The sequence below is a fragment of the Ginsengibacter hankyongi genome, from assembly GCF_008710285.1.
Lineage (GTDB): Bacteria > Bacteroidota > Bacteroidia > Chitinophagales > Chitinophagaceae > Ginsengibacter > Ginsengibacter hankyongi.
Map to the genome: position 1 here is coordinate 57,672 of NZ_VYQF01000002.1, position 57,671 is coordinate 115,342.

Annotated in this window: 56 protein-coding genes (2 of these 56 cut by a window edge); 17 read left to right on the forward strand and 39 right to left on the reverse strand. The window is 35.5% G+C overall.

Features of this window, described 5'->3' with window-relative positions; genetic code table 11:
* Together FW778_RS09745 and FW778_RS09750 are read left to right on the forward strand one after the other, a co-directional pair.
* Nucleotides 1-1,063 carry the 3' portion of a sensor histidine kinase gene (locus FW778_RS09745; protein ID WP_150414507.1) on the forward strand. 767 nt of this gene lie to the left of the window's left edge, so 1,063 of the gene's 1,830 nt are visible here — the last part of the coding sequence; its start codon lies off the left edge, out of view; the stop codon is at nucleotides 1,061-1,063.
* Between the two features lies 1 nt (nucleotide 1,064).
* Entirely contained in the window at nucleotides 1,065-1,814 is a 750-nt protein-coding gene (locus FW778_RS09750; RefSeq protein WP_150414508.1) for a LytR/AlgR family response regulator transcription factor, read from the forward strand.
* Between the two features lie 75 nt (nucleotides 1,815-1,889).
* On the opposite strand, the gene FW778_RS09755 is transcribed toward FW778_RS09750, so the two are convergent.
* Entirely contained in the window at nucleotides 1,890-2,390 is a 501-nt protein-coding gene (locus FW778_RS09755; RefSeq protein WP_150414510.1) for an Lrp/AsnC family transcriptional regulator, read from the reverse strand.
* Between the two features lie 120 nt (nucleotides 2,391-2,510).
* Here FW778_RS09755 and ahcY point away from each other — a divergent pair, with 120 nt between their 5' ends.
* Together ahcY and FW778_RS09765 are read left to right on the forward strand one after the other, a co-directional pair.
* Nucleotides 2,511-3,839: an adenosylhomocysteinase gene (gene ahcY / locus FW778_RS09760; protein ID WP_150414512.1), complete on the forward strand. Its 1,329-nt coding sequence runs from the start codon at nucleotides 2,511-2,513 to the stop codon at nucleotides 3,837-3,839.
* Between the two features lie 182 nt (nucleotides 3,840-4,021).
* Entirely contained in the window at nucleotides 4,022-4,234 is a 213-nt protein-coding gene (locus FW778_RS09765) for a hypothetical protein (protein ID WP_150414514.1), read from the forward strand.
* 80 nt (nucleotides 4,235-4,314) lie between these two features.
* On the opposite strand, the gene FW778_RS09770 is transcribed toward FW778_RS09765, so the two are convergent.
* The 31 genes from FW778_RS09770 to FW778_RS09920 form a co-directional block, all read right to left on the reverse strand.
* Nucleotides 4,315-6,894: an outer membrane beta-barrel family protein gene (locus FW778_RS09770; RefSeq protein ID WP_150414516.1), complete on the reverse strand. Its 2,580-nt coding sequence runs from the start codon at nucleotides 6,892-6,894 to the stop codon at nucleotides 4,315-4,317.
* A gap of 237 nt (nucleotides 6,895-7,131) precedes the next feature.
* Nucleotides 7,132-8,343 carry a DUF6515 family protein gene (locus tag FW778_RS09775; RefSeq protein WP_150414518.1) on the reverse strand — a complete coding sequence of 404 codons (1,212 nt, stop codon included), beginning with the start codon at nucleotides 8,341-8,343 and terminating at the stop codon, nucleotides 7,132-7,134.
* 118 nt (nucleotides 8,344-8,461) lie between these two features.
* Complete coding sequence (locus FW778_RS09780; protein WP_150414519.1) at nucleotides 8,462-9,586, reverse strand: lactonase family protein; 1,125 nt, start codon at nucleotides 9,584-9,586, stop codon at nucleotides 8,462-8,464.
* 109 nt (nucleotides 9,587-9,695) lie between these two features.
* Complete coding sequence (locus FW778_RS09785) at nucleotides 9,696-9,965, reverse strand: acylphosphatase (RefSeq protein ID WP_150414520.1); 270 nt, start codon at nucleotides 9,963-9,965, stop codon at nucleotides 9,696-9,698.
* A gap of 82 nt (nucleotides 9,966-10,047) precedes the next feature.
* Nucleotides 10,048-11,217, reverse strand: coding sequence for a galactokinase (galK, locus tag FW778_RS09790; RefSeq protein ID WP_150414522.1), 1,170 nt, complete (start codon nucleotides 11,215-11,217; stop codon nucleotides 10,048-10,050).
* Nucleotides 11,218-11,307: 90 nt separating this feature from the next.
* Nucleotides 11,308-12,693, reverse strand: a complete 1,386-nt coding sequence (gene mnmE, locus FW778_RS09795; protein WP_150414524.1) for a tRNA uridine-5-carboxymethylaminomethyl(34) synthesis GTPase MnmE — start codon at nucleotides 12,691-12,693, stop codon at nucleotides 11,308-11,310.
* Nucleotides 12,694-13,049: 356 nt separating this feature from the next.
* Nucleotides 13,050-13,247, reverse strand: coding sequence for an ExbD/TolR family protein (locus FW778_RS09800; protein ID WP_150414525.1), 198 nt, complete (start codon nucleotides 13,245-13,247; stop codon nucleotides 13,050-13,052).
* Nucleotides 13,248-13,379: 132 nt separating this feature from the next.
* Nucleotides 13,380-14,204 (reverse strand): energy transducer TonB, encoded by an 825-nt coding sequence (locus FW778_RS09805; RefSeq protein ID WP_150414526.1) that lies wholly within the window; start codon nucleotides 14,202-14,204, stop codon nucleotides 13,380-13,382.
* A gap of 46 nt (nucleotides 14,205-14,250) precedes the next feature.
* Nucleotides 14,251-14,781 carry an ExbD/TolR family protein gene (locus FW778_RS09810; RefSeq protein ID WP_150414528.1) on the reverse strand — a complete coding sequence of 177 codons (531 nt, stop codon included), beginning with the start codon at nucleotides 14,779-14,781 and terminating at the stop codon, nucleotides 14,251-14,253.
* 43 nt (nucleotides 14,782-14,824) lie between these two features.
* Complete coding sequence (locus FW778_RS09815; protein ID WP_150414530.1) at nucleotides 14,825-15,475, reverse strand: ExbD/TolR family protein; 651 nt, start codon at nucleotides 15,473-15,475, stop codon at nucleotides 14,825-14,827.
* A gap of 62 nt (nucleotides 15,476-15,537) precedes the next feature.
* On the reverse strand, nucleotides 15,538-16,401 hold the full coding sequence (locus tag FW778_RS09820) for a MotA/TolQ/ExbB proton channel family protein (protein ID WP_150414532.1): 864 nt from the start codon (nucleotides 16,399-16,401) through the stop codon (nucleotides 15,538-15,540).
* Nucleotides 16,402-16,636: 235 nt separating this feature from the next.
* Nucleotides 16,637-17,911, reverse strand: a complete 1,275-nt coding sequence (locus tag FW778_RS09825; RefSeq protein WP_150414534.1) for an ABC transporter permease — start codon at nucleotides 17,909-17,911, stop codon at nucleotides 16,637-16,639.
* Between the two features lie 81 nt (nucleotides 17,912-17,992).
* Nucleotides 17,993-19,381, reverse strand: coding sequence for an NADH-quinone oxidoreductase subunit N (locus tag FW778_RS09830; RefSeq protein ID WP_150414535.1), 1,389 nt, complete (start codon nucleotides 19,379-19,381; stop codon nucleotides 17,993-17,995).
* A 41-nt stretch (nucleotides 19,382-19,422) separates the two neighbouring features.
* Nucleotides 19,423-20,916 carry a complex I subunit 4 family protein gene (locus tag FW778_RS09835; protein ID WP_150414536.1) on the reverse strand — a complete coding sequence of 498 codons (1,494 nt, stop codon included), beginning with the start codon at nucleotides 20,914-20,916 and terminating at the stop codon, nucleotides 19,423-19,425.
* 5 nt (nucleotides 20,917-20,921) lie between these two features.
* Nucleotides 20,922-22,850, reverse strand: a complete 1,929-nt coding sequence (gene nuoL, locus FW778_RS09840) for an NADH-quinone oxidoreductase subunit L (RefSeq protein WP_202552170.1) — start codon at nucleotides 22,848-22,850, stop codon at nucleotides 20,922-20,924.
* A 51-nt stretch (nucleotides 22,851-22,901) separates the two neighbouring features.
* Nucleotides 22,902-23,228, reverse strand: coding sequence for an NADH-quinone oxidoreductase subunit NuoK (gene nuoK, locus FW778_RS09845; RefSeq protein ID WP_150414537.1), 327 nt, complete (start codon nucleotides 23,226-23,228; stop codon nucleotides 22,902-22,904).
* A gap of 71 nt (nucleotides 23,229-23,299) precedes the next feature.
* On the reverse strand, nucleotides 23,300-23,818 hold the full coding sequence (locus FW778_RS09850; RefSeq protein ID WP_150414538.1) for an NADH-quinone oxidoreductase subunit J family protein: 519 nt from the start codon (nucleotides 23,816-23,818) through the stop codon (nucleotides 23,300-23,302).
* A 47-nt stretch (nucleotides 23,819-23,865) separates the two neighbouring features.
* Complete coding sequence (gene nuoI / locus FW778_RS09855; RefSeq protein WP_235906184.1) at nucleotides 23,866-24,387, reverse strand: NADH-quinone oxidoreductase subunit NuoI; 522 nt, start codon at nucleotides 24,385-24,387, stop codon at nucleotides 23,866-23,868.
* A 158-nt stretch (nucleotides 24,388-24,545) separates the two neighbouring features.
* Entirely contained in the window at nucleotides 24,546-25,613 is a 1,068-nt protein-coding gene (gene nuoH / locus FW778_RS09860) for an NADH-quinone oxidoreductase subunit NuoH (protein ID WP_150414540.1), read from the reverse strand.
* An 82-nt stretch (nucleotides 25,614-25,695) separates the two neighbouring features.
* On the reverse strand, nucleotides 25,696-26,907 hold the full coding sequence (locus tag FW778_RS09865; RefSeq protein WP_150414541.1) for a 2Fe-2S iron-sulfur cluster-binding protein: 1,212 nt from the start codon (nucleotides 26,905-26,907) through the stop codon (nucleotides 25,696-25,698).
* A gap of 75 nt (nucleotides 26,908-26,982) precedes the next feature.
* Nucleotides 26,983-28,338, reverse strand: a complete 1,356-nt coding sequence (gene nuoF, locus FW778_RS09870; RefSeq protein WP_150414542.1) for an NADH-quinone oxidoreductase subunit NuoF — start codon at nucleotides 28,336-28,338, stop codon at nucleotides 26,983-26,985.
* An 8-nt stretch (nucleotides 28,339-28,346) separates the two neighbouring features.
* The gene (locus FW778_RS09875) at nucleotides 28,347-28,751 is read right to left on the reverse strand and encodes a VOC family protein (protein WP_150414543.1); all 405 of its coding nucleotides are present in this window, start codon (nucleotides 28,749-28,751) and stop codon (nucleotides 28,347-28,349) included.
* Nucleotides 28,752-28,839: 88 nt separating this feature from the next.
* Nucleotides 28,840-29,337, reverse strand: coding sequence for an NADH-quinone oxidoreductase subunit NuoE family protein (locus FW778_RS09880; RefSeq protein WP_202552171.1), 498 nt, complete (start codon nucleotides 29,335-29,337; stop codon nucleotides 28,840-28,842).
* Between the two features lie 39 nt (nucleotides 29,338-29,376).
* Nucleotides 29,377-30,606 carry an NADH-quinone oxidoreductase subunit D gene (locus FW778_RS09885; protein WP_150414545.1) on the reverse strand — a complete coding sequence of 410 codons (1,230 nt, stop codon included), beginning with the start codon at nucleotides 30,604-30,606 and terminating at the stop codon, nucleotides 29,377-29,379.
* 14 nt (nucleotides 30,607-30,620) lie between these two features.
* Entirely contained in the window at nucleotides 30,621-31,127 is a 507-nt protein-coding gene (locus FW778_RS09890) for an NADH-quinone oxidoreductase subunit C (RefSeq protein ID WP_150414546.1), read from the reverse strand.
* Between the two features lie 73 nt (nucleotides 31,128-31,200).
* Nucleotides 31,201-31,785, reverse strand: a complete 585-nt coding sequence (locus tag FW778_RS09895; RefSeq protein WP_150414547.1) for an NADH-quinone oxidoreductase subunit B — start codon at nucleotides 31,783-31,785, stop codon at nucleotides 31,201-31,203.
* A gap of 83 nt (nucleotides 31,786-31,868) precedes the next feature.
* Nucleotides 31,869-32,177, reverse strand: a complete 309-nt coding sequence (locus FW778_RS09900) for an NADH-quinone oxidoreductase subunit A (protein WP_235906185.1) — start codon at nucleotides 32,175-32,177, stop codon at nucleotides 31,869-31,871.
* Between the two features lie 259 nt (nucleotides 32,178-32,436).
* Nucleotides 32,437-34,134 carry a tetratricopeptide repeat protein gene (locus FW778_RS09905; RefSeq protein ID WP_202552172.1) on the reverse strand — a complete coding sequence of 566 codons (1,698 nt, stop codon included), beginning with the start codon at nucleotides 34,132-34,134 and terminating at the stop codon, nucleotides 32,437-32,439.
* A 40-nt stretch (nucleotides 34,135-34,174) separates the two neighbouring features.
* A complete protein-coding gene (locus FW778_RS09910) occupies nucleotides 34,175-35,110 on the reverse strand; it encodes a PstS family phosphate ABC transporter substrate-binding protein (RefSeq protein ID WP_150414549.1) in 936 nt (311 codons plus the stop codon).
* The gene (locus FW778_RS09915) at nucleotides 35,107-35,361 is read right to left on the reverse strand and encodes a hypothetical protein (protein ID WP_150414550.1); all 255 of its coding nucleotides are present in this window, start codon (nucleotides 35,359-35,361) and stop codon (nucleotides 35,107-35,109) included. Before FW778_RS09915 ends, FW778_RS09910 begins: the two co-directional genes overlap by 4 nt.
* Before the next feature lie 95 nt (nucleotides 35,362-35,456).
* On the reverse strand, nucleotides 35,457-36,269 hold the full coding sequence (locus FW778_RS09920; protein ID WP_202552173.1) for an energy transducer TonB: 813 nt from the start codon (nucleotides 36,267-36,269) through the stop codon (nucleotides 35,457-35,459).
* Between the two features lie 89 nt (nucleotides 36,270-36,358).
* Here FW778_RS09920 and hisS point away from each other — a divergent pair, with 89 nt between their 5' ends.
* The 4 genes from hisS (at nucleotide 36,359) to FW778_RS09940 (ending at nucleotide 41,642) form a co-directional block, all read left to right on the forward strand.
* Nucleotides 36,359-37,867 carry a histidine--tRNA ligase gene (gene hisS, locus FW778_RS09925; protein ID WP_235906187.1) on the forward strand — a complete coding sequence of 503 codons (1,509 nt, stop codon included), beginning with the start codon at nucleotides 36,359-36,361 and terminating at the stop codon, nucleotides 37,865-37,867.
* Nucleotides 37,868-37,981: 114 nt separating this feature from the next.
* Entirely contained in the window at nucleotides 37,982-39,703 is a 1,722-nt protein-coding gene (locus tag FW778_RS09930) for a DUF4836 family protein (protein ID WP_150414553.1), read from the forward strand.
* A gap of 38 nt (nucleotides 39,704-39,741) precedes the next feature.
* Nucleotides 39,742-40,383 (forward strand): ATP-binding cassette domain-containing protein, encoded by a 642-nt coding sequence (locus tag FW778_RS09935; RefSeq protein ID WP_150414554.1) that lies wholly within the window; start codon nucleotides 39,742-39,744, stop codon nucleotides 40,381-40,383.
* 71 nt (nucleotides 40,384-40,454) lie between these two features.
* Nucleotides 40,455-41,642 (forward strand): FtsX-like permease family protein, encoded by a 1,188-nt coding sequence (locus FW778_RS09940; protein WP_150414555.1) that lies wholly within the window; start codon nucleotides 40,455-40,457, stop codon nucleotides 41,640-41,642.
* Nucleotides 41,643-41,646: 4 nt separating this feature from the next.
* Here FW778_RS09940 and FW778_RS09945 read toward each other — a convergent pair whose 3' ends face one another.
* A complete protein-coding gene (locus FW778_RS09945; protein WP_150414556.1) occupies nucleotides 41,647-42,846 on the reverse strand; it encodes a thiolase family protein in 1,200 nt (399 codons plus the stop codon).
* Nucleotides 42,847-42,964: 118 nt separating this feature from the next.
* Between FW778_RS09945 and rlmN the strand changes: the two genes are divergently transcribed.
* From rlmN to FW778_RS09965, 4 genes are all read left to right on the forward strand, one after another.
* A complete protein-coding gene (gene rlmN, locus FW778_RS09950; RefSeq protein ID WP_150414557.1) occupies nucleotides 42,965-44,026 on the forward strand; it encodes a 23S rRNA (adenine(2503)-C(2))-methyltransferase RlmN in 1,062 nt (353 codons plus the stop codon).
* An 84-nt stretch (nucleotides 44,027-44,110) separates the two neighbouring features.
* Entirely contained in the window at nucleotides 44,111-44,803 is a 693-nt protein-coding gene (locus FW778_RS09955; protein ID WP_150414558.1) for a Spy/CpxP family protein refolding chaperone, read from the forward strand.
* Nucleotides 44,804-44,907: 104 nt separating this feature from the next.
* Nucleotides 44,908-45,954 carry a pseudouridine synthase gene (locus FW778_RS09960; RefSeq protein WP_202552209.1) on the forward strand — a complete coding sequence of 349 codons (1,047 nt, stop codon included), beginning with the start codon at nucleotides 44,908-44,910 and terminating at the stop codon, nucleotides 45,952-45,954.
* The gene (locus tag FW778_RS09965; protein WP_235906188.1) at nucleotides 45,932-46,699 is read left to right on the forward strand and encodes an RluA family pseudouridine synthase; all 768 of its coding nucleotides are present in this window, start codon (nucleotides 45,932-45,934) and stop codon (nucleotides 46,697-46,699) included. The genes FW778_RS09960 and FW778_RS09965 overlap by 23 nt, the downstream gene beginning before the upstream one ends.
* A gap of 9 nt (nucleotides 46,700-46,708) precedes the next feature.
* Here the strand turns inward: FW778_RS09965 and FW778_RS09970 are convergent, their stop codons facing one another.
* Nucleotides 46,709-47,338 (reverse strand): peroxiredoxin, encoded by a 630-nt coding sequence (locus FW778_RS09970; RefSeq protein ID WP_150414560.1) that lies wholly within the window; start codon nucleotides 47,336-47,338, stop codon nucleotides 46,709-46,711.
* 129 nt (nucleotides 47,339-47,467) lie between these two features.
* Between FW778_RS09970 and FW778_RS09975 the strand changes: the two genes are divergently transcribed.
* Nucleotides 47,468-47,884, forward strand: coding sequence for an RrF2 family transcriptional regulator (locus tag FW778_RS09975; protein WP_150414561.1), 417 nt, complete (start codon nucleotides 47,468-47,470; stop codon nucleotides 47,882-47,884).
* Here FW778_RS09975 and dinB read toward each other — a convergent pair.
* From dinB to FW778_RS09990, 3 genes are all read right to left on the reverse strand, one after another.
* The gene (gene dinB / locus FW778_RS09980) at nucleotides 47,855-49,033 is read right to left on the reverse strand and encodes a DNA polymerase IV (RefSeq protein ID WP_150414562.1); all 1,179 of its coding nucleotides are present in this window, start codon (nucleotides 49,031-49,033) and stop codon (nucleotides 47,855-47,857) included. The two genes, FW778_RS09975 and dinB, sit on opposite strands and share 30 nt — an antisense overlap.
* Nucleotides 49,034-49,063: 30 nt before the next feature.
* Complete coding sequence (gene rimM, locus FW778_RS09985) at nucleotides 49,064-49,585, reverse strand: ribosome maturation factor RimM (RefSeq protein ID WP_150414563.1); 522 nt, start codon at nucleotides 49,583-49,585, stop codon at nucleotides 49,064-49,066.
* A 166-nt stretch (nucleotides 49,586-49,751) separates the two neighbouring features.
* Complete coding sequence (locus FW778_RS09990) at nucleotides 49,752-50,627, reverse strand: sigma-70 family RNA polymerase sigma factor (RefSeq protein WP_235906189.1); 876 nt, start codon at nucleotides 50,625-50,627, stop codon at nucleotides 49,752-49,754.
* A 246-nt stretch (nucleotides 50,628-50,873) separates the two neighbouring features.
* On the opposite strand from FW778_RS09990, the gene FW778_RS09995 reads away from it, so the two are divergent.
* A complete protein-coding gene (locus FW778_RS09995; RefSeq protein ID WP_150414564.1) occupies nucleotides 50,874-51,254 on the forward strand; it encodes an START-like domain-containing protein in 381 nt (126 codons plus the stop codon).
* On the opposite strand, the gene FW778_RS10000 is transcribed toward FW778_RS09995, so the two are convergent.
* The gene (locus FW778_RS10000; protein ID WP_150414565.1) at nucleotides 51,223-51,858 is read right to left on the reverse strand and encodes a hypothetical protein; all 636 of its coding nucleotides are present in this window, start codon (nucleotides 51,856-51,858) and stop codon (nucleotides 51,223-51,225) included. The two genes, FW778_RS09995 and FW778_RS10000, sit on opposite strands and share 32 nt — an antisense overlap.
* 54 nt (nucleotides 51,859-51,912) lie before the next feature.
* Here FW778_RS10000 and FW778_RS10005 point away from each other — a divergent pair, with 54 nt between their 5' ends.
* Entirely contained in the window at nucleotides 51,913-53,370 is a 1,458-nt protein-coding gene (locus FW778_RS10005; protein ID WP_150414566.1) for an LptF/LptG family permease, read from the forward strand.
* A 284-nt stretch (nucleotides 53,371-53,654) separates the two neighbouring features.
* Nucleotides 53,655-55,028: a dipeptidase gene (locus tag FW778_RS10010; RefSeq protein WP_150414567.1), complete on the forward strand. Its 1,374-nt coding sequence runs from the start codon at nucleotides 53,655-53,657 to the stop codon at nucleotides 55,026-55,028.
* A 10-nt stretch (nucleotides 55,029-55,038) separates the two neighbouring features.
* On the opposite strand, the gene pafA is transcribed toward FW778_RS10010, so the two are convergent.
* Nucleotides 55,039-56,670, reverse strand: coding sequence for an alkaline phosphatase PafA (gene pafA / locus FW778_RS10015; protein ID WP_150414568.1), 1,632 nt, complete (start codon nucleotides 56,668-56,670; stop codon nucleotides 55,039-55,041).
* Between the two features lie 185 nt (nucleotides 56,671-56,855).
* On the opposite strand from pafA, the gene FW778_RS10020 reads away from it, so the two are divergent.
* Nucleotides 56,856-57,671, forward strand: the 5' portion of a protein-coding gene (locus FW778_RS10020) for an aminotransferase class I/II-fold pyridoxal phosphate-dependent enzyme (RefSeq protein ID WP_150414569.1). 465 nt of this gene lie beyond the right edge of the window; only the first 816 of its 1,281 coding nucleotides appear in the window; its start codon is at nucleotides 56,856-56,858; the stop codon falls past the right edge of the window.

Here is a 57,671-nt window from a genome sequence, read left to right on the forward strand (position 1 = left end):
ACGCTCGAAAAAAAGATTAACATTACTGGATAGCGCCTTGAACATTGCAAAAAAAACTCAATACTTCGAGGGAATTTCAAAAGCGTCAGAACAACTTTCCATTACTTACGATCAAATGGGCTTGACAGATTCAGCATTAAACTACTTCCGACTCTACCGTTCAGGCTTTGACTCATTATTTTCTCAAAACACCAGCCTGAACTTAATCATAAACGAATCGGAATGGTTGGTAAAAAAGAAAGAAATAGAAAATCAACATTTGCTGGAACTTTCTCAACTTCAAAAAAAACAAATCGTTTTTAAAAATGCTTTGTTACTTTCTGCATTAATCCTTTTGGTCCTTACAATTGTAATCGCATTTTTTATTAATAAATCTATACAGGCAAAAAAGAAAAAGACTGAATCAGCTTTCAAGCAAAAAATTGCAGAATCACAAATACAATCACTGAGGGCTCAAATGAATCCGCATTTTATTTTCAACAGCCTGAACAGCATTGAAAATTTTATGATGCAAAATGAGAAAAGAAAAGCCAGTGATTACCTGCATAAATTTGCACTACTCATCAGAACCATACTTGATAGCAGCCGCAATGAAATTACCACGGTATCGCTTGATATGGAAGCGCTAAAATTATACATAGACCTTGAGCAGATGCGCTTTCATAATAAATTCCGCTACGAGGAATTTGTAGATCCAAAATTGCTATCCGGCGATTACAACGTTCCATCACTATTAATACAGCCTTATGTAGAAAACGCAATTGTACATGGCATTGCTCACAGCGATAAAAATAATTTGATACTAACGGTTAGCGCTACACTGGAAGGCGAATTTATAAAATACGTAATAGAAGATAACGGTATAGGAAGAAACCAGGCAGAAGATTATAACAAAATAAATAAACTTCACCATAAAAGTGTTGGACTGAAAATAACGGAAGACAGGGTACGTTTATTTAACAAGGATGAAAATTTAAACGGGCATATTAAAATTATTGACGTTTACAATACTGATAAAAAACCAGGCGGCACAAGAGTAGAGGTGAAAATAAAAGCAATATAAAATGGAAAAAATAAAAGCAGTTCTCATTGATGATGAGCTCAACAGCCTGCAAAACCTTCAACAGAAGCTGGAAGGCTTTTGCCCCGATATAGCGATAGTTGCGGTTACACAAAAGCCGGAAGAAGGTTTAATCCTGATAAGGCAACACCAGCCGGATGTTGTATTTCTTGATATTGAAATGCCTAAAATGAGCGGCTTTAGAATGCTGGAAGAATTGGGCGAATATGATTTTGATATCATATTTACTACAGCATACAATCATTATTCCGTTGATGCCATACGCATCAGCGCTTTTGATTATTTAGTGAAACCGATAGGCATAGAAGAATTGCAACAAGCGGTTGAGCGCCTGAGTAAAAGTCTTCACAGGCAGACGAAAGAAAAAATTGATATCCTGAAAAAATCGCTAAGCGACAACAGGAGCCAGGATGATAAAATTGCTATCTCAACTTCAGAAGGGATTGATTTTATCCCCATAAAAAATATTATTCATATCGAATCAAAATCCAACTACAGCAAAATTTTTCTTATGGATAATAAAAGTATTATGGTAACAAAAATTTTAAAAGATTTTGAAGAGATGTTGCTTCCTTATAATTTTTACAGGGTACACAATTCTCACCTCATCAATCTTAACTATATTCAAAAATATGTACGAAGCCAGGGAGGACACGTGCAATTACAAGATGGAACATTAATAGACATTTCACGTCGAAAAAAGGAAGAATTTTTAAAGATGATTGGGGGATAAGGTTGTGAGTAATATTTGTAAGTAGTCAAAGGAAAATATGGCAATCCCATTCCAGACCTGACATCTCGTACCTGCTCAATAAACCAGTTGATGTGTTTGTTTAATAACGCCCATTACAAAAATACTTTGCAGGTGGCCCATATTTTCTATCTGGCTTAATTTGTTTACATGAAAATCGTAGTATTCGTTCATATCTTTGCAAATCACCTTAAGCATAAAATCGAATTCACCAGAAATACTAAAACATTCTACTACTTCATTTAATTCATGTATTGTTTTAATAAATTTTACACCTGCATTTTTGCTGTGTTGTTTTAAAGACACGTAGCATATTACCATTAATCCTTTTTTTACCTTTTCATGATTTACCAATGTTGCATACTGCTTTATTACTCCCGATTCCTCCATGCGCTTTATTCGCTCATGCACGGGCGTCGTGCTTAAATGAATTTTACCTGATATTTCCTTTATAGTTATCCTTGCATTTTCCTGTAATAGTTTCAGGATTTCAAGGTCCTTGCTGTCCAGTGGAATTTCTAAAGTGGCTACTTCTTCTTTTTTGATGGCTTTTGGCATAGTTGAATAAATATTTATTCTTTTTATTTAATGAAAATAGCGCTTTTATTCTGAATTTATAGTGAAGTGTAGGATTTTATACTGCATTAACGTAAATTCGCAAGAAAAAAATAATATCAAATGTCAGCACTTACAAAAAATACAATTGACTTCAGCCTTAAGAATAAGGTTAAAGATATGAGCCTCGCCGAATGGGGTCGCAAAGAAATAAAGCTTGCAGAAGCAGAAATGCCGGGTTTAATGTCGCTACGGGAAGAGTTTGGAAAAGATAAACCCCTGAAAGGTGCAAGAATAGCAGGCTGTCTTCACATGACAATACAAACTGCAGTGCTTATTGAAACTTTAATAGAATTAGGAGCGGAAGTGAAATGGAGTTCATGTAATATATTTTCAACGCAAGATCAGGCTGCTGCTGCAATTGCTGCAGAAGGAATCGGTGTGTTTGCGTGGAAAGGGCAAACACAGGAAGAAAGTGACTGGTGTATTGAACAAACATTATTTTTCGGAAGTGCTGATCGTCCTTTAAATATGATTTTAGATGATGGCGGCGATTTAACCAATATGGTTTTTGATAAATATCCAGAACTTATTCAGCATGTAAGAGGTTTATCAGAAGAAACCACCACTGGTGTTCATCGTTTATACGAAAGAATGGAAAAAGGAACATTGCCCATTCCTGCAATCAATATAAATGATTCAGTTACCAAATCTAAATTCGATAATAAATATGGTTGCAAAGAAAGTTTGGTAGACGCTATAAGAAGAGCAACTGATGTTATGATGGCTGGTAAAGTTGCAGTAGTAGGCGGTTATGGCGATGTGGGCAAGGGCTCTGCTGCAAGCTTACGTGGCGCAGGAGCAAGAGTTATTGTAACTGAAATAGATCCTATTTGCGCTTTGCAGGCAGCAATGGATGGCTATGAAGTTAAAAAAATGATTGACGCTGTAAAAGAAGCTGATATTATTGTTACTGCTTCAGGCTGCCGCGATTTGATAAGAAAAGAACATTTTCTTGAAATGAAAGATAAAGCCATCGTGTGCAACATTGGCCATTTTGATATTGAAATTGATATTGCATGGCTCAATAAAAATTATGGTAATACTAAAAATACAATTAAGCCGCAGGTTGATTTATATACAATTGAAGGAAAAGATATTATTGTTTTGGCAGAAGGCCGCCTGGTAAATTTAGGATGCGCAACAGGCCATCCGAGTTTTGTAATGAGTAATTCATTTACCAACCAGGTTCTTGCACAACTGGAATTGTGGCTACATGCGGATAAATATGAAAATAAAGTTTATGTGCTTCCAAAACATCTTGATGAAAAAGTTGCCCGTCTTCATTTGAAAAAAATTGGCGTTGTGCTTGAGGAACTTACACCAGAGCAAAGTAAATATCTGGGCATTTCAAAAGACGGCCCTTTTAAGCCTGAAATGTACAGGTACTAAAATAACCTGGATAGTTTCGTTATATTATGTGAATTAGTTGTTAAGTTGATGGTAAGTTGTGGAAAATACCATAATTTTAAACGGATCGCAAATTTTATTTTGCAGATTTTTCAGGTTGGAAGAACATAATGATAAAAAAAGCGTTATAAGTTTTGAAATAATTAATAATTAAATAATATAAAATGAGAACAGGAAGACCAAGAGAACGAGCAATTACTTTAAGAGACGGTTTTTATATAGAAATATATAATTCCGGCGAAGGAAAGGGATTAAAATTAAGAAGCGAAACGGAAGAAGCAATGGAACTTGCTGCAAAGCAATATTCAAGATTTAAGAAAGTAGTTATTCTGGGTGAGTATAAAAACGGGGTAAAACGCGTTGCAGAAAGTGCCTGATAAATTTTGAATTTATTTTTATAACCGGCTTTAGAAGTTTTTAATGTTTTTGGTGAAACCCACTCCTCAAGAGTGGGTTTCTAATTTTCATTATTGTTATCCGAATTATCCCTGCTCTTTTTAAAAAGAGAAAAATCACTATCACCAAATTTGTAACTGAATGTTATGCGGAAACTTCTTACGTTCCAGCGGCTGTAAGATTCCTGGTAAAAAGTTTCTGTATTATAAATAACTCCATATCGGTGTGTATTTAAAATATCATTCACACTGAATGTAATGGAGCCCTTATCATTCTTAAATAAATCTTTTCTCAGTCCAAAGTCAGAGTCGAACTGTTCTAATCTTTTCCCCTGCGGAATAACTCTTGGCGATTCATACTGGGCAGTTAATTGAAAACTTAACTTATTAAAAATAGATGGATGTTCTGTTTCTATTTTATAATTAGCAGAAAGCTTTGAACTCCAGTTCCATCCTTTGTTACTTAAATTTTGCTGGCTTATACCGGCTTTTACATTGCGATAATTTATACTTACCGAAGGAGTAATATCAAAGTTACTGTTGAATTTCTGTTGCAAAGTAAGTTCCATGCCCCACCGGTTTGTGCTTTCAGCATTGATGTACGTGTTTAAAATTGCGTTGGGATCCACAGCTGCATGGTTTAACTGTTGGTATTGTTCAGCAGTTAACGTATCGCTAAACCTGGTAATATCCTGCTGGGTATTACGATAATATACAACACCAAGAAAATTACTTTTATTCTTGAATGTTTTGCTGTAATTAAACTCCATCGAATTGCTAAACTCGGGTTTTAATTTAGGATTACCCTGTTGAATATTCAACGGATCATTTATATCGATGAAGGGGTTTAATTGCCAGAAGTTAGGGCGCCGAACCCTTCTTGAATAATTGAGTTGTATCTCTTCATCATCATTTAATTTTTTTGATAAATAAAGACTTGGAAATAATGCATCCCAAATATTGCTGATCTTATCAGGATATTCGTAGCCAAATTTTTTGGCGCTGTCAATTAATGTCCCGGTAAATTCAGAATACTCACCCCTTAGCCCCGCCTGGTATCCGATGGTGCTTATTTTGCCCGTATAGGTAAAATAGGCCGCATGAACCACCTCTGTGTATTTATAATTATTACTAAGAGGCAACCTTGTTTCGGTTCCGTTTACAACTGAGAACGAATTAAAATAGCTTGAATAATTATTTACATAACTCTTCAGGCCGGTTTCAATTTTATTCTCATTTTTTAGCGGGTTTACAAAATCAATTTTTGTGGTAAGTTGGTTGTTATCATTAGCACCATCATTATGTACATTATTCGGATCACTATATAATGAGCCATCCGGCAAGTAAAAATTATTAAGAATATCGGCGTTATCTTTTACATTTCCATAATTTAAATTGATGCTCGCATTTAATTCTTCTCCTTCTTTCGGGAACTTGTGTGTATAGTTTGCCTGTGTATTATAACGGTTAAACTGGACGTGTTCATTGGATGCCCTGGTACCGTATTTTTCTAAATCTTTATTGCTGTTCAGATATTGCTGATCTTGCATTTGATCATTTACAAAACGGCCTTGCACCACACCTTGCGAAAGTGTTAAGGTATTTCTGTTATCGATAAAATAATCTATCCCAAACCTTAAAGAAGTAAATTTCCTATTTCGTTCATTTTTTGAATTTTGGTTAAAATAATTATCTACCACATTGTTCGTTTTGTTTTGCCTGTAACTTTCACTGTTAGACTTTCCATCGGACTGGTGATAATTTCCGCTGACAAAAAAATTCAGCTTTCCCTGCCTAAGATTCAGGTTAGCATTACCCGACCATATTCCCTGTGTACCTGCCGCGGCTGAAAGCAGTCCATTTAAACCTGTTCTTTTATTTTTCTTAAGAATAATATTAATGATTCCTCCTGTACTTGATGCATCATATTTTGCCGAAGGGTTAGTAATAAGTTCTATTCGGTCAATATTATCCGAAGGAATTTGTTCAAGAGTTAATATGGTAGGCCGGCCATCTATAAAAATCGTAGGGGAAGAATTTCTTAATTCAACATTTCCATCTACATCAACAGAAACCGATGGAATATTTTTCATTACATCAATTGCAGTTCCGCCTTTAGAGGAAATACTTTTATTTACATCAAATATTTTTTTATCAATACCCATTTGCAAGGCTGGCTTATCCATCACAATAGTTACCGCTTCCAGTTTCGTTGCATTGTGATTCATGACCATATTTCCAAGATCGCGTTCTATAGTTCCTTTAGAGTTTTTGTCCAAATTAGAAAAGGTAAAAAACTTATTATAACTACTATATCCTACTGCAGATAAAGTAATGTGCAAGCTGTCGAATGCAGGAACATTTTCAAAATTAAAGTCACCGTTAGGCGCAGTTAATGTAGCAGCAATAATGGAATCTTTCGTTTGAGAATTCAAACCGTTATGTAGCGTTGCAGTAACCTGAACCGAAACAAAAGGGACTGGCTTTTTGGTTTGTTCATCCACTACTTTTCCATAAAGCTTGTTATGCGGATTAATTTTAATAATCGACGCATCATTATCTGGCAATGGTTCTTTTTCAACCTGGCATTTTACACTTACAGAAAAAAGAATTGTAACTGAGAGAAGAAAAATATATTTCATAGTGGTTAAAAAATGAGGCTATTGCTTTAGCATACCAAACGAAAAAATCAGGAACAAAGCACGATGTATATTACCTGGATAATTATGTTCAGGAGTTGCAAATTTACAAAATGATAATGATTGAAACTTGTATTACTGTTATTAATATTGTTTGATAAGAATTTCTAAATAAAAAAACCGGCACTGGCCGGTTTAAAATCTAAATTACAACTATTATTAAAATAAAACTTAACTAACTTATTTTCCTACTACTTTATATTGAACAACTCCACCCTCGCTTTCTTCTTTAAGATAAGTATTATCTGGTGAAACATACATTTCTTCACCATTAATAGTTACTACCTTGGAACCTTCAGGTAATTGGCTTATCGTATCTCCCATCTGCAAAGAAGAAGACGGCGGCTCATTCAAAGTATTGTCGTTATTAGCGTTATCATTATTATAATTATCTGTATTATTCAAATCACTTTCATCCGTATTATTTACTTCACCGTTTTTACCCACAACCGTGTAAATCGTACGGCCATTTGAATCCCTGTCTTCTTTATAATAAGTGCCATTAAGTTCGTAGAGTTTTTCTCCATTAAGTATTACAGACCTTGCACCTTGTGGTAAATTATAAACCGATGCGCCCAAAGGTGCATCTACTACTTCGTAATAATCATCGTATTGCCTGTAGTAAATTCCATTATAATAATAGTATGGATAACCACCCAGGTTAAAACTATAATAGCCATAAGGAAGTACTCCTATATGAATTCCAAACGGAGGAAATATCGGTTGATAATAGCCGGAATAATAGCCATAAAAGAATCCATTATTATAATAGTAAGGGTAACCACCAAAACGGATAGAAATATAACTTCTTGGAATAACAGTATATCTTGTACCGTACCTGAAGGAATATCTTCTGTTATTAAAACTATAATAACCACCGCCATAGTACCTGTTGCTGTATCGGTAATTATTATAACGGTAATTGTTATAGCGCCCTGATGATATTCTGTCCCGGTCATATCCTGATGATATTCTATCCCTGTAATATCCCGATGCTATTCTTTCCCTATCATATCCAGACGACATTCTATCCCTGTTATAGCCGGAACTCGCAACGGCGTCGTTTCGCCTTGTATCAGGTAAGTCCCGGTTTACTCTTGTATCGTTTCTTCTTACTGCACTTCTTTGAGAAAAAACCCGGTTGTTATCATTCCGGCCTGGAGTAAATATTCGTTCATTACCCTGACCAGGATTAAAAGAATTATTTCTGTTTGCATTGTTTTGACGAAAGGTTCTGGTTTCAGAAAAACTACGGTTATTTCCGCGCTGCGGAGATACATTTGATTCGCGGTTTCCACGGCTACCGTTGTCGCGGCCTCTTTGTGCTTCAGCATAATTAAAAACTCCTGCAGTTAGACTACCGAAGAGTATCATACCAATAATTGTTTTCATAAATTTTTTTTTGTAGAGATTATCATACTCAAATTTAACCTAATTATTCATCCTTAAATAGTGAATAATGTTAAATAAAAGCGTGCTTAAACTATAGACTATAGCCGACAAGTAATGTTTAATTATTTAGCCTGATCATCTGGAGGCAAACGGGCTTCGGCAATCTAATTTGATCTTTAGTTTCATGTAACAAACCGGTTTTTTTATCTCTTTTAAAGATTACGATGTTGTCACTGTCCTGGTTCGCAACCAACAAATAATTACCTGAAGGATCTATAATAAAATTACGCGGCGCTTTTCCAAAAACAGGTTGATAACCGATAAGTTTTAATTTTCCTGTTGATGAGTTAACTGAAAAAATTGTAATAGTATTTTCGTCTCCCCTGTTGGAAGCATATAAGAATTTGCCATCGGGTGATACAAAAACCTCTGCGCTTCCTAATGTTCCTTTAAATCCTTCTGGATGAGTGGGAAGTTCCTGTATTGCTTTTAGTTTTCCATTGTTATAACTATATGCAGTAACGGTGCCGCCCATTTCATGAATGAGATACGCAAATTTTCCATTTGGGTGAAATGTTATATGTCTTGGTCCACTTCCCGGCGTGGCATTTATAAACGGAGGAGATGCTGGCTGAAGAGGTTTTTTTACAGAAGAATTAAATTTATAAATCATAACCTTATCCATTCCTAAGTCGGGTGTAAATAAATAATTATTATCAGGTGAAAAAACGGTTTCATGTACGTGTGCTTTTTCTTGCCTCTCTTTATTGATGCTGCTTCCCGAATGCTGTATCAATTGACTATAGGTTTGTAATGATCCATTTTTATTTATTGGAAAAACAGCAGCGCTTCCACTGCTATAATTGGCTACTGCAACCCATTTATTGCCATAACTTGCGGCTATATAACATGGATCATCTCCCCCTGATAATACAGTATTTAAAAATTTTAACTTCCCATTAATTTTATTAAAAGAGAAAGCACTTACTCTTCCGGGCTTGGCACCGTTAGTTTCATTTACAGCATACACGAAATTTCCGTTGCGAGATAAAGTAATGTACGATGGATTGGTAATAGTATCTGTATTGCTTACCCATTTTGCTTTGCCGGTTTGTGCATCGAAGTTATACACATAAATACCCTTGCTTCCTGTTCCGGTATAGGTTCCAATTAATAAATAATATTTTTGTGCGAAGCTGTATGAAGAGCATAATAAGAAAAAAAACAGAATAGAGAGCCTCATAATTTTGGGATTCAGAGATGAAAAAAATATGGTTACAATTAAGACATACAATTTAGCATTGTAAATTTTAAAAGAAAATTATTAGTACAAAAATATTTTATAAAAATTTTTATCTAATTACTTCGAACCCTTCGAACATTTGCAATTCAATATTAGTAATGATAACATTTTCCACGTGGGCCTTTTCAGGGCCGCGTTTACACCACGCTATAAACTTTTCAACATCTTCTCTTTTCCCCGTTATAAGTGCTTCCACTTTATCGTCATAAGTATTTTTTATCCATCCGGAAATTTTATGAAGACTGGCAATTTCTTTTGCACTAGCACGAAAAAAAACTCCTTGTACTTTCCCGGAAATTTTTAAATGAACAGTTTTCATTCCTCAAAGGTAAAATGAGATAATAATTTTAAAACATGATTGCCGACGGCTACTATTTTTTAGCCTCGCAAAACAATATAAATTAGTACGAGAGAATTTCAGTTCCATTTTCAATAGAGGCCACATAATAAGTAAGTGGCAATTTCATTTCATGTTCATAAGCAGGCTTTATAGCTTCTATAAGTTTATCAATCTCTGTTTCGTTTACAACGTTGATAACACAACCTCCGAAACCACCGCCCATCATTCGTGCGCCAATTACGGCATTCTTATTTCTTACAAAGTCAACAAGGTAATCAAGTTCTTTGCAACTAACTTCATACATTTTACTCAATCCATCGTGCGTTTCAAACATTTTTTTACCTAATGAATATATATCTCCTCTTTGCAGATCTTCACAACCTTTTAATAAACGATTAATTTCCTGTACAATAAACCTGCTTCTTTTATCAATGATTTTGTCCTTTGGAAGCACATATTTATCCAGCATGGCTTCTGTTACATCACGCAGTGAATGAACATTTGGTTCAAATTCTTTAATCCACATAACTGCCTGGTTGCATTCCTTTCTCCGGGTATTGTATTCCGACGAGGCAAGTGAGTGTTTTACATTCGTATCTAAGAGTAATATTTTTATTCCTTCGAGTTTAAACGGAAAATATGCGTACTCAAAAGAACGGCAATCCAACTTAATTACATGATCCTTTTTCCCCATCATTGAAGCGAACTGATCCATAATACCACACATGACACCGGCATATTCGTGTTCCGCTTTCTGCGCCATTTTTACCATCTCAAGCCTGTCAAAATTAGTGCGCAATAATTCATTCAAAGCAAATACTGTGGCGCATTCCACCGCAGCTGATGAAGAAAGGCCGGCACCAATTGGTACATCGCTGGTAAGTATTGCATTAAATCCTTTTAATTCAATTCCCTTGTTTTGAAACTGAGCCACCGGGCCTAAAATATAATTTGGCCAACTGACATCATTGACAGGTTTAAGATCATTTAGTGAAATTGAAAAAGTTTCATTTAAGTCCTCAGCTCTTAAATGTATTTCATCATCATTTCTTAACGAGATTGCGAGATATGCGGCTTTGTCAATCGACGCCGGAAGTACAAAACCTTCATTATAATCAGTGTGTTCTCCGATTATATTTATCCGACCCGGCGATTTAACTACAAGAGGTTTATTGCCATATAGCTCAACAAATTTCTGTGCTACTTTATCTACGATATTATTTTCACTCATTTTTACTTTTCCTATGTTTAATTAAATATAACGATATACCATACCCGAATTTTTAACTATACGCCTTATAACTAGAACTTATGGAGGCAATTATTTCCCGATACAGAATTTACTAAATATGTAATCCAGCATATCTTCATTTGATATTTCCCCGGTAATTTCTCCAAGAAAATGAAGACACCTGCGAATATCTTGTGATAACAGGTCTCCTGGCAATTTATTTTCAATTCCCCTTTTTATTTCGAGAAGCGAAGCCTGCACTTCCTTAAGCGCACTGTAATGACGGGCATTTGTAATTACTACATTTTCTGATAAGTTAGAACCACCGGTAACAATAGTGAATAACTTTTCTTTGAGTATTTCAATACCCCAGCTCATTTTTCCTGAAATAAAAACAGCTTCTTTAAATGTTTCTTTGCAATGTTGTAGCAATATTTCATCACTGCTATCTATTTTATTGGCAACAGGAATCACATTACTGTTTTGCTTTTTAATATCGCTGATAAGAGAAATAATTTCATCATCCTTAAATGTATTTATATCGAATAGATACAAAACGATATCAGCCTGCTGTATTTTTTCTTTGCTTTTTAAAACACCCATGTTTTCAATCAAATCTGCAGAATGCTCACGAATACCCGCAGTGTCAATAAGCCTGAATAAGATTCCATTAATGTTTATCACTTCTTCTATAGTGTCTCTTGTAGTACCCGCAATCTCACTTACAATGGCCCTATTTTCATTAAGAAAGGTATTTAATAAAGTTGATTTACCTGCATTAGGACTTCCTACTATTGCCACACTTACTCCATTCTTTATAACATTTCCCAATTTAAAAGACTGTAATAGATTTTTTACAGTTGCTGCCAACTCATCCAACAGATCAAGAAACTTTTGCCTGTCTGCAAACTCTACATCTTCTTCACTAAAATCAAGTTCCAACTCAATTAAAGCAGAGAACTGAATCAGGCGTTCTCTCATTGCTTTTAAAATAAGAGAAAAGCCACCCCTCATATTTTTTAATGCCGCGTTTTGTGATGCCGTTGTATTACTGGCAATAAGGTCTGCAACAGACTCAGCCTGGATAAGATCTAACTTGCCATTAAGGAAAGCCCTTTGTGTAAATTCACCTGCTTTAGCAAGCCGTGCCCCGTTATTAATGAGCGCATTAATTATCTTTTGTTGAACATAAGGCGAACCATGACAACTTATTTCAATAACATCTTCTCCTGTGTAGGACGATGGTGCTTTAAAAATTGAAATTACTACTTCATCCAGCACTTCATTACCGTCTTTTAAATATCCAACATGGAGCGTGTTAGGCCGCTGAATTTTTAGATCTTTTGACGGAAATAATTTATTAGTTATTTCAAATGATTGATGTCCACTTAATCTTATTACACCAATTGCTCCAATACCAGGCGGTGTAGCAATTGCCACAATTGTATCATCCCATTCGGAAAATTTTCCATCCATTTTGTAAAGATAAGAAAGCGTTTGTAGCCTGTGGTGAAGATGGTGAAGTTAATAACCGAAACATAGTTTTTGAGATATTATTTTGAATTCATAACAAAATAATGGCTTATATCATTTATTTGAATTTCATCCATTGCATCGATAAAATTTTTATAAGTTGCCTGGTCTTGCGGGTAAATGATTACAGTAGTTTCTGAACTGTTTCCTAAAATCGACGCAACTTTTTTTTGTTTCTGCTGAATAACAAAACGAAGGTTTTTAAAAGTGCAATACTTATTAATTACTTTATCAGGATCAGATCCATCAACATATTTAATGGAATCATTTCGTGTAAGCGTAAGCGTAAGTACAGCATTTCATTTAACCAGAATTTTAGCAGCACTATCTTTTGGCAAAATAAGATTTGTCATTGTTGGCTCTGAAAGAGTCGTAGTTAATATAAAAAAAGTTATCAGCAGAAAACCAAGATCAACCATCGGTGTAAGGTCAACCTTGATTAATTGTCCTGATGAATATCTTTTTGATCTGCGGGTGGTTTCTTCAAACTGTGCCATAGTTTTTTTTATTTAAGATGCACGAACCAGGAGATTACATAAGAAGGTAATTGAAATAAAAGTAATCTCAAAAACTATAGCAAAAAAAAGAGATGCTAAAAAGCATCTCTTTATAAATTAAATAAAAACAAATTATTGATCGGGATTTGTTAAAGTTACTGGTTGTAAACGGTAAGCATTCACATATCTTCCGTTTTGCTGAGCCGGCGTCCAGTTGGGTCCTTTTCTTATTGCGTTAGTTGCAATCTCGGCAAGTTTGGTACCCTTCATAGTAGTTGCTTCAACCTGGCTAACCTTGCCGGTCTTGTCCACTATAAACTTTACTATACAAGTACCATAATCAGATTCAGTAAATTCATCGATATCTGCCTGGATTGCCCTAGTTACATATTTTTGCCATGCGCCGGGACCTCCTGGAAACTGAGCATCGATTTCCACTTTAGTAAACACTTTATCAGCATCTTCATCCTTAGCTACCGGAGCGGCTACAACCTGCGTTCCTTTATCTTCCACAGGAGGTGCAACTATACCCAAATCTTTTGTTCCTTCAACCGTCTTAACATCCACTTTAGCTTCTTCAATTTGCTTCACTTCTGGTGGTGGCTTTATCACTTCTTCATCTTTTACCACTTTTGGAGGAGTAAATTGAATGGTGGCTATCGGTGGCGGTGGTGGTAATTTTGGTGGCGGCGGTGGTGGAGGTGGTGGCGGCTCATTAGGAGCTGCTTCCATCACGAGATCTTTTGTTTGAACTACTTTTACATCTTTTGACGAGGAAAGCTTATCGGCTATAACAGAGCCTGCAAAAATCAATAAAAGAATGATAACCGTACTTCCCAGTGCGATCTTAATTCTTTTATTATAAGTTTTCCTGAGTTCGTAAGCGCCATATTCTTTATTCCTTCCTTCAAAAAGGATATCCAAAAGATCTGACTTTAATATTTGATTAGCTTCCATATCTTATTTTTTATTTAGATACCTAAACAGAATTTTTCCATAAAAATTATTGCACTCCGCCTGCCTTTTCTGTTTGTTGAATTAATTTATATTCATCTGGCGTAGGATCAACCATGGCATATCTGCCAATATCATTTATGGTCATCTCATCCAGCACATCAACAGCATTTTTATAGGTGGCGTCTTTATCAGGTTTAATAATAATAAACAGGTCATCTACAGGAGTACTTTTCTTTTTGTCAAGTATAATTTTCCTCAAATCTTTATACCCGGTTGTTTGCATTTTAGTAGGATCGTTACCATAGTAATAGTAGACAACATTACCCTTACCAAGCATAAGAGTGAGTGATCCGGATTCTTTTACTTTATTTTCTAAGTTAGGATCCTTTGTGTCTTTTGGCATAGCCAGGTTCATAGCTGTTGGCTCAGCAAGAGTGGTAGTGAAAATGAAAAAAGTAATTAATAGAAACCCGAGGTCCACCATTGGTGTGAGATCCACGCGTGTAGAAAGCTTCTTCCCCTTTTTAACACCGGGTCCTTTATGACCGCCACCCGATTTTACTTCCATTTCTGCCATAGTAGAAATATTTTATTTTGAATAATTAATTAATCAGTAGTAATTACTTACCCCCATGTTGTGCCTTCAAATTTTCCTCGTATAACACAGTTCCAGGGGGAACATCCTCAGCATTTGTTACAAGATTGTATTTAAATATATCATTCTTCTTAAAAGCATCTATAACTCTGCCAAAAGCGAAGTATTTTGAAGAGTTATCGCCCTTTATAAGAAAATTTAGTTTTTTTCCTTGCCCTGCAGTACTTGCAGCCGATATCCATGCCTCCAATTCATTGTTGGTGCTATCAATCGGAATACCAGGCATTTTTATATTCTTTTTTTGTTCAGAAGGTATTTTAATAAATTGCAATAATTGACTAAAGGGAACACCAATAAAGTCCGTACCCATAAAATCTTTTCTATCCTGAGCAGAAACATTTAAATTTTTCTCTTTCACCAATTCATCCCAGATATCACCTTTAATATCATCAGTAAGGTTTAGAAATACCCGGTCATCTTTATCAATTGACACTAAAAATGCATCTTTTTGAGGAGCGTGTTTATTGGACACAGAACTTGGCGGATTAACCTCCACTGCTTCGGAAGGTTTAAACTGACCAGTTAAAATAAAAAAAGATAATAACAGGAACGCCACATCGCACATTGCTGTCATATCAACATTCGTACTCCCGCGTTTTATTTTAGCTCTTCCCATGAATTGTATTTTATATATTTAATTAGATTCGTTTTCTAAAAATTTCCACAAAACAAAACGAATTATTTATAAAGTGAGGCAAAGCTCTGTGTAAGTGTAAAGCCAGATTCATCAATTCCATAAGTAATGCCATCAATTTTCGTTGTGAAAATGTTATAAGAAATAATAGCAAAAGCAGAGGTTCCGATACCTAGGGCGGTATTATATAACGCTTCAGAAATACCAACTGATAACTCCCTGGTAGCTTCAGAACCACCGGAAGATCCAAGGTTACTAAATGCTCGAATCATACCAATCACAGTTCCAAGCAGCCCAATCAAAGTAGCTACAGAAGCAATAGTGGAAAGGAAAACGAGATTTTTTTCAAGCATCGGTAATTCAAGAGCTGTGGCTTCTTCTATTTCTTTTTGTATAGCAAGTACTTTTTGTTCCGTATCAAGGTCAGTCTCAGTTATCATTGCTTTGTACTTTCTAAGACCTGCTTTCATTACGTTACCTACTGAACCTTTCTGCCTGTCGCATTCAGCGAGAGCAGCATCAACTTTTTTATCAGCAAGATAAAATTGTACTTTTCTTATAAACTCTGCATTAGACCCTTTTCCATTAGCTTTGGCAACAGTTAACCACCTTTCGACCACGAAAGTGAAAACAATTAAAAATAAGCCAATCAATATAGGCACGATGATTCCTCCATCATACATTCGCGAAAAAGAGCTTTTTGGTCCTTTATGATCAGGCCAGAATCCCCCCGAAGGATCAGGCTGTGTGAAATTACTTGGGGAACCAATAACAAAACGCCAGATAATATAGCCCGCGACTATACAAATTATTGGAGCAAGCAGTGAAATAATGTTGCTGGATTTTTTTGCCTGAACCGAAGTGGTGGCTTTAACAGTTGAGCTTGCAGTTGTATTTGATTCTGCCATAACGTTAGGTTTTTTTTGTTAAAAGTTTAAGATGAATTTGATTAAATATTTGATTGTACAATTGTAGCGAAAAAAAAATTGAAAAGTTCCATTCAAGCAAAAAAAATTTTTATAGGAGCGCACAAGTTAATAAAATATTATTTTAATCTGTTGAAATAAATAAAAAAAATTAAAGTTCATTTCATCAAACAACTTAAAAAAGTTACAGGTAAAAAAAACTGAATTAGGAAAAAAATTATTCGTACCTAAGAGCAACAATTGGATCGAGTGAAGCCGCTTTTAATGCAGGATATAAACCCGCGAAAAGACCCACAGCCGAACAAACGACAATTCCCAAAGCAACCCAAAACCAGGGGACGACAAATCCGGTATGAAGTAACATGCCTACAACATTACCAATTAGTACTCCTGATATTATTCCAAAAATAGCCCCTATAAGACTTATGAGTACAGATTCAAAAAGAAATTGTGTACGAATACTTTTTTTTGTTCCTCCTATCGCTTTAATTAATCCTATTTCTCTTGTTCGTTCATTCACTGCCACCAGCATTATATTCATAAGACCTATAGCAGCCCCTATCAAAGTAATAAGCCCAATAAAAGCCGCAGCAGTAGTGATAGTTCCAAGGCTTTTCATAAACACTTCAGCAATACTATCACTTTTATCAATGTAAAAATTATTATCCTCGTCAATCGCAACTTTTCTTATTGGCCTAAAGGTTCCTTTTGCTTCACTTATTGCGGCATCCATATCTTTGATATCACCTACCATAACTCCCAAATTATAAGTTGTTCCATCGGTAGTAAAAAGACGACGTATGTTATTATAAGTGGTGAGTACGACATTATCAGCATTTAAAAAAGCGCTGGAACCTTTATCTTTTAATAATCCAACTACGCGATATTTAATACCTGCAACGGTTATAATTTTATCAATAGCCCTCTGTGTATTATCGCCATACAACTTCTGTGCAACACTATTTCCTATAATACAAATGCTTCGGCCGCTTTGTACATCAATCTTATTAAAATTTCTGCCCTGGGCTAATGTATAACCACTTAGGGCAAGATAATTCTCATCCACTCCCGTCATAGCTATATTAGGATTTGTTTTCACATCCTCATTATTTACTATAACATTTTGAGGACCATTTATTGATATACTTACAATTGCCGGAAAAGGGTATCTTTCTTTAAAAAGCTTTGCTTCCTGGTAAGTTATAATTTTTCCGTTATCAGATTTTTTTTGTTTTAATGCACTAAGGCTTGTCTTCTTTACCTGCCTTCTTCCTCCAAATCTTATTTGCCTATCCTGGTAACGGATACTGAAAGAATTGGCGCCCATAGTTGAAAAATTCTCAGTAAGGCTTTGGTTCATGGAGGAAATAGCAGTAATAATTCCAATCAATGCCATGATACCCAAGGCAATTATAGTAACAGTAATGCCTGTTCGAAGCTTATTACTTTTTACTGTTCGGAAAGCAAGTGAAAGTGAATCTGATAATTGCATAGCCTTTCCCCCAAAAATTTAATTACACGGAGAAAGTGAAGATACAATTTCAACAGAAATTTTACCGTAGGATTTTCTAAATTAATAATACAGCCAGTCTACAACAAGTGAAGGAAGTATTCCCGCTAAAATAATTATAGCAGCGCTTATGATAAGAAGGTATTTAAAATTTCGCGTTACATCCAATTGTGGATAGGCTCCAGCAGGCGGTTCTTTGAAATAAATTGCCTGTATCGCCCTGAAATAATAAACAGCACTGATAGCGGCACAAATAACTGCTAATACCACGAGCCATATTTGATGGCCATCTTTTACAGCAGCCAAAAGCATGTAAAACTTAGACGCAAAGCCGGCAGTAAGCGGAATTCCTGTAAGCGATAAAAGGAATATAGTAGCTGTACAAGCCAAGACCGGCTGATATTTATAAAGGCCATTGAAGCCTTCAATAGTATAATCGCTCATTTTAACCAGTATGGCAAACATACCAATGGTTGCCACACTATAAGACAAAGCATATAAAATCAATCCTTCCTTTGCTGTATTATTTAAAGCAAACAAAGCAAACATCATAAAACCGGCATGTGCAATACTTGAATAGGCCAGCATACGTTTGACGCTTTGCTGAAAAACAGCGGTGAGATTTCCTATGAGCAAAGTAGCAGCAGTAATTACTGCAATAAGCATTTGCCATTGCTGTTGTATAATACCAAATGAAACCTGGAACAACCTTATAAATGCAATAAAGCCTGCAATTTTCACAATGGTGGCCATAAAAGAGGTAAAAACTGTAGGCGCACCATCATACACATCAGCCGCCCAGAAATGAAAGGGCGCCGCAGAAACTTTGAATGACATCGATACCACTAATAAGACCAACCCTGCAGCAATCATCACAGGCATTTTTCCAGTACCGAGTTCTATCATATTAATATAGAAAGAACCCAAAGAGTTTCCCCCGTAAATTAATGCAATACCCATAAGCATTAGCCCCGTAGAAAAAGCGCCCATTAAAAAATATTTCAATGATGCCTCATTGCTCTTTAAATTTCGTTTATCGCTTCCCGTTAGAATGTAAGATGGAATGGACATGATCTCAATTCCCAAAAACAACATCAGCAATGTATTGAATGATGACGAGATGGATACGCCACATAAAATAAAAAATATCAGCGCAAAGTATTCCGATACATTCTCCCCCACCTTTTCAATTTCTCTTCCGTTTAAAAGAAAAAATAAAAATGTGCATATAAAAGAAATTGTATTGAATTGCAAGCCAAAATTATCGAAGTGCAACATCCCTTTTACATCAATATTAAAAATTTGAATACCACGAAACTCTAAAATATTAGCGGCAAGTAAAATGATAATACCTGCAATAGCCCAGTATTTAGGTATGGTGGATTTTTTAAAAAAAACTCCGCCAAACATCATTACAACTCCCCAAAGTGCAGATATTATTATTGCGTTCATAAATTAATCCTGTTTCCTTTATTTATATTTCTTAAAGAATCTTACTTAAATTTCTGTAAAATTTCCGTTACCGAACCTTGTGTTAAATGCAGGAGAGGCCCCGGATAAATTCCTAATATTACTATCGTCAATACAATTATGCTCAAAATAAATTTCTGACTCATTGTTATTGCACCAACATTTTCAGTAAAAGTGTTTGGCACGCCAAAAAAAACTTTTTGCATCATATTAAGCATGTAAGCTGCTGAAATTATTATGCTGAGGCATGCAAATGCAGCCAGGTATTTATTATATTCAAAGAGTCCCGTAAACATCAGAAATTCGCTTGCAAATCCATTTGTGAGGGGAAGCGCAATATTTGCCAAAACAATAATGAGAAAAAATATGGATAATGCCGGCGATTTTATAGCAAGCCCACCCAATTCTGAAATTTTGCGTATGCCAGTTTTCTTTTCAATAATATCAACTACAATCCACAGAGCAATTATATTAATACCATGATTAAACATTTCCAGCATAACGCCTTGCAGGCTTGTATTATTAGCAGAAAAAACTGCAGCGCCCATTAGCCCAATGTGCGCAATAGATGACCAGGCAACGATGCGCTTAAGGTCTGATTGTACAAATGCGATACTGCTTCCATAAAGAATACCAATTACGCAGAATATAATTACAAGCGTTTGATAACTGCCAACAGCATCAGGGAAAATTGGTAACAACCAGCGAAGCATTCCGAATATTCCCATTTTTACCATTATACCACTTAAAACCATCACTGAAGAATTGGAAGATTGCTCATATAAATCGGGCTGCCAGGAGTGAAAAGGGAAGATGGGCATCTTTACAGCAAATGCTAAAAAGAAAAGCCAGAATAAACCATTTTGTTCTCCCCTTGTTAATGTTGCATTGTAAAACGATCTCAAATAGAATGAATGATCTGAAAGTGTAGAGACCGGCGGTGTATGCAGGTAAACATATATTACACCTATCAGCATTAACAACGAGCTAACAAACGTATATACGAAAAATTTAAATGTTACTCTTATTCTGAACTCTCCGCCCCACCTGCTGCATAAAAAATACATTGGAATTAAAGCAAGCTCCCAAAAGAAATAAAACACCAAGGCATCGGTAGCAACAAATACACCGGTAATACCTGCCTGAGTTAATAACATTAAACCATAATAAACATTCGTGTTAGCATATTCACGTTTATGTGTAGCCGCAAAAATAAGCGGGAAGGTAAATGCAGTTAAAAAAGTAAGAAGAAATCCCATGCCGTCGAGTCCAACACTGAAACTAGATCCTATATAAGGCATCCATACATAGCTTACATTGCTGTAATTAAAATATTCAGGATGATGTGCAATATCAGAATAAAATAAACTGGTAACTGATACGCCCAAAGTTAGTAATGAAGATAGTAATGCAACCGTTTTTACAACTTTGCTGTTTTTTATAAAAAATAATATAATGCCTGTGAGCAGGGGAATCCAAAGCAGTAATTCAGGAAATGTATAATAAGTGCCCAGCATTAATTTTATTTTGTAAACAATTGAATAATTAATAACAATAATAATCCTGCAACCATTAATAATATATAGCTTCCTACATAGCCGCTTTGCAGCAATCGTATTTGCCTGCCGGAATAATTTATGCCTTTTCCTACACCATTCACCAGCGCATCAATTCCTGATTTTTCAACAACATTGCTCAAAAACCGTGACAATGCTTTAAATGGTTTTACAATAATGATATCGTAGAATTCATCCACATAAAATTTATTTTGAATAGCCTTTGCGAAAGCGCTTTCTTCTTTTATTGATCCGTCATAATTCTTATACTTGTTCCATGCCCAGATGCAAACAATAATTATAAGAAGAGATGATACAGCAATTAATATAATTTCAGTTTGTGACGATGTTGTATTGGTTACCAAAATTTTATTCGAATCAGCAAATACAGGCGATAAAAAATCTCCAAGTTTATTCCCATTCTTCATAAAAATTTCAGGTATACCAACTAATCCACCTATTGCAGAAAGTATCGACAGGCAAATAAGCGGAAAAGTTATTGCAGATGGACTTTCATGCAGATGATGCATTTGTTCGTCAGTACCGCGAAACTTTCCTGCAAAAGTTAAGGCCAATAACCGGAACATATAAAATGCGGTAAGCAGTGCACCGCCAACACCAATAATGTATAATAAAGGATTAACTGAAAATGCCGCCGCTAAAATTTCATCTTTTGAAAAGAATCCTGAGAACGGAGGTATTCCTGCAATTGCAAGGCATGCAATAAAAAATGTGATGTAAGTAATCTTCATTTTTTTACCAAGTCCACCCATCTTATTAATGTCTTGTTCGCCTCCCATTGCATGTATCACTGAACCTGCGCCAAGAAATAAAAGCGCTTTGAAAAATGCATGCGTCATAACATGAAAAACTGCGGCAGAATAAGCGCCAACTCCCAAGCCAAGGAACATATATCCTAATTGACTAACGGTAGAATAAGCCAATACTTTTTTTATATCATTTTGCTTTAATGCAATTATAGCTGCGAACACGGCCGTGGACAACCCGATAATTGCAACGAACATCATTGTAAATGGCGACATTGAGTAAATAATGTTGCTGCGTGCAATCATGTAAATACCGGCAGTTACCATCGTTGCTGCATGTATCAATGCAGAAACGGGAGTTGGACCAGCCATTGCATCGGGCAACCAGGTGTATAAGGGAATCTGCGCACTCTTTCCCATTGCTCCTACAAAAAGTAATAAGCTTATTCCGGTTAGTACAACTGAACCTTTTGCAGTAATAACAGATAATATACCCGTTTGAGCGTTAAATAGATTTTGGTAAGATGTAGTTCCAAAAGTGTTGATCAACCAAAAGATTCCCAGTATAAAACCAAAATCGCCAATACGATTCATAATGAATGCTTTTTTAGCTGCATTATTATAACTGTTGTTTTTAAACCAGAAACCAATCAACAAATAAGAACATAATCCTACACCTTCCCAACCCATAAACATTATTACATAATTGCCACCCATTACCAAAAGCAGCATTGAGAAAACAAACAGGTTTAAAAAAGAAAAATATCTTGCATAACCAACGTTGTCTTCATCTTTCATGTATGATGTTGAATACACATGAATCAAAAATCCAACCCCGGTAATAATAAGAAGAAATAAAGATGTGAGCTGGTCAATTTGAAATTCAAAAGGAATATGAAGCTTTTCAATATCAATAAAGGAAAAATAATTTATGTATTGAGGAACAAAACCTTCTTTTGAAACATTGACGAATACTAATATGCTAAGGCAAAAAGAAATAAATATTACGCCGCTACCTATAATTCCTGTAATTTTTTTTGGAATAACTTTTCTTCCAAGCCCGTTAATGAGAAAGCCGAGAAAAGGCAATAAAGGAATTAAATAAGCATCATCAAATATATTCATCATAAATACAGCCGGTATAAAATGAAAAGAAAACTAAAATTTATTTATCCTTGATTAGTTCTTAAGTCTGTTTAAAAAATTAATATCAATAGATTTTGTGTTTCGGTACATCATTACAATTATTGCAAGCCCCACACTAACTTCCGCCGCAGCAACAATCATAATGAAGAATACAAATATTTGTGCATTAATTGCTGATGCGACATTGGGTATAGCACCACCAAGATGCATTTTAGAAAATGCAACCAATAACAAATTCACCGAGTTAAGCATAAGTTCAATACACATAAATACAATGATTGAATTACGCCGGGTGAGCGCACCTACAACACCTATGCAAAACAAAGCGATTGATAAAAACAAGTACCATTTAATTTCCATACTTACAACTTTACTTAAACTTCAAACGACATTTATTCGATGAAACCTTATTAAAATAATTTCACCGTAAATTATCCGCGAGCGTTAATTTCTTTTTCTTTTTTACCAATGATTACAGCACCTACCATTGCACTTAAAAATAATACACTACTTATTTCAAACGGAACAACATAATCATTAAATAAAGTTTTGCCAAGATATTTAATGAGACCTACGTTAGTCCCATTTTTCATTTCGATATTACCAGTGGGTGAGTGTGAAAGTGCAGCAACCAATACAATTAACAAACATAAACCTGCTATAAGGCCCGCTATTTTTAAATAAATATTTTTAGGAATTTCAGGATGTTCATTTAAATCAATAAACATAATTACAAAAGTGAAGAGCACCATAATTGCACCGGCATAAACAATGATATTTACAATTGCAAGAAACTGCGCATTCATTAAAACATAATGACCGGAGATCGCGAAAAAAACAATGATAAGCCAAAGAACTCCATACAAAGGATTTTTGGAAGATATAACCCCAATGGCCCCTACAATTGCGAGGACAGATAAAAACCAGAATAATATTTGCGTCGTTCCCATTTACTTGTTTCGGTTTGCTTATTGTCGATAACTCATTGCCTGTTACTTTACTTCTCATTTCCATGTCCTTCCGGATGTAACTTTCTGCTGCCTTTTGCTTTTGCATAGGCTTCGGGATCCTCTTTTGGGTGAGGAATCAACAAATCTTTTTTCCCATAAATAAATCCCTTACGTTGATAATTAGCAGGGGCAAAAGTTTCGCTTAAATAAACAGCATCTTTAGGGCAAGCTTCTTCACACAATCCACAAAAAATGCAGCGCAACATATTGATCTCATATTTGGCCGCATACTTTTCTTCTCGATATAAATGTTCCTCTCCCGGCTGGCGCTCAGCCGCTTCCATTGTTATAGCTTCTGCAGGACACGCAACCGCACACAGGCCGCATGCTGTGCAATTCTCACGGCCTTCTTCGTCCCTGTTTAAAATTTGTAACCCACGAAACACAGGGCTAAAAGGCCTTGTTTGTTCAGGATAATTTATGGTAACTTTTTTTCTAAAGATATGTTTGAAAGTAATAAACATACCCCTGAGAATTTCGGGTAAATACATACTTTCCCAAAGATTCATTTTTTTCCTTGAGACAGGTTTTGCTCTGTTAGTTAATGCTTGCATAACTCCCTCCTTCTTTTCTCCCGGTTGTAAACAAGTTAAATTTATTGTCCGCAAAAGTATATTTTAATTTATAACTGCTCTTCATTTTTAAAATTGATTTTAATACTACTCTTTTAAAAATGCCAATTGTTTTGATGTAATAAAATTATTGCACCGGTTACCAGCATATTAAATAAAGCCAATGGTAATAAAATTTTCCATCCCAAATTCATAAGCTGGTCATAACGGAAACGGGGAATGGTCCAGCGTACCCACATAAATAAAAACAGGAAGCATACAATTTTTATAAAAAACGCTCCTCCCTGCAAAACCGCCATCCAGTTGGTTCCTATTGTATTTATTAATGTATGGTCATTCACAAATGGAATATCATACCCACCAAAAAATAAGGTAACCATTACCGCACTGCTTAAAAACATATTTACATATTCTGCAAATAAATAGAAGCCAAGTTTCATAGATGAATATTCTGAATGATACCCACCTATCAATTCGTTTTCTGCTTCAGATAAATCGAAAGGAGTACGATTGGTTTCAGCAAAAGCGCAAACGAGAAAAATTAAAAAACCTAACGGCTGTTTAAAAATATACCACCAATGATCCATTTGCTGATCTACCATTGTTTTTAAGCTTAAAGTACCACTCAGCATCAGCAATGCAATAAGGCTAATGCCCATTGCAAGCTCGTAGCTTATTATTTGAGAAGCTGCTCTCATTGCACCCAATAAAGAAAATTTATTGTTACTTGCCCATCCGCCTATCATTATTCCATAAACGCCAAGGCTTACTATTCCAAACACATATAAGATACCAATATTTACATCAGCTATTTGTAATGAAATATCGCGATTGAAAAGATGAATTTTATTGCCCCATGGAATTACCGCGCCAATCATAATCGCGGTAAGCATAGCAATGCTGGGACCAAGAATGAAAAGAAATTTTGATGAAAATTTTGGAATAATTTCTTCTTTGAAAAATAGCTTTAACCCATCAGCCAACGGTTGTAATATCCCAAAAGGGCCGGCACGATTGGGTCCGCGCCTATCCTGGATTATTGCAGCAATCTTGCGTTCAGCATAAGTTGAATACATAGCTATAACAAGGGAGGCGCTTACAACAACTATTATAAGAACAAGTTTTTCAGTAAATACAGCCCAATCAATTGCTAGTAAATGCATAAATGAAAATCTAAAACCTGCTCACCGCAGGCGGGTTCAAAATTTAAAAGCCTGTTCAGTTATTAATTTCAATTTAAAAAATTCAATGAGTACCAGGATTTGTTGAATCTGTTCCTTGCGTATTCGCACCGACTCCTTCCTTAATATCTGTTACATTATGTCCTGTTGCAAGAGGCTCTCCATTAAAAGTTTTTCCGGTTGCCGGCCCAAATAATTCATCTAAATGTACATCCTGCTGGTTCACTTTACTTTCTTCATGAATGTCCATTAATAACAACGGACTTCTTCCATTTAATAATTTATCCAATGGATCGTGTGGCATTACTTTTACCTGGTAATGATTGGCCGAAATAACTGAATGTCTGTTGATAGATGTTGGCTTTTCAATAACCCAGTCAGATGTTTGCTTTTTATCAAACCTGCAGTTATTGCATATCCACATTGGCTTCCCGTTTTCATCGTTCTGTACTTCGCCCCATTGATCTTTGCGTGTTGTAACACGATATACTTCGTCGCCCCGATTCCACAAAGTAACTTTGCCACAACATTTATCACAATCACGATGAGCATCCATTGGTTTTAAAAACCAAACCCGGTTTTTAAATCTGAAGGTTCTATCAGTAAGTGCACCAACTGGGCAAACATCTATCATATTACCACTGAAATCGTTTTCAATTGCTTTTGATATATATGTTGAAATATCAGAATGATCGCCCCTGTCTAAAATACCGTGCACACGGTTATCTGTAAGTTGATCTGCAACATAAACACAACGATAACAAAGAATGCATCGTGTCATGTGCAACTGAATGTATGGACCGATATCTTCTCTTACAAAAGCTCTTCTTTTAAATTCGTAACGGGTTTGAACAACGCCATGTTCATAACTAAGATCCTGCAAATGGCATTCTCCGGCCTGGTCGCAAATGGGGCAATCCAGTGGATGATTAATCAATAAAAATTCGACTACTCCTTTTCTTGCATCTAACGTTTTTTCACTGGTAACATTTTTTACTACCATTCCATCCATAACATTTGTTCTGCAGGAAGCAACCAATTTAGGCATGGGCCGTGGATCGGCAGTGGAACCTGCAGCAACTTCTACCAAACAGGTTCTGCACTTACCACCACTGTCCTTTAATTTACTGTAATAGCACATCGCCGGTGGTGCAACTTCCGGGCCTATCATTCGTGCAGCATTTAAAATAGTTGTTCCGGGTGGAACCTCAATAGTTATATTATCTATTGTTATTTTAAAATTTGCAGGCGGTTCTTTTTTTATTTCTTCAGCCATTTTATATTATTTCACAAAAACTCTTAGGAGTTAATTGTGTAAAGTTTATTATTGAATTATCATTAATCAAAATTATTATGCTGTTACGGGCGCTTGTAATTCATCAGCATAATGTGCCAGGCCATAATTTCTTTTTAAACATTCTTCAGGATTTAATACGTGCCATTCAAATTCATCTCTGAAATGCCTTATTGCTGCTGCAACAGGCCATGCTGCTGCATCTCCCAATGGACAAATAGTATTTCCTTCAATTTTCCTTTGAATATCCCAAAGCAAATCAATGTCTTTCATTTCGCCTTTTCCATTTTCAATCTTGGTAAATACTTTTTCCATCCACCCTGTTCCTTCACGGCAAGGTGAACATTGACCACAGCTTTCATGATGATAAAATCTTGCGAGCGTTAATGTATGGCGAACTACACATTGGTCTTCATCTAAAACTATAAAGCCTCCGGAGCCCATCATACTTCCTGTTACAAACCCGCCGTCAGCGAGACTTTCATAATTCATCAATCGTGTTTCGCCTTTGGCAGTCTTTAATAAAAGATTAGCAGGCAATATTGGAACTGATGAACCACCAGGGATACACGCTTTCAATCTTTTTCCATTTGGAATGCCACCGCAATACTCATCACTGAAAATAAATTCTTCCACAGATATTGTCATATCGATTTCGTAAACGCCCGGCTTATTAATATTACCACACGCAGAAATTAATTTTGTACCTGTTGATCTTCCTACTCCAATTTTTGAATATGCTTCTCCACCTTCATTTATGATTGGAACAATTGCAGCTATTGTTTCAACATTATTTACAACTGTGGGGGAGCCCCAGACACCTTTAACTGCCGGAAACGGAGGCTTAATTCTTGGCAATCCTCTTTTTCCTTCAAGGCTTTCAAGAAGTGCTGTTTCTTCGCCGCAGATATAAGCACCTGCTCCGCGGTGCACATATATTTCACAATCAAATCCGCTATCCAAAATATTTTTACCAAGAAATCCATTTTGCCTGGCTTCTTCAATCGCGTTTTCAAGAATATCTGTTATCCAATCGTATTCACCACGGATATAGATATACGAAATTTTGCTTCCTAACGTATAGGAGGAGACGATCATTCCTTCAATTAAAAGATGTGGAATGAACTCCATTAAATATCTATCCTTAAATGTTCCAGGTTCGCTTTCATCAGCGTTGCATACAAGATATCTTGCAACACCTTCAGGCTTCGCCAAAAAACTCCATTTCATTCCGGTCGGAAAACCTGCGCCGCCACGACCTCTCAATCCGCTCTTCTTAACTTCCTCTACAATATCGTTGGGCTGCATTTTAAAAGCTTTCTCTACACTTTTATAACCGCCCTCGCGACGGTAAACTTCGAAGCCTTTTATTCCTTCAATACCAATTTTATCTAATAATAATTTTTTTGACATACTATCACTTATTTCTTCTCGCAATTAAACATCCAGGTTACTCCAAATTTATCCTGGAGCATTCCAAACTTCGCCCCCCAAAATTGATCGGCTAAAGGCATAGTTACCTTTCCGCCTTCTGCCATTTTGTTAAACACTTCGTCCAATTTACTTTCATTATCTACATCAACCGATAATTGGATATTTCCATTTGTTGAAACCGGTTGCCCTTTAAAAACATCAGAAACCATAATCATATTTCCATCAAAAACAAATCTTGCATGCATCACTTTATCTTTATAATCTTCATCACTTGGTATCGGGCTTTCACCATAGGTTCCTAATTGAACAATATCTCCACCTAAGACGTTCTTATAAAAATTCAGAACTTCCCGTGCATTGCCCGCAAAATGCAGATATGGTATAAGTTTCATGAATTTAAAATTTTATTGTTATAACCATTGTTGAATCTATTTCTTTGAAAACAAATTTTTTAAAGACATTAAATCCTGTTTCAATAATCTAGTTATTCGCCGCTGCTTTTGCTATACATTCTTCAATTATACTATCAACTTTTTCTTTTGTAAGATGTTCCCGGTATGTTTTTCCAAACTGCATCATGGGCGCATACCCACAGGCTCCCAAACATTCAACAACTTTTAATGTAAACAATCCATCTGCAGTTGTCTCACCTTTTTTTATCGATAATTTGTCTTCAATATATTTAATTATGTCATCGCTTCCATTAAGCATACAGGGTCCCGTCTGGCAAACTTCAAATACATATTTACCAACAGATTTTGTATTATACATTGAATAAAAAGTTGCTACTTCATATACTTCAATCGGCTTGATATTTAATAACGAAGCCACATAATCCATAGAAGACACATCAAGCCATCCACCACCCTGCTGCTGTGCCAAATGCAATATGGGAAGTATAGCACTCTTTTGTTTGCCTTCAGGATAACGATTAATTATTGCGTTAACTTTATTTAATTGTTCTTCAGAAAAAATCATTGTTTTTTTTATTAAAAATCAAACTGCTTTTTATCTCAATTAAGCATCCATCTCACCTGCAATTAAATTTAAACTACTCATAGTAATAATTGCATCACTTAACATTCCTCCTTTTGTCAATTCGGAATAGGCCTGGTAATAAATAAAACATGGCCGCCTGAAATGCAATCTGTAGGGAGCTCTGCCACCATCACTTATTAAATAAAATCCCAGTTCACCGTTAGCGCCTTCAACCGGGGAATAAATTTCACCAGCCGGCATTTCAATTTCGCCCATCACTATTTTAAAGTGATAAATGAGCGCTTCCATTTTTGTGTAAACATCTTTTTTATCAGGCAGATAATATTCAGGAACATCTGCATGAAAAACTTCCGCATCTTTTCCTTTAAATTCCTGAACTTTTTGATAAGCGTCTTTAATCAATTTTAAACTTTGCCACATTTCCTGGTTTCTTACAAGAAACCTGTCATAACAATCACCTGTAGTGCCTACCGGAACTGTAAAATCAAAATCTTCATAGCTACTGTATGGATTATGAATGCGTACATCGTAATCTACGCCCGCGGCACGTAAATTTGGACCAGTGAATCCATAGTTTAAAGCACGCTCTGCACTTATAGGACCTACATCAATAGTTCGATCCATAAAAATGCGGTTGCGGTTAAAAAGATTTTCAAATTCTTCAAGAACAACCGGCCATTCTTTTATGAACTTTTCCAGTTTTGCAAAGGCTTCATTGGTAAAGTTTCTTTCGAAACCTCCGATGCGACCAATGTTCGTTGTTAACCTGGAGCCACATATTTCTTCATAAATTTCGTATATCAGTTCACGATATTGCATCACATAAAGAAAACCTGTGTAAGCACCAGAATCTACACCAACAATTGAGTTACAAATTAAATGATCAGAAATTCTTGCAAGCTCCATAATAATGATGCGCAAATAGTCTACCCGCTTTGGAGTTTTAACCTTCAACAATCTTTCGCAGCATATATGCCATCCCATATTATTTATAGGAGATGAACAATAATTCAAACGATCAGTAAGTGGTGTGATCTGGTATAGTGGACGATGCTCGGCAATTTTTTCAAATGCCCTGTGAATATATCCAACAGTTTGTTCGGCACTTACCACACGCTCTCCATCGAGCTCAACAACATTTTGGAAAACACCATGAGTTGAAGGATGTGTAGGTCCAAGATTTAAAGTAGTGGTTTTCTTTTCTAAAGAATGTTCCGGAAGTTTTATATGTTGTTTAGTATCTGACATTAATTTATCAATTTTTAATCACGGCCAAACATTTCATCATCTTTATCAACTCTTGTTTGTTCTTCTAACGGATATTCCTTGCGCATTGGAAAATAATCCATTTCATCTGCATTTAAAATCCGCACAAGATTAGGATGTCCAATAAAATTTATGCCGTAAAAATCGTAGGTTTCTCTTTCCATCCAATTGCCGGAAGCATATAATGCAGCTGCACTAAATACATCAGGTTGATTTATATCTGTAAAAACTTTAAACCGGATGCGAATATTATTAACGAGGTTATGTAGATGATAAACCACGGCTATTTCTTTACCTTTTTTTTCAGGATAATGAACCGCACAAAGGTCTGTAAGAAAACGAAATTGCAGCGTAGGGTCATCAAATAAAAACTGGAGTATTTTAAGATTTAAATCTTTATTTGAAGTAAATGTGAGTAAACCATAGGGCTCCTCCCAATCATAAATTTCTTCACCAAATTTTTCAGTTAAATGCTGCCTGATTGTTTCGTTAGTTAATGCCATAATTTAAAATTCATAAAAATATAAAATGCAAAAATGATAAATCCGGTAATAAATTTTCATTTACATTTTACATTTATTGTATGCCATAGCTATTCATTAATTCTTTATATCTCTCCGAATTTCTGCGCCTCAAATTTTCTTTGCCCACCAGGTCCTGCACTTTCATGAAACCATCCAATACTGCCTCGGGTCTTGGAGGACAACCGGGCACATACACATCAACCGGGATAATTTGATCAATACCCTGTAACACCGCATAAGAATCAAATATTCCGCCGCTGCTTGCGCAGGCCCCCATTGCTAAAACCCAACGTGGTTCAGCCATTTGAAGATAAACCTGCTTAACTATTGGCGCCATCTTTTTTGCAATAGTACCCATAACCATCAATAGATCGCATTGACGTGGAGAAAAGCTTACACGTTCAGAACCAAATCTTGCAAGGTCATAATGAGAAGCCATAAGGGCCATAAATTCTATCCCGCAACAACTTGTAGCAAAGGGCAAAGGCCAGATAGAATTTTTACGGGCAAGTCCCACAACATCGCTCAATTTAGTTGCAAAGAATCCTTCCCCGGTAAGACCTTCCGGAGCGGTTGCTAAGGCTATTGGTGCTTCTATTTTCTTATCTGTAATATTGTATTGAACCGGGCGAGCCATTTTTTTAATTTTAAATTTTTAGATCAAATTGCAATATACAAGCAATAAATACAAGGATTGCCTATTGCTGATTGCTACCAATTTTATTCTTCCCAATGCAATGCGCCTTTTTTAATAATATAAATAAAGCCGGATAAAAAGAATGCGACAAACATAACAATTGCTAAAAATCCATGCCATCCCAATTCACGAAAATTAACAGCATATGGGTAGAAAAAAATAACTTCAACATCAAACAAAACAAATAATATAGCTATTAAAAAATATTTAATTGCCATAGGTCGACGTGCATTTCCATGCCCTTCAATACCGCTTTCAAAATTTTCCAGTTTCTCTGATGTTTTTCTTTTTGGGCCAAACAAATGCGTTAACGTCATTATTCCACCAACCAAAATAATTGCGAAAATTAACTGGATGCCTATTGGAAGATAATCTAAAGTACTATTGCCGGATGAAGCTGCCTGCAAAAAGAATATATGTATCAATATTGAAAAATATTATTTGCAAAAATACAACAGCCCATTCAATTTTCCATCACGATTGTAAATGCTCACAGAGATTAAAATGAAAGATTTTAAGATTATTTTAAAAAATCTCGCTATAAAAAAAGCCCCGCTATAAAAACGGGGCCTGATATTAATAATTTTTATTTCATTTCTTAGCCGGCGCGGTATTCTTAGGAGACTTTGCTGGTTGGGAAGGCTGGGTTGGTAAGGCTCGTAATGCCTTATCATTAGTCTGGGCCTGGGTATCGTTAGGATCTAAAGACAGTATTTTACTGTTATAGACAATGGCAGAGTCTTTATTATGTTTCACATTATAGTAATAAGCAACCATATACCGGTAAGCAGTAATTTCATTTGCTTTAACTTTTTCTTTATCCGCAGATGTATCGGCTATTTCAATAACTTTTTCATAAGAAGGTTTTGCCAATCCGTTGGCCCCGGTAGAATCTAACCCTTCCTGGGCATGAGCTTTCATGAACCATCCAAAAATATCTTCAGGATATTTTTGCGTATATAACCCAAATATTGAATCAGACCCTGCATAATCACTTCCCCGGTAATCATTATAACCTGCATAGTACAAATCAACTTTACCATAGTCAGGTTTCAGCTTTAAAATTTTGGCATACCATTTACCGGCCTCTGCATATTTCTGAGATGCGATAAGGCTTTCTGCCGTTGATTTTACATAATCCAATTTATTGGCCGGAACTGTATCTAGTGCTATGGCTTTATCTATATACACTGAAGCAAGAGAATCATTGTGTATTTTATCCAAAGAATCGGTAGCCGGAATTTTTAAAAGAACCTTACCATAGGTTGCATAGTCGTTTGGCCCTATTTTATCCGGATTTATTTTTGTAAAAAACTCGTCAAAATATTTTTTTGCATTGAGCGAATCTCCCATTTTATCATAAGAATATGCCTTTAAACCGTATAAATTTGGAAACACTTTTGTTCCTGCTGATGCAATACATTCATCAGACTTTGTAATTGCTTGCTGGTATAATTTGGAAACATATAAAAGAGAAGCCTCTGCATAGCAGTTCTTAGAATCAGGATCAGCAACTGCAATGTATTTGTTAAGATAATCTCTTGATTTATTTACATCACGTTGATAGTAGTAGTTATATAACCAGTAATATACCGGTGCAAAATTTGGATCTGCGGCAATTGCAGCATTATAATATTTCATATAAATGGGCTCCTGGCCGTAACCCTGTGTTTCGTATATCCTTCCTATCATGAAATCTGCTCTTGCGTTTTTAGGATCAAGCGCCAGGGCATTACTATATGAAGTTGTTGCGTTAGCACCATCAATCATTTTCCGGTAGGCATCTCCTAATAGAATTTGTATCTCCGCATCTTTTTTCTCCCTGTCTGCTGCCTGGTTTAGTTTGGCAATAGCGTATACCGGATCACCACTTTTTGTATCAATATTAGCACGGCCAACTGCAACAAGTATTTCTGGTAATTCTTTTTTCTTTGGGATACTTATCGCTGCTTCAAATTTATTACGGGCATCTTCTTTCTGGCCCTCCATTAAAGCAATTTCTCCCATCCCTACCATCAGTAAAGGTGCATTCGGATTTGCCTGTAAGGTTTTTTGATATAAAGCTTTTGCCGCAGCCGTATCAGGATTTTCGTCATTTTTAATATATGTCTGTCCAAGCCAGTAGGCAGCTTCAATATCGTTGGGATTAGCAGCAACTAATTTGCTAAACACGTTTTGAGCACTGTTGTACCTTTCATAATTTAAAAACTTTTTACCGTCGTCAATACTCTGGGCAAATAAAGTTTTTCCAAAAAAACTTAAAGAACATAATAAGAAAAGCTGTTTCATTTTTCGCATTTTACTTGATTTAGATTAATAACTTATATTTTCAATTTAGAGTTGCAGAACGTATCGTAAAATTCATTTTTGCTGGCCATAAGTAGGATCGCATAAATATCAATTGTCCTTTTTCATAAGTCATGAAATTTGCGAACCCCCCGCCGAGGCCATTGTAATTTTCTTTTAAAATATAATACAAACCGCGTACCATTGGGTAACGTCTCCTTTCAATATTGGCCTGGTAAGGTTTTACATAGGTCTTTTCCGGGCAATTACATTCAATTGCCGCGATTCTTACTTTTTTCAAAAAGCTTAATTGCGATGTATCTTCCTTATTTCCTATCCAGCTTACGCCAACGAAGCCCAATACGTTTTTATGATCGGCAACATAATTTATAACGCCCAGGCTATTTTTTTCAGCAAAAACCTTTTTAGGATCAAAAGGTTTTCCTTTCAAAATAGAATCAATTGCAAAACGAATGGTGCTTGTTTCTTTTAAACCATCAAAAACGGCCACTTGCTTATCTCCTGTTGAGCCATTCAATATACCGCGAATTTTATCCATTGAAAAGAGTGAATCTGGATCGTCATTATTAACAATCACTGCAACTGCATCGTTTGCTAATTTATCATACGCCGGGTAAAAAGTTAAACTGTCTTTGTAAAATTTTTCTTCCTGGTCTGTAAGCCCCCTGGTCACTATAATCATCCTGGTACTGTCTTTTATCAAATCTTTAAAGCAATCAGCCTCGGGCTTATATTCTGCAATAATTTTTGCTTTAGGATATAGCGCTTCAAAAACCTGTATTTGCGAATCGATAACCGGTTCAAAAGATTCGTCTACGCTTATATGTATAATGCCACTATTAGTTGTATCCAGGTCAGTACGTACATTACGGCCGGAGCAACCTGGTAAAAGAATTAACGCAAAAGCTGATATTATCAGCGCCAGGTTTATTCTTTTATTTTTTAATTTATGTATCATCTTTCTCTAAAATAATCTTTTTTAATACCCCTGTAAAATCGCCATGCACCATAAATAATAATTAATCCCGCAAAAATTTTCGCCGGGGTGCTATCCGTAAAATTATTACTAAAATGAAGCTGTTTAGAAAAAATTATAAAAACTCCCACACCGATATATAAAATACCCATGCCAAAGTCCATAACACTTTTCATTAAAATATATCGCTTTGTTCTCTTGTCCTCTGTGTTTTCAAATTCTTCAAGACTCATATTAGAAATTTATATTGGCCGTTGGCAAGATAAAATAAAATGAAGAAATAGTGTTTAAAAAAAGGTGACAACACAGATATTTATCCAAATATTTTTTAAAATTCACTGGTAAACTTTACGGGCACCACATAATAAACTGATACATTTTCGCCATTGCTTCTTCCGGGAATCCACAAAGGCATTTTCTTCAATACCCTTATTACTTCATTATCAAAAACAAATCCGCCCGATTTTAGCACATCAAAACTTTCCAACTTTCCATTATAGTCTACAACAAATCTTATTTTTACTGATACTTCACCCCCTTCTTCCACATCTTCAGGCGCATGAAGGTTTTTCTTTAAAAAATCAAGCAACGCTTTAACTCCACCCGGATATTGGGGCATTATATCAGCAACATCTACAGGTCCTGGCTTATTTATTTTCGTGGCAGGAGCTGCAGGTGCTTCTGCGCCTATCTTTAAATTTTTACCGAACCCTTCACCACCGCCGGGAAAATTAATTGCTGAAACACTTGTTGGATTTATAGACTGTATTGTTTCAAGTGGTGTTGCAGGTAATTTGTTAATATTAATGGAATCTACAATTCTTGGAGGTAGTTCATTGGTATTTATTTTCTTTGGATGAATATTATTTACTACAACTTTATGTGCCGGTTGTGAGGGAGGCTGGTAGTTATCTAGTTTGCGATCTGGGCTTGCCAATATCATGCTTTTCACTTTTGCAATTGACGAAGGTTTTTGTAAGAACAGTAAACAAAGCAATAAGCACAATGCCATCATCAAAAGCAAAGCAATACGCATCCTGCTGGTATACGATTTCCGTAAGGTATACGCACCGTAATCTTTATTACGATTCTCAAAAATAATATCCAATAAATTACTTTGTAAAATTGTATCCTGGTTCATGATTATATTTTTTGCAGAAATGCAATGCATTTCAGAATTAAAAATTTATTAAATCAAAAACCGGCGCCGTTTAAACGTAAGATGCATGATTGATTTTTTTTCATAAACTTTTTGTAAAGAAATTTTTAGCAGTTCATCAAACCATTGTGCATGATAAATCTATAGGTACAATTGAATATCATATTTTTGCGGCTTATAAAATAAATCTTCCGCACAGGCAAAAAATGAAACCATCATTACCACAGGGCACCAGGGACTTCAGCGCAGACATAATTCGAAGGAGACGTTTTATTCTTGATACCATCAAAGATGTTTTCGAGTTATACGGTTTTGAACCGTTAGAAACGCCCGCTCTGGAAAACCTGGAAACTCTTATGGGAAAATATGGAGATGAAGGGGATAAACTTATTTTTAAAATACTTAATAACGGCCTTGATAATCCTTTAAAGAAAGAAGAAATACAAAAAGGTTTTAATAAAATTCTTGAAGGAAAAAATGAAAAAAATATTACGGAAAGAGCTTTACGTTACGATCTTACTATTCCATTTGCCCGGTATGTTTCTATGAATTATGGCAAACTAACGATGCCGTATAAACGCTACCAAATGCAAAGCGTTTGGCGTGCAGACAGGCCGCAAAAGGGAAGATACCGGGAATTTTATCAATGCGATGCAGATGTTGCAGGGACCAATTCTTTAATAAGTGATGCAGAACTGGCGTTAATTTACCAGCAGGTTTTTAGAAGGCTGAAAATTGATGTAGATATTAAAATCAATAGCCGTAAAATATTAGCGGCGCTGGCGGAAGTATGCGGAGGAAGTGATAAGATGAGTGCGATTACGGTAGCAATTGACAAACTCGATAAGATAGGAATTGAAAAAGTAAAAGAAGAGCTGATAGAAAATAATTTATCTGTTCAGCAAATTTCAGTTATTGAATCTTACCTGCAAATTGGCGGGAGCAATGATGAAAAGCTCACTAAAATAACTACGTTATTAAATAATGTTGAAACTGGCCAAAAAGGAATTGAAGAATTAAAAATCATTCTTAATTATATAAACGAAGTTGCCGGTCAATCTTCTACAAGCTCAATAAATATTGACTTTACGTTGGCAAGAGGGCTTAATTACTATACAGGAATTATTTACGAAGTAAAAGCGAAAAACATAGAAATGGGAAGCATTGGCGGAGGCGGAAGATACGATGATCTCACAGGTTTATTTGGTTTACCAAATATACCTGGTGTCGGTATTAGTTTCGGTGTAGACCGCATTTACGATGTAATGACTGAGTTAAATATTTTTCCGGAAGACATTAATAAATCAACAACCGTTTTATTTTTCAACCTGGGTGAAAAAGAATCAACAGTTGCTTTTAAAGAAATGCAGGTTCTCCGGAACAATGGAATAAGTTGTGAGTTGTTTTATGAAAATGCAAAACTGGATAAGCAGTTTAAGTATGCTTCAAAAAAAAATATACCTTTTGCAATAATTATTGGTTCCAATGAAGTGGAACAAAAAACATGCATTGTAAGGGACCTTTTAAAGGCAGAACAACAAACTATCCCCGTCGACAACCTTTCTTCATATTTTAGATAATAAACCGGTTACTTTATTCAAAATTTGTGATTAATAATAAAATGAATTAGTTTTTCTAAATTATTTTAATGGTTATTCATAAATACCGGATTATAAAATTTTAAAACAGCTATTATGAAATCTTTTTTCAAGCTCACACTTCTGTTTGTTGGAGTGGCATTTTTGTTTACATCATGCAGTAAAAAAAATGAAGAGGGCAAAATGATACCCAAAAATGCAATGTTTGTAGTTCAGCTTAATACAAAATCTCTTAAAGAAAAACTTACCTGGAATGATATAAAAAATTCCAACTGGTACAATATGGCTCTGGAACAATCCCAGGACAAGGCCATGTCAAACCCGGAAATAAAAAAGATTTTGGATAACCCGGAAAACAGCGGAATTGATTTAAACAGCAGTCTTGTTTTTTTTGTTGGTAAAAATCCCGGAACCGAAGGAGAAGCTGTTTTGGAGGGAAGCATTAAAAATGCAGATAATTTTGCCCAATTCAATAAAAGCTTTGATTCTTCTGCTACCGTTAGTAAAGATGGGGATTTAAATATTCTTAAGTTGCATGATAAGGCTGTAGTTGCCTGGAATGACAAACACTTTGTTTACGCCTTTGATGCAAGTAACGCAAGTTCAAGGTTTAACCCCATGAACAATAATACAGGCAACCAAACTAATGTGGCCCCATTAGTGGATAAAAGTGTTGGTCTTGCCGCAACCTGCAAAAATCTTTTCTCATTGAAGTCGGATAGTAGCCTTGCAGAAAATGAAAAATTTACAAAACTTCTTAAAGAAAAAGGTGATATACATGCATGGGTAAACAGTGAAGAAATAATGAAGAGCTCCTCCTCGCTTGGGATGCTTGGCATGCTTAAACTGGATGTATTTTTTAAAGATAATATCGGCACTTATTCCGTAAACTTCGATAACGGAAAAATTGATATTAATCACAAAGGATATGCAGGAAAAGAGTTCAGCGATTTTCTTAAAAAATATAGCGGAGGCAGTATTAATACCGACATGATTAAAAACATTCCTTCGCAAAATGTATTAGGTGTTTTAGCAATAAATTATAAGCCGGAAGCAATTAAAGAACTTATCAAGCTTATGGGAATGGATGGATTTTTAAATATGTACTCCAGCCAAATGGGATTTAATCTCGATGACTTTGTAAAAGCCAACAAAGGCGATCTCACACTTGCTGTTAGCGATCTTAGCATAAAAAATGGATCGACTATTAATAATCAAGCGGCTGCAGATTCCACAACGCCCTCATTTACCAAACCCGATTTTAATGTTTTATTTTCTGTTTCAATAGGCGATAAAACCAGCTTTCAAAAGCTTCTTGATGCAGGCAAAAAGATCGGCGGCGAAATGGGAAGAAATGACACTTCAATTGCGTATGGCCAAAACGATAAGGTATTTGCTATAACCAATCACCAACATTTTCTTAACGATTATCTTGCAGGAAATGCAAATAACAAATACGATTTCATAGATAAACTGAGCGGCCACTCTGTTGGATTATATATAGATATACATAAAATACTTTCCGTAATGGCCAACGAAAAAATAAACGATGCTGATAAAAAGTTGCTTATGGATGAAAGCCTCAAGCTATGGAACAATGTTTATGTAACTACAGGCGACTTCAAGGATAATGCATTAACAGGGCACACTGAAATTAATTTTATTGACCAAAGCACCAACAGCCTGAAACAATTGAATCATTACTTCGATGCAATCGCAAAGGTTGAAAAAGAAAAAAAGGATAAAGAAAAATCTGAAATGAAGATGACAGATTCTTTGATTATCCCGCCCCCAATCGACACAGTAGGTCATAAATAATTTATCGAATTTTATTTTATAATAGAAGCTGAAATATTATGCAGATAAACCTGCAGGAAATTGTACCTGATTATATAGACAAAAAAAATATTAGCGGATCGCAGGTATGGGGTAAAAACATAATAATTAAAAAAGGTGAACACCTACATATTGTTGCGCCTTCAGGAACCGGCAAAACGTCTTTAATACATTTTATATATGGCTTAAGAAAAGATTATACCGGCAACATTTCTTACGATGCAACAGATATTAAAAAGCTTTCTACGGAAAGCTTTTCTTCATTCCGGCAAAATAAAATAAGCATCATTTTCCAGGATTTAAGATTATTTGAAGATCAAACCACAAGAGAAAATATAGAGATAAAAAGAAGGTTGCATCCATTTCATCCACCTGAAATGATTGATGAAATGGCCGGGAGGCTTGGCATTGAAACAAAATTAAGCCAACAGGTAAAAACATGCAGCTATGGCGAGAAGCAGCGTATAGCTATTATCCGTTCTTTAATGCAACCCTTTGAATTTTTATTATTAGATGAACCATATAGTCACCTGGATGAAGTGAACAGGAAAAAAGCAATGGATCTTATTTATGAAGAATGCGGGAAACGAAATGCAGCAATGATTTTCGCTGACTTAAAAGAACTTGATTTTTTAAAAGGAGAAAAAGTGTTGACTTTGTAATGATTGAATTGTTTTAGTGCTGCATTGATAAATTGATAAAAGAGTAAATGCGTTAAACATCGTACATTGAAATGGAGTTATCATATAAAAATATCGAGCCTTTAATTATCTCAGGAAAAAATATTTTTTCAAAATGGCTGGGCTATTTTGGATTAGGAATTGGTGTGTTGCTATTATTGTTTTCAATGCAAATGTTTATAAACATTCAGCAATTGCTTAAAGAAAAAAGCCCCCGCAAAAGTGGTTATGATTTTATTTCAATTTCTAAAAACATCACCAATGAAAACATGGGAAAGGATAATAGTTTTACAAATGAAGATTTAAATAAACTTAAAACATATCCCGCTATTGAAGGATTATCTCCTTTAATCTCCAATCAGTTCCGGGTAAGGGCTACTGCTGGTGATGTTATTCCATTTAGCACCGATCTTTTTTTAGAAAGTATCGATAAAGATTTTATTGATACAGTTCCTCCATCTTTTACCTGGCAACCAGGTCAGTCGGTTGTGCCCATTATTTTCTCTTCCGATTTTTTAGAGATGTATAATGTCTTTGCCCCCGCACAGGGATTACCGCAGTTGTCTGCAAAAACTATTTCATCAATAAATATTATTTTAGAATGCTCCGGACCAAACGGAACCCTAAATTTTAAAGGAAATATCGTTGCATTGAGCGATCGGATTAATTCATTACTTGTTCCAAAAACCTTTATGAACTGGAGCAACCTTCATCTCAGCGGGGACACGGCTACACGGGTTTCAAGGGTTTATATAAAAACAAAAGATGCCAATGATCCACAGCTTATTTCATTTTTAGACCAACAAAATTATCACCTTAACAAAGACAAAGTAAAATTCAGCCGGGTAAAAAGTATTCTGCAAAATATTGTCAGTGCATTGGGGATTTTTGGCATTTTGGTAATTGTAATGGCGCTCGTACTTTTTTCTTTCTACCTGCAATTGATGATTGCAAAAAGCAAAGATAATCTTCGTTTATTGCTAACGTTAGGTTACTCGCCCCGATGGCTTACGAACAGCGTTGCTAAAACGTGGCTGCCTGTCTATTTATTTATAATTATTGGCGCTTTAATAATTACGCAACTACTTCACTTATTATTCCTTCAGTTTTCATTTGTAGATAAGGAAGATCTTTCCTTCTTGTTGCATTGGAGTGTCTGGCTCATCGCAATTCTATTATTGGCATTAACCGTATTTATTAATTCCGGTTTGGTAAAGAAGGAATTAAATAATATTATATAAAAAATTATTGCACATTTTCAAAAATCATTGCAGCGCCCTGCCCTACTCCCACGCACATAGTTGCAAGTCCGTAATGCGCTCCTCTCCTTTTCATTTCATATAATAACGTGGTGGAAATTCGGGCACCGCTGCATCCCAGCGGATGGCCGATAGCAATAGATCCGCCGTTTACATTTACCTTTTCGAGATCAAGCCCCAATTCATGAATGCATGCAATAGATTGCGATGCAAAAGCCTCATTCAATTCTATTAAATCAATATCACTAACGGAAAGGCCAGAACGCTGTAATGCTTTTTGGGTCGCCGGTACGGGGCCAATACCCATAATAGCAGGATCCACACCCGCAACAGCCATGCTTTTTATTTTTGCAATTGGCTTAAGGTTGTATTTCTTTACCATGCTTTCGTTGGCAAGCATTAGCATTGCTGCGCCATCATTTATCCCAGACGAATTTCCTGCGGTTACCGTTCCATCTTTCATAAACGCAGGTCTAAGCTGCAACAATTTTTCCAAGGAAGTTTTCCTTGGATGTTCATCTTTATCAAAAATGATTTGCTCAGTTTTATTTGGGGTTATTTCAACCGGAACAATTTCATCTTTCCATTTACCGGCGGCCAGCGCATCAAAATATTTTGACTGGCTTCGTAAAGCAAATTCATCCTGGGCATGCCTTGATATTTTCCATTGTCCTGCGACATTTTCTGCTGTTTCACCCATGGAATAAGGATAATATTTATCGGTGAGTTTTTTATTAGGAAAACGCCAGCCAATTGTTGAATCATAGATTTCCGACCGCCTGCTAAAAGCGCCATCAGCCTTATTCATCACAAAGGGAGCTCTCGTCATACTTTCAACACCACCTGCCAAAAAAATATTTCCATCTCCGCACATTATCGCACGTGATGCATCCATAATTGCTTGCAAACCGCTAGCACATAATCTGTTTACTGTATTTCCCGCGATAGAAACCGGCAAACCTGCTAGCAGGGCCGACATTCGTGCGACATTACGATTATCTTCTCCGGCCTGGTTAGCATCTCCTGCAATTACATCTTCAATGTCATTTACGTCTATTTTTCCATTTCTTTTTATCAATGCTTCTATTACATCAGCCAGTAAATCATCAGGGCGAATAGTGCTCAAAGCGCCGCCATACCTGCCTATAGCAGTGCGTAAGGCATCAATAACATACACAGTTTGCATTTCCTTTTTTTTAATAATTATGCAAGATAACGGTTAGCTCAAAACTTTACCAATTAACCAAATTAACTTTTTAACCAATTAACAATTTAACCATCATTACAATATTTATCTTTGCAAAATGAATGAAAAGAAAAATATCAGAACACTTTCTTTGGAAGAACTTACCGCATACTTTGCCACTATCAATGAAAAAAAATTCAGGGCGAAACAAGTGTGGGAATGGCTTTGGCAAAAACATGCCACAAATTTTGAAGACATGACCAACCTGGGCAAAGAGCTTAGGCAAAATTTATCGGATAATTTTTCTTTACCTGCAATTCATACGGATGCTTCACAATACAGCAGCGATGGAACTGTAAAAACAAGATTTAAAACTTATGACGGTCATTTGGTTGAAGGCGTATTAATACCGGTAGATAACAGGCAAACGGCCTGTGTTTCTTCACAGGTAGGATGCAGCCTGAGTTGCAAATTTTGTGCAACAGGTTATATGGATAGAAAGCGTAATCTTCATTTTGATGAAATATATGATGAGGTTGTTTTGCTGAACGAAATGGCTGAAAAAACTTATGGCAAAAAATTAAGCAACATTGTTTTTATGGGAATGGGTGAACCATTGCTTAATTATAAAAATGTATTAAAAGCTATTGAAAGAATTACTGCGAATGATGGGCTTGGTATGAGTTCAAGAAGAATAACAGTTTCAACAGCAGGTGTTGCTAAAATGATAAAGCAATTGGGCGATGATGGCGTAAAGTTTAATCTTGCACTGTCTCTTCATGCAGCTAATGATAAAAAAAGGAATGAAATAATGCCCATCAATGAAACCAATAATATAAAAGCATTGATTGAGGCGCTCAATTATTTTTACGATAAAACCAAAAATGACATCACTTTCGAATACATTTTATTTAAGGGCGAAAATGATTCAATCCAGGATGCCGATGACCTTATAAAAATTTATAAACAGGTGCCCGTACACCTTGTAAATATTATTGAATACAATCCTATCGATAATGCAACTTTTGTAAAGCCTGACAAAGATGCTACGCAAAAATTTATGGATTACCTCGCCGCCCATCGTGTAAATGTAAGGCTCAGGATCAGCCGTGGAAAAGATATTGATGCTGCCTGCGGTCAGCTTGCCAATAAAAACCTGGAGCCTTCGGCAGTAAACTAAACTATTTTCTTTAACAATTTATTATTGAATGCTATTAAACCCGGCTGATACAACTATGTCTATTATTAACAAAATAATATACACATGAAAAAATATCTAATTGCATTAACAGCGTTCAGTTTAATAGCAATTACTTCCAATGCGCAAATAAAACGTAATGCAACAGATTCTTTAGGCAAGCCATCCGCAATGGGCATGCATCATCACAAAAGAGGAAATGAAATGAATAAACCTCATCACCATCACATGATGATGAATCAACTTAACCTTACTGATGCTCAAAAACAACAGGTGAAATCAATCAATGATGATTATAGAAACCAGGTGAAGGATCTTGAAAAAAATAGCAACATAACCCTTAAAGATTACCGTTCAAAAAAAGCAAGTCTTGAACAGGAAAGAAAGTCAAAATTCGAGGCACTTCTCACAACGGAGCAAAAAAATAAAATGGCTCAGGCAAAAAAAGAAAGAAGTGAAAAGATGAAAATGATGGCGGAGAAAAGAATGGAAAAGATGAAAACTGATTTGAGCCTAACCGATGACCAGGTTGCAAAAATCAAGAAGCAACAGCAAAGTTCCATGGAACAAATGAAAGCAATCAAGGAAAATTCATCATTAACGGAAGAGCAAAAGAAAGAGCAATTAATGGACCTGCATAAGAACATGCGTGAAAGCATGAAAAATATTCTTACTGCTGATCAGCTAAAGAAAAGAGAAGAGTTTAGAAATAACAGAATGAAGGAATGGAAAAATAAAAGAGCCAATAAAGACTCATAAATAATTTCCCTTTGAAAATGGCAGGTGAATCAAAAATTTGGTTCACCTGTTTTATTTTATCTTTGCACTTCACTACTGTTGAAAAAACAGCAAATCACTTCTACATGAGCCAGCAACCTTTTAAAAAATTTATCAACCCAAAAAATAATGCAGCAATAAAGGAAAAGCATAAGCAGGATAAAAAAAATGCTAAGAAAGAACGGGCTGCTGCAATTGAAAAACATTTTGAGGAAAAAAGATCAATTCGCCAACGGGCATTTTCTTCAAATAATCCTGTTGTTGCCGATAAACCTGGAAGAAAACAAAAATATCCTCAGCCCAAAAAAGAGCAGGCAACGGTAAGTTCTTCAAATACAAAGAAAATTACAGATACATCTGAAATGCCGCTGAATAAATATTTGGCACACTGTGGCGTTACTTCCCGCAGGGATGCCGTGAGTTTGATTATTGATGGAAAAGTTACGGTCAACAAAAAAATTATTACTCAACCTGCATTTAAAGTAAGTGAAAAAGATGAAGTAATATTTAATGGAAAGAAATTATTTGTAACTAAAAATCTTATTTACATTTTACTTAATAAACCTAAAGATTATATAACTACTACTGATGATCCGCAGAACAGGAAAACAGTTTTGCAACTCACTAAAAATGCTACTGATCAGAGAATATATCCTGTTGGCAGATTAGATAGAAATACTTCAGGCGTTTTATTACTCACCAATGACGGTCAACTTACCCAGGAATTGACTCATCCGAGTTTCAACGTAAAAAAAGTATATGAAGCAAAACTGGATAAGCCATTAACCAAAAATGATTTTGAGAAAATATTAAATGGAATAAAATTAGAAGACGGCGAAATTTTCGCGGACGCTTTGGCTTATGCTGATTCAAAAGATAAAAGTATAATAGGAATAGAATTACATAGTGGCCGCAATCGTATTGTGCGTCGCATTTTTGAGCATTTGGGTTATGATGTAAAAGGCCTCGACAGAGTTATGTATGCTAATCTTACCAAAAAAAATGTAGAGCGTGGAAAGTGGCGTTATTTAAGTGAAAAAGAAGTTCGCTTATTGAAATACATGAATAAACAAAAATCAATACGAACTGCGAATAAAGAAAACAAAAAAATTGATACATCAGAATTCAATTAATCCAATGGAGCTAAGAGGCGTTTCGATAATTTTTGAAAATGAAGATTTTATCGCTGTAAACAAATCTGCAGGAATGCTCACGATACCTGACAGGCACGATGAGACGCAGTTATCATTATACAAAATTTTATCACAGCAGTATGGTAAAATTTTTATTGTGCATAGGCTGGACAGGGACACAAGCGGGCTTGTATTGTTTGCTAAAAACGAAGTCACTCATAAATATCTTTCCCAATTATTTGAAAAAAGAAATATTGAAAAAATTTACTTAGGAATAGTAAAAGGAAGCCTTCCTGATAAAACAGGAACAATTAACGAACCTATTGCAGAGCATCCGGTACATAAAGGAGTAATGGCAATACATAAAAAAGGAAAGCCTTCCTTAACTGAATACAAAGTATTGGAAGATTATGGAATTTATTCAGCAGTTCAATTTAATATTCAAAGCGGGAGAACGCACCAGATAAGGGTTCATATGAAATATGCAGGACATCCTATTGCCTGTGACGCTGTATATGGAGATGGAAAGCCAATATTGCTTTCATCATTTAAAAAGAAATATAAACTGAGCAAAGGCGAAGAAGAAGAAAGGCCAATCTTAAACAGACTAGCCTTACATTCTTATCGGTTAAACTTTAAAGATGCGAATAATAATCTGCATACGTTAGAGGCGCCTGTTCCAAAAGATATAAAAGCATTATTGCAGCAATTAAAAAAGAACAGGAGCCCAGCCGTGTTAAAATAAACAAATCAATTAGGGCTGTGGCGTATAACGTAAATAAGGCTTTACAACTCTTACACCTTTAGGAAATTTTTTAATTGCATCTTCAGTACTAATAGACGGCGATACAATCAAATCCTCTCCCGGAACCCAGTCAGCAGGCGTAGTGAGACCCTGGTCGGCAGTGAGTTGTAAAGAATCAATCACTCTTAATACCTCATTAAAATTTCTTCCTGTAGAAGCTGGATAAACAATCATAAGCTTGATTTTTTTATCAGGCCCGATTATAAATAAAGAGCGAACCGTAGCGGTAGCAGAGGCATTAGGATGCATCATACCATAAAGATTGGCCACCGTTTTATCTTCATCAGCGATTATAGGAAAATCCACGGTGACATTCTGGGTTTCATTAATATCATTTTTCCAGCTATTATGTTTGTCCAACGGATCAACACTTACTGCAAGCACTTTTACATTACGTTTTTCAAATTCTTTTTTTAGCGCAGCAGTTCTGCCTAATTCTGTTGTGCATACAGGTGTAAAATCGGCTGGATGGGAAAATAGAACTCCCCAACTGTTACCAAGAAACTCATAAAAATTAATTTTACCTTCAGTTGTTTCTGCGGTAAAATCGGGCGCTGTATCGCCTAATTGTAAACTCATAATTGTAAGATTTTATTTAAAAGATTTTGCGAAGGTATTAATATCCTACCAATTTAGTAGGGGATATTTTATAAATTTGCGTAACAAAAGAATAAACTTCTTATTATTTTAGCTTACATTAAAAAAATAATGCTTTCAAAAAAAACCAGGTATGCTTTCAGGGCGCTATCTTATCTCGGCGAAAATTACGGGAAGGGTCCTATTTTGATTTCCGATATTTCAAAGGCAAAAAAAATTCCACTAAAATTTCTTGAGAATATTTTAAATGAATTAAAAAAAGCAGATCTTCTTGAAAGTAAGAAAGGCAAGGGCGGCGGCTATTCTTTAAAAGTTTCACCAAAAAAAATAAATCTTGCAACAGTCATACGGGTTATTAACGGGCCTATTGCATTATTACCGTGTGTAAGTTTAAATTTTTATGAAAGATGTGAAGATTGTGATGAGACATACTGTGGGATTCGCAAGGTTATGACTATTACACGGGATGCAACTTTAAAAATTTTAGAAAAGAAAACCCTACACGATATTATTTTTGCCTCGATCTGATTTTCCTGAAGCCCTGTTTACACTATTACTGCCAAACCTGTTTTTTACATCATCAATAGCTTTATATAAAATATTTTTCCTTTCAATATTTTCAAACAGATTTGCCTGAACAGCATCGTTAGTTAAATCACTTAATCTCACACCTAACAACCTTACCGGTTGCCCTTTTTTGTATAATTTATGAAAGAGATTTTTGGCGATGGGAATTATTTCATCATCAGCATTTGTGTAAGCAATACTAGTTTGACGTGAAGTAGTTTCAAAATCCGGGTAGCGAAGTTTCACAGTAACACATCCTGCAACTTTTTCATCCTTTCTTAATTCAAATGCAATTTTTTCTGACATCCGGACAATTTCACTCATGAGTTTATTTACATCGGTGATATTTTCTTCGAACGTATTTTCAGTTGAAATTGATTTTGATTCATGATAAGGAGAAATGGTCGAATGATGAGTTCCCTGCACTCTGTTCCACAAATCAACTCCCCATTTTCCTAAGATTTTCTCCAACTTCTCAGGCGTAGAATTATGAATATCACGGATATATTTAAAACTATTATTTTGCAATACCTGGTTAGTTTGTTCTCCAACGCCTGGGATTTTGTTAAGTTCCAGCGCTGATAAGAATTCTTTTTCTTTCCCTAACGGTACTTGCAAAAATCCATTTGGCTTTGCCTCATTGGTTGCCATCTTTGCAATCATTTTATTTCTTGCAATTCCAAAAGAAATAGGGAGACCCGTTTCATTTGTTATCAATTCTCTAAGATCAATCGTCCATTGCAAAGGATTAAAAAACTTATCCATGCCCGTTAGATCGATATAAAATTCATCGATAGAAGCTTTTTCAAAAAGGGGCGCTTTAGATGCAATAATCTGTGTTACCCATTTTGAATACCTGCTATATTCACTATAAGTTCCCTTTACAACTATAGCCTGCGGACAAAGGCGCATTGCAGTTGCCATTGGCATTGCGGAATGAACACCAAATTTTCTCGCTTCATAACTGCATGTGGTAACAATGCCGCGTTCTTTACTTCCTCCTACTATAACAGCTTTCCCCTTTAATGAAGGATCTCTTATAAATTCCACCGAAACAAAAAACGAGTCGAGATCGAAATGGGCAATAAGATTGGAGGAAGAAACTTGCATAAGATAATAGCAAATTTACATTTTCATTTATCAGGCATCTCTATAAATATCCAGCAATCCCTCTGGCAAATTCAAATATAATTTCCTGTTTTTTTTATCAATTTTCTCTAGTGAATCTTCGTGTAAAGGAATGAGTGCCTCTTTTCCATTCAGCATTATTTTGCATAAAACCTGGTGAGGTTGTTCTATTACTTCAACTACTTCACCCAATTCACTATCTTCATTAACAACCATAAAACCAAGTAGGGAAATGGGTGCAGCACTTGCTGAAAATTTTTTAAAATCACTTTCAATTAACCAGACTTCTCTTTTAATTAATTTTCTTGCATCTTCCTTTGAACTAATCCCTTCCAACTTAATATAGATTTCTTTATCATTTTTAATCTTGGCCGCTGCAATAAAATAAGGAAGAAAGGAATCATTAGTTTCCTCAATGAATATATGTTCGAGCCCTTTCAAAGACGTTTTTTTTCCAAGGCTGTGTTCAAGAATTAATTGCCCCTCTAATCCGAAAGTGGCTGCCAGCCTGCCTATTTTGAAATAATTGTTCATAAATAATCGCAAAGGTATTTTAGAAAAAATAATAAACTAAAAATGAAGATGGGATATCTTCCAAAGAGGAAAAAGTTGATCTCTTTATAAAGCATTTTTAAAATAAAGACATAAAAAAAGTGAACACCTCAAGGGTTCACTTAAATAATCAATTATTACAAGAATTTTATACGCCCATGTATTCTTTAAGAAGATTACACCTGGATGCAGAACGAAGTTTGGTAAGCGCTTTATCTTTAATCTGCCTTACTCTTTCCCGTGTAAGGCAAAATCTCATGCCGATATCTTCAAGGCTTAAAGGTTGCTCCATCCCGATACCATAAAATAAACAAATCACTTCTTTTTGTCTTTCAGTTAATATACTTAGCGACCGTGCAATTTCTTTTTTAAGAGAATCGTTAAACATAATCTGCTTATCTGCACTATCTGCATTTCCATTAACCAAAACATCTATTAAAGTACTTTCTTCGCCATCACTTAATGGAGAATCCATGCTCACGTGCCTGGCAGCAACATTTAAAGTAGCTGCAACTTCTTCGGTTTCTATATCAAGAAAAAAAGCCAGTTCTTCCACTGTTGGAGTACGTTCGAATTCCTGCTCCAAATGTGTGTATGCCCTGCTGATTCTGTTAGTCAATCCCACCTTGTTTAGAGGAAGTCTCACAATCCTGGATTGCTCGGCTAATGCCTGCATAATACTTTGGCGTATCCACCATACACCATAAGAAATAAATTTAAAGCCTCTTGTTTCATCAAAACGCTGGGCAGCCTTTATGAGGCCAAGGTTACCTTCATTAATTAAATCGGGTAAGGTAAGCCCCTGGTTTTGATATTGCTTTGCAACTGATACCACAAAACGAAGATTGGCTTTTGTAAGTTTATCCAATGCTTGCTGATCACCCTGCTTTATCCTGAGAGCAAGCTTTACCTCTTCCTCAGGAGTAATAAGATCCACCTTACCAATCTCTTGAAGGTATTTTTCTAAACTTTCGCTCTCGCGATTGGTTATGGATTTTGAAATTTTAAGTTGACGCATACTCATAAGACTTATTTTAAAATTAAAATCAGTTTGGTGTGGTAGTTCAATAAATCTAGAGAGTAACGTAATTTAGATAGTTTTAAGTATGTGACCAAAAAAAATGTTAATTTTTGATAAATTATTAATTCTGGAATATTCAGTCTTATTCCACGCTTCAAAAAGAAATAATAAAAAAAAAGTATAAATTAGGTTAGTTAGTTAATTTATTTTCTATTATTGCACATATACTGTACAGTTTTAATTTAAAAAATGAGTAAGAAAGTAAGATACACGCTGGAATACCCAGTCAGATGCTCACCTGCTATATTATACGAATTTTTATCTACCTCAACCGGCTTGCAGGAATGGTTTGCTGATAAGGTTGAAGATAAAGACGGACGTTTTAGTTTTGCCTGGAATGGTTCCACCGAAGAAGCAGAAGTTGTAGAAAGCGAAGAAAATAAATCAATACGTTTTCATTGGTTATCTTCTCCCAAAGATGAGTACTTTGAGTTTAGTATTGATAAATCCGAAGTAACCAACCAAACGATTTTGGTAATTAATGATTTTGCAGATAAAAAAGAAATCAAAGACCAAAGCCAGCTTTGGGAAACGCAGGTTAAAGATCTTTTTCACCGGCTGGGAAACTAATTTTCAAAAATTCTATTATCTCTGTAAAGGATTTCTCCAGGAATTCAGGAGCAGTATCCCATTTATTAATCTCCAGTCGTTTAGCGATTTTAAAAAAATTTCTGTTTGAAATCTCTCTAAATTTATTTTGATCAAAGTCGGAAACTTTGACATAATTGGAAGGCTCAAAATTATGCTGCCATTCATCTTCACACACACAGATGTAAAAGTTATTTTCTTGCAGAAATAAAAAAAGTTTTGAGAGATCCTTTTGTAATTGAAATTTTTTGCCGGAAAGATGCAGTGAAATACTAAAAAAATTTCCCCACCAAAACATTGTTCGGATGGCAAATATGTTTTCTTTGGTGAATAAGGCGGGATAATCCATTATAACATAAGGCAGCTCTTTGTAATTTTCTCCCTTAGAAATTTTACCTCCGGAATTTTTATATCGATCAATAATTAAAGATGTTTCCTGCCCTGCAATTTGTTTATAAATCTTATGCATTTCTCCAAAAAGCTTGCACACTTTATTTATAATAGAGCGCTTCGTTAAAATCCACTCTTTGTTTTGTGCGAGTTCAATTTCAAGTTTTGAAAGATGTATTTTTGTTTGAGGGTTCATGAATGAAATTTACATTAAAAGGGAATAACATATTACCCCACTGGGTTAAACTGCATGTTTAAAAAACTCGACAAATTAATTCTTAAAGCTTTCATGTGGCCGTTTGTAGCTACATTCTTTATAACATTATTTGTATTTATGATGCAAATATTGTGGAAATACATTGACGACCTTGTAGGCAAAGGTCTTGATTTTATAACCCTCACTAAATTTCTCATTTATGCAAGTGCTACATTAGTTACGCTTGCTATGCCAATTGCTATTTTACTTTCCTCAATTATGACCTTTGGAAAATTGGGAGAAAATTTTGAATTGGTTGCTATTAAATCATCGGGTATATCGTTGTTGCGATTTATGAGGCCTTTATTTTTTGTATCTATTCTTCTCACCGGAGTTGCTTTTTTATTTGCCAATTATATTGCACCAGTTGCCAATTTAAAATTTGCCGTTATTTATAATGACATCTACAGAAAGAGCCCTGCTTTCGATTTAAAGGATGGTGTTTTTTATAATGGATTTCGCGGATTTTCCATTAAGGTTGGTAAAAAAGAAAAAGATAAAAGCACTTTGCATAATGTATTAATTTATGAACAATCAAACGGCATCCAGGATAATACTATTATTTCTGAAAGCGGTAAAATGACAGTAAGCGCCGATAAAAAATTCCTGGAATTTCATTTACAAAATGGACAGCGTTATTCAGAAAAAGGAGAATACAATTCTGCAAACAACGAATATGTGCAAATGGGTTTTAAAGAATATAATAAACTTTTCGACCTTACTCAATTGAATATTCAAAAAACTTCCGATAGTCTTTTCATGAATAATATGCGCATGAAAACACTACGCTTACTTGACAAAGATATTGATTCATTAAAAAAAATACCGGACTCGCTGATACGGCAAAACCGCAGCGATTTAAAAGCATACATTCAGTACACAAAATATAGAGATAGCACAAGGACCAAAAAGCAAACAGAAGTTGCAGATAAAATAATTATCAATAAAAAAGTAAAGTCTTTTGATGATCTCATACCAGATAGCTTGAAAACAATTGTGAGAGACCAGGCAATGGGTACGGTTTCAAGTATCCGCAGCCTGCTTGAAGTTACGGGAAGTGTTTACGACAACCAAGTTGATGATATAATTCAACATAAAATTGAATGGCATAAAAAATTATCGCTTTCTATTGCATGTATGGTACTATTTTTTATTGGCGCCCCTTTGGGCTCTATAATCAGGAAAGGCGGGCTGGGTTTACCTTTAGTTGTGGCCTTAATATTTTTTATGATATTTTACCTGCTTAATATTTTCGGCGAAAAATTTACCAAAGATCACCTGCTCGTTCCTACTATAGGGATGTGGCTGCCGGTAATTATACTTACACCTGTAGGATTTTTCTTAACTTATAAAGCCATGCACGACTCACAATTATTTAATAAAGAATTTTATTACAGGCTTATTAAAAATATAAAATCCCGTAAAAGAAAATTTTCTGAATTAAAAAAGTAAGAAAAAACAGCAGGAAATGTGCATCATAAAATTGACTCAGCCTTTGCAAAGAAGCACCACAAATTGAAATTGATGCAACTAAGCAAAGGCTGATGAATTGAAAAGCAATCTGGTGCAAATGTATATATTAAGAATTATGTTTTCCAAAAAAAAGTTTAACTATTTTAAGTCTGCCTGTTAATTTTCTATCGAACCTTTTTATTTGGAAATAACTTGCATTTAAATTGTAATCTTCAAAAGTTATATATTCGTTTATAGGCACAATAATATTTTAAATAAAACACATGGAAACCTGGAAAGATTATCAGAAAAAAAATAAAGAACGATTTTTAAGTGAGATGATTGAATTGTTACGTATACCATCAATAAGTGCGAAAAGCGAACATAAAAAAGATATGCTTACCTGTGCTGAAGCCGTTAAACAAAGCTTACTCGCTTCGGGAGCTGATAAAGCGGAAATAATGTCGACCGCAGGACACCCTGTTGTGTATGGAGAAAAAATAATTGATGCAAATAAACCAACTGTGCTTGTATATGGTCACTATGATGTACAGCCAGCAGAACCGCTCGAATTATGGCACAGCGGGCCGTTTGAGCCGGTTATAAAAGATGGAAAAGTGTATGCCCGCGGTTCTGCTGATGATAAGGGGCAATTTTTTATGCATGTAAAAGCATTGGAAACTATGGTAAAGACAAATACCATGACTACCAATATTAAATTCTTGATAGAAGGAGAAGAAGAAGTTGGTTCACCTAATCTGAGAAAATTTGTCGAAGAAAATAAAGACCTTTTAAAGGCCGACGTTATATTAATAAGCGACAGTTCTATGTTAAGTATGGAAAATCCATCGCTGGACATTGGCGTTCGCGGCTTATCTTATATAGAAGTTGAAGTAACAGGAGCAGACCGGGATTTACATAGCGGTACCTATGGTGGTGCGGTTGCAAATCCTATTACGGTACTTTCCAAAATGATAGCATCTTGCCACGACGATAATAACCACATTACCATACCAGGTTTTTATGATGATGTACTGGAAGCAAGCGTCGAAGAAAGAGCATTAATGAACAAAGCGCCTTATGATGAAGATGAATATAAAAAGGAAGTGGGGGTAAAAGAATTATGGGGCGAACAGGGATATACTACAAACGAAAGAACCGGTATCCGTCCTACACTTGAGATAAATGGCATATGGGGGGGCTATATGGGAGAAGGTGCAAAAACAGTGTTGCCTTCAAAAGCCACTGCAAAAATTTCTGCACGTCTAGTTCCAAATCAATCATCAGTAAAAATGACAAAACTTTTATTGGATTATTTTAAAAAAATTGCTCCGCCATCGGTAGCGGTAAAAGCATTTGAGCACCATGGTGGCGAGCCATACATGACTCCCATAGAAAGCAAGGGGTACAAGGCCGCTTCAAAAGCTGTTGAAAAAACATTTGGCAAAACACCCATTCCTGTTCGTGGTGGTGGCAGTATCCCCATCTGTTCAATACTTGAAAAAGAACTTGGAATAAAAATAATTTTTATGGGCTTCGGTCTCGATAGCGATAACCTTCATTCGCCAAATGAAAAATACGGAATTGAAAATTTTTATAAAGGCATTGAAACCATTCCATATTTTCATAAGTACTTCGCAGAAGAACAAATTAAATAATTAAATATTTTTATTTCGTTATCTCTTCTATCACTTTTCCTATGCTGCCATTTGGCATTTGAATTTTAAGAATAGCTGATAATGTTGGAGCAATATCAGTCATATTAACTTCGCGATTTGTTTTGCCGGGCTTAATATTATATCCAAACCATAATAAGGGGATATGAGCATCATAAGGGTTCCATGCGCCGTGGGTAGTTCCTTTTGTTCCGCCTCCCGTAAATGCAGGTTTTGTAAAGAAACCTATCTCCCCGCTGCGTTTCGGATTATATCCGTTTATAAGTCTTTCTTTTATTTGGGCTGGCATAGATTGAGTAGCTATATTTTCCGTCGAAAAAGCATTTTCAATATAAGGCTGTGTTTTAAGATAACTTATAATGTAATTCTCAACATCATTTTTATTTTTGCCGCTATTATTAATCTCATTATTATTCATATAAACCTGGTTATTTTCAATTGCAATAATTCCGTTGCTCAAACCATATTTTTCAGAAAGCATTTTATTTATAGTTGATATTAATAATGAAGTATTAAAAGTACCCGCAGGAACATTATGCTCTTCAAGAAAACCCGGAACATTTACTACACCATGATCCGCCGTTAAAAACAGCAAATAATTTCCTCTTCCTAATTGCGCATCCAGGTAGCTTAAAAAATCTGCTATGTCTCTGTCAAGTCTTAAATAAGTGTCTTCCGCTTCTATTGAATTAGGGCCAAAAGTATGTCCCATATAATCAGTTGAAGAAATACTTATCGCAAGCATGTCTGCAAAATTTCCCATGCCTAATTCTTCGTTCTTAACTGCTTGTTTTGCCATATCAAACGTATAACTGGAAGCAAAGGGTGTGTATTTAAAAACTTCATATTTACCTTTTGTTATTTGGGAAAGTTTATGCGGAAAAGTTGGAGTTGTTTCACCCGGTATGTTACCTTCAAAATCTTCATTATCCGCCGTGCTTAATGTATATTTTGAGATGGGAAGTAAAGTATTCCAGTCTTTTGACATATAAGCATCCGGTAATTTTTTTTCATTCTCCTTAATAACCCAGTCAGGTAATTCCTTTTCATAATAGCTACTGGTAATCCATTTACCTACCGACGCATCAAACCAGTAAGCAGCATTTGCAGTATGCCCTGCGGGAAGAATTGATGCACGGTCTTTTATTGCGATTCCAATAACCTTGCTCGAAAAATTATTGCTAAGTCGCAGCTCATCACCTAGGGTGGTCACCCACAGATTCCGTGGGCTCATTTTTCCTTCCAGGGAATTACTGCCCACTGTGCTTACTATGGAATCATCTGTACAATACATATTTTTACCGGCTGTTTTATCGTACCAGTCATTTGCCACAATACCATGTATTGCCGGAACACTTCCTGTATAAATGCACGTGTGGCCCGGCGCGGTATAAGTAGGGACATAAGGAATAAAAGTATTTTCGCAGCTAAAGCCATTATTAATTAAACGCTTAAAACCATTTTCTGAATAAAGATTATAATAACGGTATAAATAATCCCAACGCATTTGGTCAATAACGAGGCCCACTATAAGCTTAGGATGAGCTGGTACTTTATTTGCCTGGGCAAAGGAAAATGTTGCGGTAAAGAGAAATAAGAGAACGATAAAATTTTTCTTTATCATAGTTTTTCTTGTAAAGATTTTTTATAAAGATAGCCCAACAAATAACTTTTCATTATTATAAAATTGTTTACTTAGAAAACAAAAGTGAAAATTTAAGTAACTCGCCGAATTAAGATGGGTGGCAAATTTTCTAATTGTTATTGCCGTATTTTTGCCAACATTCATAACGATATAATAATATTTACATGGTAGATGTATTCGAAAAAATGATGAAAGATGGTGGCCCGATAGGAAGACATGTTGAAAGGGCACATGGGTATTTTGCATTCCCAAAACTTGAAGGAGAGCTTGGAAGCCGGATGTTGTTTAGGGGAAAAGAGAAAATTGTATGGAGTCTTAATAATTATTTAGGCTTAGTAAATCATCCCGAAACCCGGAAGATTGATACGGAGGCTGCAGCACATTGGGGCATGGGTAATCCTATGGGAGCCCGCATGATGAGCGGCAATACTGCCATGCATGAAGAACTGGAAAAAATCTTGGCAGCATTTGTAAGCCGGGAAGATGCAATGTTGTTGAATTTCGGATACCAGGGAATAATGAGTTGTATTGATGCCTTGGTGAACAGGCATGACGTGATAGTTTATGACGGTGAAGCTCATGCATGTTTAGTTGATGGTGTGCGCCTACACGTGGGGTTTAGTTATAAATATAAACATAATGACGTTGAAGATTGCGAGAAACAACTAAAACGTGCAGTTAGAATGGCGGAAAAAAATGGTGGCGGAATTCTGGTAATAACAGAAGGGGTTTTTGGCATGAGCGGAAACCAGGGAAAGATAAAAGAGATTGTTGCTTTAAAAGAAAAATATAATTTCAGGTTACTTATTGACGATGCGCACGGGTTTGGTTCTATGGGACCTAACGGTGCCGGCGCAGACGAAGAGCAAGGTTGCCAGAAAGGAGTTGATTTATACTTTAGCACTTTTGTAAAGAGCATGGGAAGCATCGGTGCTTTCATAAGCGGCCCAAAAAGTATAATGACCTATTTACGTTATAAT

Bases quoted from the DNA above. Each gene is read 5' to 3' on its own strand.
- FW778_RS09835 (WP_150414536.1), bottom strand. From the start codon at position 20,916: ATGCTGGGCACTTATTATACATTTCCTGAATTACTGCTTTGGATTCCC.
- FW778_RS09815 (WP_150414530.1), bottom strand. From the start codon at position 15,475: ATGGGAAGAGCTAAAATAAAACGCGGGAGTACGAATGTTGATATGACA.
- FW778_RS09810 (WP_150414528.1), bottom strand. From the start codon at position 14,781: ATGGCAGAAATGGAAGTAAAATCGGGTGGCGGTCATAAAGGACCCGGT.
- dinB (WP_150414562.1), bottom strand. From the start codon at position 49,033: ATGCAAGTTTCTTCCTCCAATCTTATTGCCCATTTCGATCTCGACTCG.
- FW778_RS09770 (WP_150414516.1), bottom strand. From the start codon at position 6,894: ATGAAATATATTTTTCTTCTCTCAGTTACAATTCTTTTTTCTGTAAGT.
- FW778_RS09765 (WP_150414514.1), top strand. From the start codon at position 4,022: ATGAGAACAGGAAGACCAAGAGAACGAGCAATTACTTTAAGAGACGGT.
- nuoI (WP_235906184.1), bottom strand. From the start codon at position 24,387: ATGAATCTTTGGGAAAGTATGTATTTACCCGAAATTCTCAGGGGTATG.
- FW778_RS09820 (WP_150414532.1), bottom strand. From the start codon at position 16,401: ATGGCAGAATCAAATACAACTGCAAGCTCAACTGTTAAAGCCACCACT.
- FW778_RS09920 (WP_202552173.1), bottom strand. From the start codon at position 36,269: ATGAACCAGGATACAATTTTACAAAGTAATTTATTGGATATTATTTTT.
- FW778_RS09940 (WP_150414555.1), top strand. From the start codon at position 40,455: ATGGAGTTATCATATAAAAATATCGAGCCTTTAATTATCTCAGGAAAA.
- FW778_RS09785 (WP_150414520.1), bottom strand. From the start codon at position 9,965: ATGAAAACTGTTCATTTAAAAATTTCCGGGAAAGTACAAGGAGTTTTT.
- galK (WP_150414522.1), bottom strand. From the start codon at position 11,217: ATGAGTGAAAATAATATCGTAGATAAAGTAGCACAGAAATTTGTTGAG.
- FW778_RS10005 (WP_150414566.1), top strand. From the start codon at position 51,913: ATGTTTAAAAAACTCGACAAATTAATTCTTAAAGCTTTCATGTGGCCG.
- FW778_RS09880 (WP_202552171.1), bottom strand. From the start codon at position 29,337: ATGATTTTTTCTGAAGAACAATTAAATAAAGTTAACGCAATAATTAAT.
- FW778_RS09995 (WP_150414564.1), top strand. From the start codon at position 50,874: ATGAGTAAGAAAGTAAGATACACGCTGGAATACCCAGTCAGATGCTCA.
- pafA (WP_150414568.1), bottom strand. From the start codon at position 56,670: ATGATAAAGAAAAATTTTATCGTTCTCTTATTTCTCTTTACCGCAACA.
- FW778_RS09960 (WP_202552209.1), top strand. From the start codon at position 44,908: ATGAGCCAGCAACCTTTTAAAAAATTTATCAACCCAAAAAATAATGCA.
- FW778_RS09970 (WP_150414560.1), bottom strand. From the start codon at position 47,338: ATGAGTTTACAATTAGGCGATACAGCGCCCGATTTTACCGCAGAAACA.
- FW778_RS09885 (WP_150414545.1), bottom strand. From the start codon at position 30,606: ATGTCAGATACTAAACAACATATAAAACTTCCGGAACATTCTTTAGAA.
- FW778_RS09850 (WP_150414538.1), bottom strand. From the start codon at position 23,818: ATGGGAACGACGCAAATATTATTCTGGTTTTTATCTGTCCTCGCAATT.
- FW778_RS09930 (WP_150414553.1), top strand. From the start codon at position 37,982: ATGAAATCTTTTTTCAAGCTCACACTTCTGTTTGTTGGAGTGGCATTT.
- FW778_RS10000 (WP_150414565.1), bottom strand. From the start codon at position 51,858: ATGAACCCTCAAACAAAAATACATCTTTCAAAACTTGAAATTGAACTC.
- FW778_RS09990 (WP_235906189.1), bottom strand. From the start codon at position 50,627: ATGAGTATGCGTCAACTTAAAATTTCAAAATCCATAACCAATCGCGAG.
- FW778_RS09915 (WP_150414550.1), bottom strand. From the start codon at position 35,361: ATGAGTCTTGAAGAATTTGAAAACACAGAGGACAAGAGAACAAAGCGA.
- FW778_RS09800 (WP_150414525.1), bottom strand. From the start codon at position 13,247: ATGGCACAGTTTGAAGAAACCACCCGCAGATCAAAAAGATATTCATCA.
- FW778_RS09825 (WP_150414534.1), bottom strand. From the start codon at position 17,911: ATGCAATTATCAGATTCACTTTCACTTGCTTTCCGAACAGTAAAAAGT.
- ahcY (WP_150414512.1), top strand. From the start codon at position 2,511: ATGTCAGCACTTACAAAAAATACAATTGACTTCAGCCTTAAGAATAAG.
- FW778_RS09775 (WP_150414518.1), bottom strand. From the start codon at position 8,343: ATGAAAACAATTATTGGTATGATACTCTTCGGTAGTCTAACTGCAGGA.
- FW778_RS09935 (WP_150414554.1), top strand. From the start codon at position 39,742: ATGCAGATAAACCTGCAGGAAATTGTACCTGATTATATAGACAAAAAA.
- nuoH (WP_150414540.1), bottom strand. From the start codon at position 25,613: ATGCATTTACTAGCAATTGATTGGGCTGTATTTACTGAAAAACTTGTT.
- FW778_RS09750 (WP_150414508.1), top strand. From the start codon at position 1,065: ATGGAAAAAATAAAAGCAGTTCTCATTGATGATGAGCTCAACAGCCTG.
- rimM (WP_150414563.1), bottom strand. From the start codon at position 49,585: ATGAACAATTATTTCAAAATAGGCAGGCTGGCAGCCACTTTCGGATTA.
- FW778_RS09780 (WP_150414519.1), bottom strand. From the start codon at position 9,586: ATGAGGCTCTCTATTCTGTTTTTTTTCTTATTATGCTCTTCATACAGC.
- FW778_RS09955 (WP_150414558.1), top strand. From the start codon at position 44,111: ATGAAAAAATATCTAATTGCATTAACAGCGTTCAGTTTAATAGCAATT.
- FW778_RS09890 (WP_150414546.1), bottom strand. From the start codon at position 31,127: ATGGCATTAACTAACGAAACAATCAGGCAGCATTTAACTGAAAAATTT.
- FW778_RS09805 (WP_150414526.1), bottom strand. From the start codon at position 14,204: ATGGAAGCTAATCAAATATTAAAGTCAGATCTTTTGGATATCCTTTTT.
- FW778_RS09865 (WP_150414541.1), bottom strand. From the start codon at position 26,907: ATGGCTGAAGAAATAAAAAAAGAACCGCCTGCAAATTTTAAAATAACA.
- FW778_RS09905 (WP_202552172.1), bottom strand. From the start codon at position 34,134: ATGAAACAGCTTTTCTTATTATGTTCTTTAAGTTTTTTTGGAAAAACT.
- nuoF (WP_150414542.1), bottom strand. From the start codon at position 28,338: ATGTCAAAAAAATTATTATTAGATAAAATTGGTATTGAAGGAATAAAA.
- FW778_RS09975 (WP_150414561.1), top strand. From the start codon at position 47,468: ATGCTTTCAAAAAAAACCAGGTATGCTTTCAGGGCGCTATCTTATCTC.
- FW778_RS09755 (WP_150414510.1), bottom strand. From the start codon at position 2,390: ATGCCAAAAGCCATCAAAAAAGAAGAAGTAGCCACTTTAGAAATTCCA.
- FW778_RS09895 (WP_150414547.1), bottom strand. From the start codon at position 31,785: ATGGCTCGCCCGGTTCAATACAATATTACAGATAAGAAAATAGAAGCA.
- mnmE (WP_150414524.1), bottom strand. From the start codon at position 12,693: ATGGATGGAAAATTTTCCGAATGGGATGATACAATTGTGGCAATTGCT.
- FW778_RS09830 (WP_150414535.1), bottom strand. From the start codon at position 19,381: ATGAACGCAATAATAATATCTGCACTTTGGGGAGTTGTAATGATGTTT.
- nuoL (WP_202552170.1), bottom strand. From the start codon at position 22,850: ATGATGAATATATTTGATGATGCTTATTTAATTCCTTTATTGCCTTTT.
- rlmN (WP_150414557.1), top strand. From the start codon at position 42,965: ATGAATGAAAAGAAAAATATCAGAACACTTTCTTTGGAAGAACTTACC.
- nuoK (WP_150414537.1), bottom strand. From the start codon at position 23,228: ATGGAAATTAAATGGTACTTGTTTTTATCAATCGCTTTGTTTTGCATA.
- FW778_RS09910 (WP_150414549.1), bottom strand. From the start codon at position 35,110: ATGATACATAAATTAAAAAATAAAAGAATAAACCTGGCGCTGATAATA.
- FW778_RS09945 (WP_150414556.1), bottom strand. From the start codon at position 42,846: ATGCAAACTGTGTATGTTATTGATGCCTTACGCACTGCTATAGGCAGG.
- FW778_RS10010 (WP_150414567.1), top strand. From the start codon at position 53,655: ATGGAAACCTGGAAAGATTATCAGAAAAAAAATAAAGAACGATTTTTA.
- FW778_RS09875 (WP_150414543.1), bottom strand. From the start codon at position 28,751: ATGAAACTTATACCATATCTGCATTTTGCGGGCAATGCACGGGAAGTT.